Annotated in this window: 59 protein-coding genes, 2 tRNA genes and 3 pseudogenes (1 of these 64 running past the window's edge); 17 read left to right on the forward strand and 47 right to left on the reverse strand. The window is 46.3% G+C overall.

Going from position 1 to position 57671, the window contains the following annotated elements:
- Window positions 1-211, reverse strand: the 5' end (the start) of a protein-coding gene (locus PV02_RS11405; RefSeq protein ID WP_256623544.1) for an immunoglobulin-like domain-containing protein. The gene continues 299 nt to the left of window position 1, outside the view; the window shows 211 of its 510 coding nt (coding positions 1-211); its start codon is at window positions 209-211; its stop codon lies off the left edge, out of view.
- 156 nt (window positions 212-367) lie between these two features.
- Here PV02_RS11405 and PV02_RS11410 point away from each other — a divergent pair, with 156 nt between their 5' ends.
- The gene (locus tag PV02_RS11410; protein ID WP_256623545.1) at window positions 368-1468 is read left to right on the forward strand and encodes a DUF8173 domain-containing protein; all 1101 of its coding nucleotides are present in this window, start codon (window positions 368-370) and stop codon (window positions 1466-1468) included.
- Window positions 1469-1606: 138 nt separating this feature from the next.
- Window positions 1607-2041 (forward strand): SRPBCC domain-containing protein, encoded by a 435-nt coding sequence (locus tag PV02_RS11415; RefSeq protein ID WP_256623546.1) that lies wholly within the window; start codon window positions 1607-1609, stop codon window positions 2039-2041.
- Between the two features lie 3 nt (window positions 2042-2044).
- Here PV02_RS11415 and PV02_RS11420 read toward each other — a convergent pair whose 3' ends face one another.
- The 18 genes and pseudogenes from PV02_RS11420 to PV02_RS11505 all read right to left on the reverse strand — a co-directional run bounded on the left by PV02_RS11420 (window position 2045) and on the right by PV02_RS11505 (window position 19225).
- The gene (locus tag PV02_RS11420) at window positions 2045-3142 is read right to left on the reverse strand and encodes a citrate/2-methylcitrate synthase (protein ID WP_256623547.1); all 1098 of its coding nucleotides are present in this window, start codon (window positions 3140-3142) and stop codon (window positions 2045-2047) included.
- Window positions 3143-3312: 170 nt separating this feature from the next.
- Window positions 3313-6084: an aconitate hydratase AcnA gene (gene acnA, locus PV02_RS11425; protein ID WP_256623548.1), complete on the reverse strand. Its 2772-nt coding sequence runs from the start codon at window positions 6082-6084 to the stop codon at window positions 3313-3315.
- Between the two features lie 626 nt (window positions 6085-6710).
- A pseudogene (locus tag PV02_RS11430) lies at window positions 6711-6881 on the reverse strand (IS5/IS1182 family transposase); the annotation flags it as partial.
- A gap of 66 nt (window positions 6882-6947) precedes the next feature.
- Complete coding sequence (hcp, locus tag PV02_RS11435; protein ID WP_256623549.1) at window positions 6948-8567, reverse strand: hydroxylamine reductase; 1620 nt, start codon at window positions 8565-8567, stop codon at window positions 6948-6950.
- Between the two features lie 211 nt (window positions 8568-8778).
- A complete protein-coding gene (locus PV02_RS11440; RefSeq protein ID WP_256623550.1) occupies window positions 8779-9246 on the reverse strand; it encodes a YbhB/YbcL family Raf kinase inhibitor-like protein in 468 nt (155 codons plus the stop codon).
- Window positions 9247-9250: 4 nt separating this feature from the next.
- A complete protein-coding gene (locus PV02_RS11445; protein ID WP_256623551.1) occupies window positions 9251-9904 on the reverse strand; it encodes a phosphoribosyltransferase in 654 nt (217 codons plus the stop codon).
- 7 nt (window positions 9905-9911) lie between these two features.
- Window positions 9912-10214, reverse strand: coding sequence for an SDR family NAD(P)-dependent oxidoreductase (locus PV02_RS11450; protein WP_256623552.1), 303 nt, complete (start codon window positions 10212-10214; stop codon window positions 9912-9914).
- Window positions 10215-10238: 24 nt separating this feature from the next.
- Window positions 10239-10592, reverse strand: a complete 354-nt coding sequence (locus tag PV02_RS11455; RefSeq protein ID WP_256623553.1) for a cupredoxin domain-containing protein — start codon at window positions 10590-10592, stop codon at window positions 10239-10241.
- Window positions 10593-10918: 326 nt separating this feature from the next.
- Window positions 10919-11326: an ester cyclase gene (locus tag PV02_RS11460; RefSeq protein ID WP_256623554.1), complete on the reverse strand. Its 408-nt coding sequence runs from the start codon at window positions 11324-11326 to the stop codon at window positions 10919-10921.
- Between the two features lie 299 nt (window positions 11327-11625).
- On the reverse strand, window positions 11626-12435 hold the full coding sequence (locus PV02_RS11465) for a cytochrome P460 family protein (protein WP_256623555.1): 810 nt from the start codon (window positions 12433-12435) through the stop codon (window positions 11626-11628).
- 169 nt (window positions 12436-12604) lie between these two features.
- The gene (gene sp36 / locus PV02_RS11470; RefSeq protein WP_256623556.1) at window positions 12605-12784 is read right to left on the reverse strand and encodes a Sp36 family protein; all 180 of its coding nucleotides are present in this window, start codon (window positions 12782-12784) and stop codon (window positions 12605-12607) included.
- Between the two features lie 314 nt (window positions 12785-13098).
- Window positions 13099-13503: a molybdopterin dinucleotide binding domain-containing protein gene (locus tag PV02_RS11475; protein WP_256623557.1), complete on the reverse strand. Its 405-nt coding sequence runs from the start codon at window positions 13501-13503 to the stop codon at window positions 13099-13101.
- Complete coding sequence (locus PV02_RS11480; RefSeq protein WP_256623558.1) at window positions 13503-14750, reverse strand: formylmethanofuran dehydrogenase subunit B; 1248 nt, start codon at window positions 14748-14750, stop codon at window positions 13503-13505. Before PV02_RS11480 ends, PV02_RS11475 begins: the two co-directional genes overlap by 1 nt.
- A gap of 48 nt (window positions 14751-14798) precedes the next feature.
- Window positions 14799-15260: a (Fe-S)-binding protein gene (locus PV02_RS11485; protein ID WP_256623559.1), complete on the reverse strand. Its 462-nt coding sequence runs from the start codon at window positions 15258-15260 to the stop codon at window positions 14799-14801.
- 52 nt (window positions 15261-15312) lie between these two features.
- Window positions 15313-15591, reverse strand: coding sequence for a ferredoxin-thioredoxin reductase catalytic domain-containing protein (locus tag PV02_RS11490; RefSeq protein WP_256623560.1), 279 nt, complete (start codon window positions 15589-15591; stop codon window positions 15313-15315).
- A gap of 120 nt (window positions 15592-15711) precedes the next feature.
- Window positions 15712-16050 carry a cupin domain-containing protein gene (locus PV02_RS11495; RefSeq protein ID WP_256623561.1) on the reverse strand — a complete coding sequence of 113 codons (339 nt, stop codon included), beginning with the start codon at window positions 16048-16050 and terminating at the stop codon, window positions 15712-15714.
- 38 nt (window positions 16051-16088) lie between these two features.
- Window positions 16089-17705: a hydroxylamine reductase gene (gene hcp / locus PV02_RS11500; protein ID WP_256623562.1), complete on the reverse strand. Its 1617-nt coding sequence runs from the start codon at window positions 17703-17705 to the stop codon at window positions 16089-16091.
- Window positions 17706-18886: 1181 nt separating this feature from the next.
- On the reverse strand, window positions 18887-19225 hold the full coding sequence (locus tag PV02_RS11505) for a hypothetical protein (RefSeq protein ID WP_256623563.1): 339 nt from the start codon (window positions 19223-19225) through the stop codon (window positions 18887-18889).
- Between the two features lie 64 nt (window positions 19226-19289).
- Here PV02_RS11505 and PV02_RS11510 point away from each other — a divergent pair, with 64 nt between their 5' ends.
- The gene (locus PV02_RS11510) at window positions 19290-23411 is read left to right on the forward strand and encodes a cupredoxin domain-containing protein (RefSeq protein ID WP_256623564.1); all 4122 of its coding nucleotides are present in this window, start codon (window positions 19290-19292) and stop codon (window positions 23409-23411) included.
- A gap of 357 nt (window positions 23412-23768) precedes the next feature.
- Window positions 23769-23959, forward strand: a pseudogene (locus PV02_RS11515) (IS5/IS1182 family transposase); the annotation flags it as partial.
- A 265-nt stretch (window positions 23960-24224) separates the two neighbouring features.
- Here PV02_RS11515 and PV02_RS11520 read toward each other — a convergent pair.
- Window positions 24225-24512, reverse strand: coding sequence for a hypothetical protein (locus PV02_RS11520; protein WP_256623565.1), 288 nt, complete (start codon window positions 24510-24512; stop codon window positions 24225-24227).
- 242 nt (window positions 24513-24754) lie between these two features.
- Window positions 24755-25648: a nucleotide-binding protein gene (locus PV02_RS11525; protein ID WP_256623566.1), complete on the reverse strand. Its 894-nt coding sequence runs from the start codon at window positions 25646-25648 to the stop codon at window positions 24755-24757.
- Window positions 25649-25879: 231 nt separating this feature from the next.
- On the opposite strand from PV02_RS11525, the gene hgcC reads away from it, so the two are divergent.
- From hgcC to PV02_RS11565, 8 genes are all read left to right on the forward strand, one after another.
- On the forward strand, window positions 25880-26179 hold the full coding sequence (hgcC, locus tag PV02_RS11530; RefSeq protein ID WP_256623567.1) for an HgcAB-associated protein HgcC: 300 nt from the start codon (window positions 25880-25882) through the stop codon (window positions 26177-26179).
- A 6-nt stretch (window positions 26180-26185) separates the two neighbouring features.
- A complete protein-coding gene (hgcA, locus tag PV02_RS11535; RefSeq protein ID WP_256623568.1) occupies window positions 26186-27259 on the forward strand; it encodes a mercury methylation corrinoid protein HgcA in 1074 nt (357 codons plus the stop codon).
- Window positions 27259-27615 (forward strand): mercury methylation ferredoxin HgcB, encoded by a 357-nt coding sequence (hgcB, locus tag PV02_RS11540; protein WP_256623569.1) that lies wholly within the window; start codon window positions 27259-27261, stop codon window positions 27613-27615. The genes hgcA and hgcB overlap by 1 nt, the downstream gene beginning before the upstream one ends.
- Window positions 27616-27873: 258 nt before the next feature.
- Window positions 27874-29427 carry a nitrogenase component 1 gene (locus PV02_RS11545; RefSeq protein ID WP_256623570.1) on the forward strand — a complete coding sequence of 518 codons (1554 nt, stop codon included), beginning with the start codon at window positions 27874-27876 and terminating at the stop codon, window positions 29425-29427.
- A gap of 3 nt (window positions 29428-29430) precedes the next feature.
- The gene (locus PV02_RS11550) at window positions 29431-30795 is read left to right on the forward strand and encodes a nitrogenase component 1 (protein WP_256623571.1); all 1365 of its coding nucleotides are present in this window, start codon (window positions 29431-29433) and stop codon (window positions 30793-30795) included.
- A 175-nt stretch (window positions 30796-30970) separates the two neighbouring features.
- The gene (locus PV02_RS11555; RefSeq protein ID WP_256623572.1) at window positions 30971-31693 is read left to right on the forward strand and encodes a hypothetical protein; all 723 of its coding nucleotides are present in this window, start codon (window positions 30971-30973) and stop codon (window positions 31691-31693) included.
- Between the two features lie 299 nt (window positions 31694-31992).
- On the forward strand, window positions 31993-32226 hold the full coding sequence (locus PV02_RS11560; RefSeq protein WP_256623654.1) for a carboxymuconolactone decarboxylase family protein: 234 nt from the start codon (window positions 31993-31995) through the stop codon (window positions 32224-32226).
- A gap of 56 nt (window positions 32227-32282) precedes the next feature.
- Window positions 32283-32355: transfer RNA gene (locus PV02_RS11565), tRNA-Cys, on the forward strand.
- A gap of 37 nt (window positions 32356-32392) precedes the next feature.
- On the opposite strand, the gene PV02_RS11570 is transcribed toward PV02_RS11565, so the two are convergent.
- Entirely contained in the window at window positions 32393-32884 is a 492-nt protein-coding gene (locus PV02_RS11570) for a DUF6803 family protein (RefSeq protein ID WP_256623573.1), read from the reverse strand.
- A gap of 242 nt (window positions 32885-33126) precedes the next feature.
- Here PV02_RS11570 and PV02_RS11575 point away from each other — a divergent pair, with 242 nt between their 5' ends.
- Window positions 33127-33957 carry a winged helix-turn-helix transcriptional regulator gene (locus PV02_RS11575; protein ID WP_256623574.1) on the forward strand — a complete coding sequence of 277 codons (831 nt, stop codon included), beginning with the start codon at window positions 33127-33129 and terminating at the stop codon, window positions 33955-33957.
- A 448-nt stretch (window positions 33958-34405) separates the two neighbouring features.
- Complete coding sequence (locus PV02_RS11580; RefSeq protein ID WP_256623575.1) at window positions 34406-34582, forward strand: hypothetical protein; 177 nt, start codon at window positions 34406-34408, stop codon at window positions 34580-34582.
- A gap of 255 nt (window positions 34583-34837) precedes the next feature.
- On the opposite strand, the gene PV02_RS11585 is transcribed toward PV02_RS11580, so the two are convergent.
- The 13 genes and pseudogenes from PV02_RS11585 to PV02_RS11645 form a co-directional block, all read right to left on the reverse strand.
- Window positions 34838-35083, reverse strand: coding sequence for a glutaredoxin family protein (locus tag PV02_RS11585; protein ID WP_256623576.1), 246 nt, complete (start codon window positions 35081-35083; stop codon window positions 34838-34840).
- Window positions 35084-35233: 150 nt separating this feature from the next.
- Window positions 35234-36331: an ABC transporter substrate-binding protein gene (locus PV02_RS11590; RefSeq protein WP_256623577.1), complete on the reverse strand. Its 1098-nt coding sequence runs from the start codon at window positions 36329-36331 to the stop codon at window positions 35234-35236.
- A 232-nt stretch (window positions 36332-36563) separates the two neighbouring features.
- Complete coding sequence (locus tag PV02_RS11595) at window positions 36564-37808, reverse strand: methanogenesis marker 16 metalloprotein (RefSeq protein ID WP_256623578.1); 1245 nt, start codon at window positions 37806-37808, stop codon at window positions 36564-36566.
- The gene (locus tag PV02_RS11600) at window positions 37805-38428 is read right to left on the reverse strand and encodes a (Fe-S)-binding protein (RefSeq protein ID WP_256623579.1); all 624 of its coding nucleotides are present in this window, start codon (window positions 38426-38428) and stop codon (window positions 37805-37807) included. Before PV02_RS11600 ends, PV02_RS11595 begins: the two co-directional genes overlap by 4 nt.
- Window positions 38428-39132, reverse strand: coding sequence for a GTP-binding protein (locus PV02_RS11605; protein WP_256623580.1), 705 nt, complete (start codon window positions 39130-39132; stop codon window positions 38428-38430). The genes PV02_RS11600 and PV02_RS11605 overlap by 1 nt, the downstream gene beginning before the upstream one ends.
- Complete coding sequence (locus tag PV02_RS11610; RefSeq protein WP_256623581.1) at window positions 39133-39942, reverse strand: ATP-binding cassette domain-containing protein; 810 nt, start codon at window positions 39940-39942, stop codon at window positions 39133-39135.
- 392 nt (window positions 39943-40334) lie between these two features.
- A complete protein-coding gene (locus PV02_RS11615; RefSeq protein WP_256623582.1) occupies window positions 40335-40637 on the reverse strand; it encodes a hypothetical protein in 303 nt (100 codons plus the stop codon).
- Window positions 40634-40900 (reverse strand): DUF2933 domain-containing protein, encoded by a 267-nt coding sequence (locus tag PV02_RS11620; protein ID WP_256623583.1) that lies wholly within the window; start codon window positions 40898-40900, stop codon window positions 40634-40636. Before PV02_RS11620 ends, PV02_RS11615 begins: the two co-directional genes overlap by 4 nt.
- A gap of 202 nt (window positions 40901-41102) precedes the next feature.
- A complete protein-coding gene (locus PV02_RS11625) occupies window positions 41103-41330 on the reverse strand; it encodes a sulfurtransferase TusA family protein (RefSeq protein WP_256623655.1) in 228 nt (75 codons plus the stop codon).
- 15 nt (window positions 41331-41345) lie between these two features.
- A pseudogene (gene pstB / locus PV02_RS11630) lies at window positions 41346-42098 on the reverse strand (phosphate ABC transporter ATP-binding protein PstB); the annotation flags it as partial.
- A 9-nt stretch (window positions 42099-42107) separates the two neighbouring features.
- The gene (gene pstA / locus PV02_RS11635; protein ID WP_256623584.1) at window positions 42108-42959 is read right to left on the reverse strand and encodes a phosphate ABC transporter permease PstA; all 852 of its coding nucleotides are present in this window, start codon (window positions 42957-42959) and stop codon (window positions 42108-42110) included.
- Entirely contained in the window at window positions 42960-43853 is an 894-nt protein-coding gene (gene pstC / locus PV02_RS11640) for a phosphate ABC transporter permease subunit PstC (protein ID WP_256623585.1), read from the reverse strand.
- Between the two features lie 47 nt (window positions 43854-43900).
- Complete coding sequence (locus PV02_RS11645) at window positions 43901-44923, reverse strand: PstS family phosphate ABC transporter substrate-binding protein (RefSeq protein WP_256623586.1); 1023 nt, start codon at window positions 44921-44923, stop codon at window positions 43901-43903.
- A gap of 219 nt (window positions 44924-45142) precedes the next feature.
- Between PV02_RS11645 and PV02_RS11650 the strand changes: the two genes are divergently transcribed.
- Complete coding sequence (locus PV02_RS11650; protein ID WP_256623587.1) at window positions 45143-45286, forward strand: transposase; 144 nt, start codon at window positions 45143-45145, stop codon at window positions 45284-45286.
- A gap of 154 nt (window positions 45287-45440) precedes the next feature.
- Here the strand turns inward: PV02_RS11650 and PV02_RS11655 are convergent, their stop codons facing one another.
- From PV02_RS11655 to PV02_RS11705, 11 genes are all read right to left on the reverse strand, one after another.
- Window positions 45441-46244, reverse strand: coding sequence for a radical SAM protein (locus PV02_RS11655; RefSeq protein ID WP_342765643.1), 804 nt, complete (start codon window positions 46242-46244; stop codon window positions 45441-45443).
- A gap of 216 nt (window positions 46245-46460) precedes the next feature.
- Entirely contained in the window at window positions 46461-46763 is a 303-nt protein-coding gene (locus tag PV02_RS11660) for a metal-sulfur cluster assembly factor (protein ID WP_256623588.1), read from the reverse strand.
- Between the two features lie 124 nt (window positions 46764-46887).
- Window positions 46888-47415 (reverse strand): serine O-acetyltransferase, encoded by a 528-nt coding sequence (gene cysE, locus PV02_RS11665; RefSeq protein WP_256623589.1) that lies wholly within the window; start codon window positions 47413-47415, stop codon window positions 46888-46890.
- Between the two features lie 15 nt (window positions 47416-47430).
- Window positions 47431-48360, reverse strand: coding sequence for a cysteine synthase A (gene cysK, locus PV02_RS11670; protein WP_256623590.1), 930 nt, complete (start codon window positions 48358-48360; stop codon window positions 47431-47433).
- 12 nt (window positions 48361-48372) lie between these two features.
- Entirely contained in the window at window positions 48373-49515 is a 1143-nt protein-coding gene (thiI, locus tag PV02_RS11675; RefSeq protein ID WP_256623591.1) for a tRNA uracil 4-sulfurtransferase ThiI, read from the reverse strand.
- A 56-nt stretch (window positions 49516-49571) separates the two neighbouring features.
- On the reverse strand, window positions 49572-51077 hold the full coding sequence (gene metX, locus PV02_RS11680) for a homoserine O-acetyltransferase MetX (RefSeq protein WP_256623592.1): 1506 nt from the start codon (window positions 51075-51077) through the stop codon (window positions 49572-49574).
- Window positions 51078-51259: 182 nt separating this feature from the next.
- Entirely contained in the window at window positions 51260-52156 is an 897-nt protein-coding gene (pdxS, locus tag PV02_RS11685) for a pyridoxal 5'-phosphate synthase lyase subunit PdxS (protein WP_256623593.1), read from the reverse strand.
- A gap of 93 nt (window positions 52157-52249) precedes the next feature.
- Window positions 52250-53542 (reverse strand): O-acetylhomoserine aminocarboxypropyltransferase/cysteine synthase family protein, encoded by a 1293-nt coding sequence (locus PV02_RS11690; RefSeq protein ID WP_256623594.1) that lies wholly within the window; start codon window positions 53540-53542, stop codon window positions 52250-52252.
- A gap of 15 nt (window positions 53543-53557) precedes the next feature.
- Window positions 53558-54934, reverse strand: a complete 1377-nt coding sequence (gene pscS / locus PV02_RS11695) for an O-phospho-L-seryl-tRNA:Cys-tRNA synthase (protein WP_256623595.1) — start codon at window positions 54932-54934, stop codon at window positions 53558-53560.
- Between the two features lie 381 nt (window positions 54935-55315).
- On the reverse strand, window positions 55316-55690 hold the full coding sequence (locus PV02_RS11700; RefSeq protein ID WP_256623596.1) for a B12-binding domain-containing protein: 375 nt from the start codon (window positions 55688-55690) through the stop codon (window positions 55316-55318).
- A gap of 114 nt (window positions 55691-55804) precedes the next feature.
- Window positions 55805-55876: transfer RNA gene (locus PV02_RS11705), tRNA-Cys, on the reverse strand.
- A 185-nt stretch (window positions 55877-56061) separates the two neighbouring features.
- On the opposite strand from PV02_RS11705, the gene PV02_RS11710 reads away from it, so the two are divergent.
- Together PV02_RS11710 and PV02_RS11715 are read left to right on the forward strand one after the other, a co-directional pair.
- A complete protein-coding gene (locus PV02_RS11710) occupies window positions 56062-56472 on the forward strand; it encodes a threonyl-tRNA synthetase editing domain-containing protein (RefSeq protein WP_256623597.1) in 411 nt (136 codons plus the stop codon).
- A 38-nt stretch (window positions 56473-56510) separates the two neighbouring features.
- The gene (locus tag PV02_RS11715) at window positions 56511-57077 is read left to right on the forward strand and encodes a class I SAM-dependent methyltransferase (RefSeq protein ID WP_256623598.1); all 567 of its coding nucleotides are present in this window, start codon (window positions 56511-56513) and stop codon (window positions 57075-57077) included.
- Between the two features lie 119 nt (window positions 57078-57196).
- Here PV02_RS11715 and PV02_RS11720 read toward each other — a convergent pair whose 3' ends face one another.
- Window positions 57197-57568 carry a B12-binding domain-containing protein gene (locus PV02_RS11720; RefSeq protein ID WP_256623599.1) on the reverse strand — a complete coding sequence of 124 codons (372 nt, stop codon included), beginning with the start codon at window positions 57566-57568 and terminating at the stop codon, window positions 57197-57199.
- Between the last annotated feature and the right edge of the window lie 103 nt (window positions 57569-57671).

A 57671-nucleotide genomic window follows, 5' to 3' on the forward strand; every position in this document is an offset into this window, starting at 1 on the left:
CGATATCATCGGATATGCCATAGGTTTCCCGGGACAGGTTAAGAAGTGCTCCGGGAGTTGTTTCCACATTATCATCCTCATTCACTGCCTCATTGTCCAGGCATCCTGCAAAGAACAGGAAGAGTGCAACCACTCCTATGGATACTAGAGGGATCCATCTCAATTTTGGGTTCTTGCCCGTAGTCAATTTGTTTTTGCCCATAGTTATCATATCCACTAAAGCCACAACAACTGATAAATCATTCTATAGCTACGGATTTGTTCGCAGTTACCAATCCAGTTCAGCATATACCACTCTTTTGCAGGATACCTTAGCAAGGATTTTAACCTTCGAAATCATACTCTTTTCAGGGTAGCAGGGATTCATATGAAAGGCAGATTTGCGATGTTCATGGCAGCATTGCTGCTTGTTCTCATATTCAGCGGAACGGCATCCGCCCTGACGACACGGAGCGGCGATACTGTTGTGATAGATGATGTGATCGATGATGATGTATATATAGCCGGAGGCAGTGTCCTGATAAGCGGGACAGTCGTCGGTGACGTCGTGATAGCGGGGGGAAGGGTCGAGGTCAGCGGCAATGTGACCGAGGATCTCACTGTAGCAGCAGGAGAGGTAGTTATCACCGGTAATGTAGGTGACGATATCAGGGTTGCGGCGGGCAACCTGACATTTAACGGGGATGCCGGGAGCGATCTCGCCCTTTTCACCGGTGATACTGTCATTGGCAGGGAAGCGCTTATCGGGGGAGTGCTCGCGTTCTCGGCCGGCCAGATGGAAATGCTCGGGAATGTCACATGGGACCTTACAGGCTCGGCAGGCACCATGGTAATGGGAGGAAATGTTGGCGGGGATGCAGAACTTCAGTCGGGAAATCTTGAGGTACTGCCTGGCGCAAGGATAGAAGGCGACCTCAGGTACACTGCTCCTGAGAGGATCGAGGTTCCCGCAGGAGTGGTTGGCGGTGAGATATATTATAACATGATGTCCGACGGGAACAGTGAAATTGGAGCCTTTGTGGTACTCTGGTGGATAGCCAGTTTCCTTGCCCTTATACTTATAGGTCTTGTGCTCCTGGCGATATGGCCGGACAGGATGCAGCGCCTGGCAAGAAAGACATCGGATAGTCCGGGAAGGGCCTTTCTGACAGGGCTTGTGGTCGTGATAGCTGCATTTGTCATTTCAGTGGTGCTCATGCTTACGATCATAGGGATACCCTTCGGGCTGATAATACTGGTAATGACCATCATCCTGCTGTACCTGGCGAGGATAATCACAGGGCTCTGGCTCGGAAGGTGGATGTTCACAAAGATGGGAAGGGTGCAGAGACCATGGGTGGAACTGCTCTTCGGGTTATTTGCACTCCTGCTGGTAAGCGCCATTCCCGTTATAGGCTGGCTCGTGAGCCTGGCAGCTACCTTGATACCGGTAGGGAACCTGGCAGAAGAAACGAGGAGGCGGTTCTGAGTTTTATCCGGATATTGAGTAGAATGGATGCATCAGGATAACTGGCATAAAAGTCAAAGTATAAATATTAAAGAGTATATCAGTGTTTTGACAAGCAACGCTTTTAGATTCCCTTTTTTAAGGGAGGTTTATTCCGAGATGCAAAAGATATGCACAGACATCATTATTGATGCACCGGCCGAGAAGGTCTGGAGCATCCTGACTGATTTTGAGAATTTTGATGATTGGAACCCCTTCATACAGGTCCGGAAGGGGAAACTTGAGACCGGCGCACAACTTGAGATCCTGCTTCGGCCACCCGGACAGAAAGCCATGACCATGAGGCCGACCGTGGTAAAGGTCGAGCCGGTCAAGGAATTTCGCTGGCTTGGGAGCCTCTGGGTCAGGGGCATCTTCGACGGCGAACATGCCTTCAGGATAGAGGAACTCGATGAGAACAGGTCACGCCTTATCCAGTGCGAGCGCTTCAAGGGAGTGCTTGTGCCGCTCATCCTTCACCTGATGGGAAAGAATATCGAGCAGGGGTTTGAGAGCATGAACCTCTCCCTTAAGAAGAAAAGTGAAAAGGCCTGAGCTTCAGATGTAGTTCGCCCTTGGCCTTATTACCCTGTTATGGGAATACTGCTCAAAGTAGTGAGACACCCAGCCTGATACCCTTCCTGCCGCAAACACAGATGTTGCAAGCTCAGGCGGGATCTCAAGATATTTGTACACCACAGCAGAGTAGAAGTCTACATTAGGATAGATGGGTCTTCCCTTATTCTGCATGAACTCGCGGTACATGACCTGCTCCAGCCTCTCGGCCAGGTCGTACCACTGGGTATCCCCATGATCGTCAGCAAGCTTCTTTGCAATGTCCTTGAACAGCTTTGCCCTGGGATCGCAGGTCTTGTAGACCCTGTGACCAAAACCCATTACCTTCTCCTTCCTGGAGAACTTATCAAGCACATACTGCTCCGCATTCTCATGTGAAGCAACCTCGTCAAGCATATCCATGACACCTTTGCGGGCGCCGCCGTGAAGAGGTCCTTTGAGGGTGCACAGGCCGGTTATCACAGCCGAGTAGATATCAGCCATGGTGGAAGCCGTTATCCTCAGGGAGAAAGTTGACGGGTTAAGCTCGTGCTCGGCACTCAGGATGAAGTCCTTCTCGATAGCCTCAGCTTCGATAGCACTCGGGACCGTACCCCTCAGCATGTATAGGAAGTTTGCTCCGTGGGACAGCTTCTCGTCAGGGGCGATGAGGAACTTTCCGGTCTTATACCTGTGGACTGCAGCAACAAGGGTAGGAAACTTAGCTACCAGGCGAATGGATTTGTTCATATTGGCTTCCATGCTGCTGTCATCTTTTTCCTCGTCCATGTGGGCAGAGCAGCAGACAGCCGTCCTGAGGGAATCAAGGGCCTCTGTGCCATAGTTGCAGACCTTTAGCACGTTCAGGATCTCTCTGTTGATATAGCGTTCTTCTCTGAGCTTTCTTGAATATGCCTCGAGCTCCTGGGGAGCCGGTATCTTCCCGTATATCAGAAGATAGGATACCGCATCGTAAGGCATCTGTTCCAGTTGTTCGACTTCGATCCCTCTGTACCTCAGTATTCCCTCCATTCCGTCGATGGAACATATGCTGGTATCCAGAGCTATAACATCTTCAAGTCCTTTTTTCGTGTCTTGCATATAAGTGCCCCCTACGCAGAAAATCTACGTTACGGTAAAAAGATGCCTGAACGGATCCAGACATACCTTGTTATAGAGTTCACTAAAGGTCCGTATCTTAATGATTGATACAGGACATGATCGGATAAATGAGTAATGCACATCAGAGATGTGGATGGTAGGTAAAGGGATTATTCCCCTTTAACCCTATCCCTCAGGAACTTGTGCAGGATGCCACCGTTCCTGTAGTATTCCACCTCTATGGCAGAGTTCAGCATTACGACCACAGTGAATTGCTTCTGCTTCCCGCCAGCATCCCTGGCCACGACAGTAAGCTCACCGTAGGGCTCCAGGTTGTCGATTCCCTGGATATCGAAGGTCTCCGTGCCTGTCAGTCCAAGGTTCTCGGCATTCTCGCCATCCCTGAAGCGCAGCGGCAGCACTCCCATCCCTACAAGGTTACTGCGGTGTATCCTCTCAAAGGATTCCGCGATGACCGCTTTCACGCCAAGGAGCTGAGTGCCCTTTGCAGCCCAGTCTCTGGAGCTGCCCGTGCCGTATTCCTTTCCTGCCAGGATAACGAGCGGAATGCCGGATTCCACATACTTCATGGCTGCGGAATAGATGTACATCTCTTCCCCGGTTGGGAGATAGACTGTCCAGGCACCCTCCTTTGCAGGAGTGAGCCTGTTCTTGAGGCGTACGTTGCCGAAAGTACCTCTCATCATGACCTCGTGGTTCCCACGCCTTGAGCCGTAGGAGTTGAAGTTCTTCTCATCGACTCCCTTTGAGAGCAGGTACTGGCCTGCCGGGTAGCTTGTGCGGATGGAACCTGCAGGAGAGATATGATCCGTGGTTATGCTGTCGCCCACCATTACAAGGACGCGTGCGTCCCTGATGTCAGCCAGGGGGGCTGCTTCCAGAGGGAAGTCCTTAAAGAATGGCGGTTCCTGGATGTAGGTGGAATCCTTGTCCCAGTCGTACAGCAGTCCGGAAGGTGCGTTGAGCTCTCTCCACAGGCTTGTCCCCTTGAAGACGCTGGAGTATTCCTCCTCGAACATCTCAGGAGTGACAAAGTCCTTTGTGTAACGGTCGACGGTCTCTTTTCCCGGCCAGATGTCCTTGAGATATACCGGCTGCCCATTAGGGTCACATGCTATGGGTTCGGTGCTGAGATCTATATCCACGGTCCCTGCAAGAGCATATGCCACGACCAGCATGGGCGATGCGAGATAATTGGCTTTGACCTGGGAATTGATCCTGCCCTCGAAGTTCCTGTTACCGCTGAGCACTGCTGCAACTGTGAGGTCTTTCTTCTCGATCTCCTTTGAGACCGCCTCGTTGAGCGGCCCGCTGTTGCCTATGCAGGTGAGGCATCCATAGCCTACAACGTGGAAGCCGAGCGCTTCCATGTATGGCATCAGGCCGGCCTCTGTTAGATAATCGGTAATGACGCGTGAGCCGGGTGCCAGGCTGGTCTTGACAAAAGGCTTGACTTTAAGGCCGCGTTCCACTGCATTCTTTGCCAGGAGTCCGGCTCCCATCATAAGTGAAGGATTGGAAGTGTTGGTACATGAGGTAATGGAAGCAATGACCACAGACCCATGGGTGACACTTACGTCATCGGCACACTTGACCTTCACAATGCCGGTATGATGCGGAGAGCCGGCAATGCTGTAGCCTCCGTCCCCGAGCCAGCGGCCATAGTCAACATCGCCGTTGGGTGATTTGCGGCTCTTTGCCTCGAAGGCCTCCTTCATGGCCTGGTGGAAGACCTTTGACATCTCCTGGATTGCAATGCGGTCCTGGGGTCGCTTGGGGCCTGCAAGGCATGGTGAGACCGTGCTCATGTCAAGTTCCAGCGTCGAGCTGAAAGCCGGCTCCGGAGAGTCCTGTTTCATGAAGAGGCCCTGCTCCTTGCAATACTTCCTGACCATGTCCACATGTTCCCTGCTCCTGCCGGTCTGGAGCATGTAGTCGAGAGTCCTCTCATCCACAGGACAGAAGCCCATTGTTGCACCGTATTCAGGAGCCATGTTCGCAAGTATCGCCCTGTCTGCCAGGTCAAGCGTCCTGTAACCCGGACCGAAGAATTCCACGAACTTGCCCACGACTCCATGTTTCCTGAGCATCTGCACCATTGTCAGTACAAGGTCTGTGGAGCTGACGCCCTCCCTGAGCTCTCCTGTAAGCCGGAAACCCACGACTTCAGGGATCGGCATGTAATAAGGCTGTCCGAGCATGACTGCTTCGGCCTCGATGCCACCTACTCCCCAGCCCAGCACGCCAAGGCCGTTGATCATGGTAGTGTGGGAATCAGTGCCCACAAGGGTGTCGGGATATGCTACATCCTCGGACCCCTTCCTGACCACATGTACAAGGGGAGCCAGATACTCTAAGTTGACCTGGTGGATGATACCGCTTGCAGGCGGCACTACCCGCATATTATCAAAGGCCTTCTGGGCCCAGTGAAGCACTTCGTAGCGCTCCTTGTTCCTGTGGAACTCGTACTTCTCGTTGCAGTGAAGCGCATAGGATGTGCCGTAGTAGTCCACCTGGATGGAGTGATCGATAACAAGGTCGGCAGGTATTACAGGATTGATCTTCTTCGGGTCGCCACCGAGCCTCTGCATGGCAGACCTGATTGCAGCGAGATCAACAACAGCCGGGACACCGGTAAAGTCCTGCATTATCACCCTTGAAGGGACAAAAGGGATATCGGATGCAGGAACTGACTCCGGGCTCCATTTCGCAAGGTTCTTCACATCTTCTGCGGTGATGATCTCACCGTCGATGTTACGCAAAACATCTTCAAGTAAAACCCTGATCGAGTATGGCAAGCCTGAAAGGTTGACAATACCAAGTTCTTCCAGTTTTTTCAGGCGGTAGACAGTTGCCTTTTTACCGCCAATGTCAAGAGTCTGTTTAGCCCCGAAAGGGTCATTATCAAGAATACCTTCCATGAATGTCACCTATGGTAATTAACACGATTAATATAAATGATTACTTAAACGGATTGTGCTCCCGCCCTCTGTACCGCCGCAGCAGCAATCCTCAAAGCCCGGATCATATTTCCCGGCTGCACCTTTTGCTGATCCTATGTTACCGCCCATAAAAAATCTACATGAATAAATAACTTTGCCTGCGTACACTACTTATGAATAACTATGAATAACCTGTCGAGAATATAAGGTCCCTGGAGCTCCTGTAAGTAACAACAAGATAGCCGTGATCAGCGCCCGCAACCCCGACCGGCTCTCTCGGCACACCGGCTTCTGGCAATAAAAAACGTGGGATTTCAAAACTCCGGAGAATAGCGCCGGACGAGGAAGATCACATAGAGGACCAGGGAAAGATAGAAAGAAAAGCTTCTAGTCCCGGGGATCCGGTTGAAGGCGGGGAGGGACATCCATCTGAGTGATCTGTATATGTAGCGAAGTCTTGCAGGAATACTTAAAATCAACCCGGAGAGCTCCGGCGAGGCCGGTACATTTCTGGGGAAGAGAAATAACGGCAACGAGGAAAGATTAGAGGATAATTTTATTTTGATGAGAATTTAACTGGGCCACTTATCCCGATTATTTTTGTGTACCTTATCCATCACTTCAACAAGCTCAACACTGCTTCTGTGGTCAGCATCAAGAGGATCATTCAACAAAACCAGTGTTAGAAGATGATAGTGAGTGTAAGTTACCCTGGAATACTTGCAACTGTGCATATCTAAATGCGAGCTTCCTGATACAGCTAGCGCTGTGTCAATAGATTTTAAGTATCTGTTAAGATGCCATTAAATCAGAGATTTAATGGGGGTTCTGGAGCCCAAATTTCATTTTAAGAGCCTCTCCATATCCTCTTCTATGGTTGTGTTCGGTGTAATAGCGAACTTCTCCACAAGCACTTTGAGGACATTTGGTGAGATGAATGCCGGAAGTGTCGGGCCAAGTGTAATATTCTTTATTTCGAGCCTCAAAAGGGTAAGCAATACAAGGACCGCCTTTTGTTCGTACCAGGCGATATTGTATGAGATCGGTGCCTCATTGACATCTGTAAATCCGAGTCTTGCCATAAGACCCTGTGCAATTACAATCAATGAGAATGAGTCATTACACTGCCCTGCATCAAGCACCCTTGGAATTCCATCAATTTCCCCCAGGTTAAGTTTATTGTAGCGATACTTTGCACATCCGGCAGTAAGAATAACGGTATCTTTGGGCAATGCTTCTGCAAAATCCGTGTAGTATTGCCGGTCTTTATGCCGTCCGTCGCAGCCTGCCATGACAATGAACTTCTTTATCTTTCCTGTTCTGACAGCATCAATGATCTTGTCTGCATTAGACAACACGGAGTTGTAAGCAAAGCCTCCCATAATGGTACCTTCTTCCAGTTGTATCGGAGGTTCACATGTCTTTGCCTGCTCGATGAGAGCAGAGAAATCTTTCTTACCATTCTCTGCTTCAATATGTGTAACATCGTCATAACCTACGGAGCCTGTGGTGTATAGCCTGCCAATATAGCTATCCCTTGGAGGAATTATGCAGTTGCTTGTCAGTAATATCGGACCGTTGAAACTCTCGAATTCCTCTTTCTGATGCCACCATGAACCTCCATAGTTGCCTACCAGATGTTCATATTTCTTAAATTCAGGATACGAGTGTGCAGGGAGCATCTCACCATGAGTATAGACATCCACGCCTGTTCCTTCGGTCTGATCCAGTAGTTGTTTCAGATCCTTCAGGTCATGTCCGCTTATGAGAATCCCGGGATTGCCTCTTGCTCCTATGTTAACCTGCGTAGGTTCAGGATTTCCGAATTCAGCTGTATTCACCCTGTCAAGGTCTGCCATCACATCAAAGCCTTTTTCCCCGCATTTCAGGACCAGTGAGATGAGATCCTTATCGTTCAGGCTGTCATCCGTGGTTGCCACAAGCCCTTCTTCAATGAACGAGCTGACTTTCTTGTTGATATTACCAAGCATCATAGCATGATGTGCATATGCTGCAATTCCTTTGATACCAAAGATCAACAGTTCCCTTAATGACCGGATATCTTCATTCTCTGTTGCAAGTATGCCTGTATTCCTGTCACTGAGGTTCGCAGGGGTCAAAGTTGCAATCTCGGGCAGATAGTTCTCATCAAGTGCATCGTTTTCCAGAAGCTTCTGCCTGATCTCATTCCGGATCTTGAATCCTCTGTTGATGCGCTCCTGAATTCCGGTAGCTCTGAAATCAGTATTAGTTATGGTTGAGAATAATGCATCAAGCATAAAATCATCAGTGCTCTTCTCGGAAACGTTTGCCTTTCTTGCTTTCTGGTTGTAGAATGCAATACTCTTAAGCACATAGATGAGATCATCCTGAAGGTCTGCAACCTCCCCTTTCTTACCGCACATCCCATTCATTGTGCAGCCTTTCCCTTTCATTGTTTCCTGACACTGGTAGCAGAACATCGTATCACCTTTACTTTTTTACATATTATTGTCAGTAGGTACATATTTGCTTTGTGTGCTCCCACATTTTAAACCATTCCCTGAATATAATATGCAGTAAATTATATAAACATGGTACCGAGCCCTATATATAGAGCCATTACGTGCGGTTTTACTGAAAACAAGGAACGTGGAAAGAAATCTACTAATTGTGCAGTCCCCACCTCATTATTTAACCCACACTGCTCTCCACAGGGCCGGATGGGACCTGCGGCCTTCTGTACTCGCCCATGAGTTCTCCTTTGGCAAGTATATGGGACTGCATTGCATCCTCTATCTCATTCCTGTCCTTCCCGGTGATGAAATCGAGCCGTGTGTCAAGGGCATAGGCCATGAAATAGTATCTGTGCGTGCCTTCGGAGGGACAGGGGCCGCAATATGATATCCTGTTGAAGCCGTTCATGCCCTCCACGCCGGGAACAGTGTCCTCGTCGATGTCTTCCACGAAATCAATGTTCCATACTATCCAGTGGGTCATCGTCCCAGAAGAGGAATCCACCCCATCGACTATCACTACGATGCTCACTGTGGCAGATGGCAGATCCTCGAAACTAAGAGGCGGGCTTATATTCTCCCCGTCACATGTGTATCTGGCCGGTATCATCTCCCCATGCTTAAAAGCGCTGCTGGTAACTAACATATCTTCACTCACCTTCCATTTGTTCTGTTTCACTGCAACCCTTATCGATTATTTCAAGTACCTCATCATCGGAAACATCATACCAGTTCATGTAGACCTGGGCGACGGCCATGAAACGAGCAGGGATTTCCAGCACCACGAGCTCATCGACCATCCGGGACACCTCTTCAGCAACCTCCCTGCCGGCAACCGGCACTGCAACCACGATCTTCTCGGCATTCCTTTTCCTGCACAGCATTATTGATGCCCGCATAGTGGAACCCATGGCAAGCCCGTCATCGACCAGTATGACCGTCCTGCCCCCGATCTCCGGCAGCGGTCTGCCACCTCTGAGCACCTGTACCCTCCTGCGTATCTCCCCGGACTGCTCGTCAACTATCCTTTCTATATCCTCCGACGGCACCCACATTGCAGCATCCTCAAAAATGAAGACACTGTCATCTTCGGCTATGGCCCCGAACCCGGCCTCCGGATTATCGGGAAAAGGCAGCTTCCTTGTAACCAGCAACGAAAACTGAGCACGAAGGTGCTCTGCCACTATGCAACCCACCTCCACGCCGCCCCTGGGTATGGCAAGCACCAGCACATTCTGGCCCCTGTACTTTTCCAGCCGGCTGGCAAGTTTCAAACCCGCATCCTTCCTGTCCCTGAATGTCATCTGCACCTCAGCCTGTCAACAGTCTCCTTACAGCCACCCCGGAATTGTTGACAAGGAGACCCATTTTTCCAAAATGTTCCATGGGATCTGATACCATAGCGCAGACACCGGTTTCTTTCCTGATGTCAGTATCGACGGCCAGGGACTCCGACCCAATGTTCTCGACCGATCTGCGGACCTGTGCTATCTCGTCCCTGCTCCCCGCGGTCACGACAATGTTCGCACCTTCTCTTGCAAGTGCAAGGCATGTGGCCTTTCCAATGCCCCGGCCCCCGCCCGTAACAATGGCTACGCTGTCCTTGAGCCTCAAAATAACTCCCCTGAAAGTCCCGGATCACTCCACTGTAACGGAACCTATCATTCCGGGATGTATCGTGCACGAGTAATTGAAGAGACCTGGTTCCTCAAAAGTATAGTTGAAAGTTCCGTCCGGTGATATCTCACCTGAATCAAAATCGCCGTTATCCGCAACTACATTATGAGCCGTCTTATCATTATTCGTCCAGGTAACAGTATCCCCGGCAGAAACCCTGATGTCCTGAGGCAGGAAACGATAGTTCTGCATCGTGACATCTGTCGTTTCAATCTCTTCCGGGGGCTGGGCTTCCCCTGGCGACTGGTAATCCGTACATCCTGAGATAAAGGCTGCTGCTGCCAGCAGTGCAAGCACAAAAAGTATTCGTTTCATAATCCTCCCCGACTAAAATAGGGTGAGCATAATTAATAGTGTTAGCGGAACTAAAATATTAGGGGGTTTGCATTATCCCTATTAGAATATTAAAGGAACAATATATACACCGCAAATAAAAAAACATAAGACAGAGGCATTGGTGACAAACAACAATCTCATAAGCAGGCCAATAAGCGAGCTTATCCCACAGATGTGGAGGATATCCTGAGCAATATTAATGGGCCGAACCTGTCAGCAACCAGCAGGAGGGCATACACGATTGTTTTAAAGTGCTTGCTAAACAAGGTTGTCCCTGCACAGCCCCATTATAAAAAGATATTGACCTACATTGTGCCGATCTGCTTCATCAGGCCCACCAGATCGTAGAATAGTTTCTCTTCCACTATCTTCCCATTCTTCCAGTGAGCCACAGTACAGAACTCCACCTTGAACTTCTTGTTCGTGGGCGGAATTAGACTGCCATCAGCTCCTTTCATTGGCCCCTTCATAGTTCCCGTGAACTCAGCTACGGAGCATGTATAGTCGCCAGATCCGAAAAGGATCTTATAAGGATTGTTGACTATATGGTTATCCGGGAATACTTTGAAAAACTCTACAGCTTCGGCATGATGCGCGTGGCCGCCCCTTGTGGGCTCCGGCTGACCAGGCCAAAATACAGCTACATCATCCGCGTGGCGTTCGTTGAATGTTTCCCAGTCCTGGGAATTCCATGCATCATCCAAAGTTTTCATTAATTCCAAATTTTCTTCTACGCTCATTTATAATTACCCCACTTTCAGTCTGAATCTTGTACCACCTATATGGTTCCAAGAAATACTTTTGTAGCTCCTGTTATATTAAAACTCTCTGTGAACAGCATCAAACGGCTACTTCATACTCAAAGATATGAATATTACACTACTGGAGAGAATATCAACTGACCCTTTAGTAAAACACCTTTATGAGAAGGCCTGTAACTGTAAAAAAGGCAGGAAGCAGGCAGCAATTTTAATTTTCCTTCCCCGACAACAATCCCTACCCTTATAATGTATCATCCTGTTACAATGACCTGCCCCGTGGTCTGATAAGGATGCACTGCACACATATAATAATAAGTGCCCGCTTCTGTGAATGTGTAGCTGTAGGAATCTCCCTGTCGCAGGGCTTCGGACCTGAACCCGCCGCCATCTATAGTATGGACTGCTGAATCCATGTTTGTCCACCTTACAGTGTCACCCACCGCAATGGTGACAGAAGCCGGATCAAAGTCAAAGTTCCTGATATTGACTTCAGTTACCGGGTAAGGAGTGCCTGTTATATAAGCAGTATAGATATAGTCATTAGCTGCCTCTATGGAATGACAGTCCCGGCACGACTCAATCCTTCCCTCGATTATTACCTCCCCTTCCGGAGTGTAGGCAGCCCAGAACCAGTCATTGTGCTTAGGGTCATAATCTTCTACCTTGTAACGCACACCTATTTCTCTGAGCTCGCCTTCCGAATCATAGCTTTCCCTTACCACCATGCTCCCGTAAGGCAGGGCACCTGCCCTGTTCTCTATGGCAGGCAGGGCATTGTCCGAGACATAGGTGGTGAGCAGGGGACCGTGAACACTGACACTTGCATACCTCTCCTCCCTCAAAGGCCACAGGTCCCAGTTTCGGTAGCTGTTCTCTTCAGCAATGTAACTGTATACTTGACTTCCATTTGGTTCAGGAAGTCCTGTCTGCACGGGTTCGGGCTCAGCAGGAGGCACTTCCGGAATTTCTGTGCCTGCATCGTCCTCATCCTGTGCACCGGTACATCCGGTTGCCAGAAACACACCTATAAGAATAAGAAAGATTATCATTTCAATCTTCATCAACAAACCCCGATTATATGATTGGCTGCTCAATTGAAATACTTTTATGTCCGAGAAAGGGTGCATTTATGCTGCACGCGGATAGAGCACTATTTGAGCACTGCCACAGCAAAACAGAGTAATGCCTGAAGATCAGGTAAAAGGTATAAAAGGAATTTAGGAGAATAGATCAGGTTTCAAGTATATCTAGCGGCCTTTTCAGGAAGGCTTTGATCATTCCCTGCTCATCCACATCACCTGAAAGCTTGACCAGTTCCCAGCCGTCAATGCCAAGTTCGTTCAGGTCTTCTTTCATAAGGTCCCACTCTCCAAAACGAACTGATTTTATTTCATATTCCCATGATGTCATCTTTAATTACCTCTACTTGTCTACGAAAAGATTATTTTCGTTATATAATACCCTATACCCACGACATATAAATAACTTTTCAAAAAACTAATTTGAGGGATAAACAACTTAACTTGATTATTCAGAGTATAATACATTTCCCGGCCCAACTCTGCTAGGATAGCAAGGTTATTTCCTGTTAGATAAAAGGCCGAGTTAAAGCAATACAAAAGGACGTATACGTAATGGTGATGCACGCCTACAATATAGAGAATCTGACTACAGGCGATATTTATGAGAATATATGAAAGACCTGCAAAAGGGGATGAGAAGTATCAGATGATCTCCCTTATCCCTGTTACTTTAGCTCCCTTTGCACTGGATGCAAGCACCTCGAAATCCTTGAACTCAGGCACTCCCGTGCCGCCTGCGTCTTCAGGCACCAGAACATTGGACCATGGACTGTTTACCATATAGGCTGTTCCTGTGTGTGGTTTCTCATAGCCGGAATTCCGGGCTTTCACTACCACCTTGCCAGAGCCGTTCTTCAGCACGAGTGTATCACCTTCCTTTATAGCAAGTTTCGAGATGTCCTTCGGGTCGAGCCTGATGACAGCGGAGAGCTTCTCATAGTCTTCCCCGAAAAGTGATGCCACTTTTGCGGAATCCTGGAAGATATCCCTGTAAGTAACTATCTTCAGTTTTACCTCAGGAGCTGCAAGGAACTGTCCGAATCCCATTATAATGCCTCCGATATACGTGTCATTACCTCTTCGTCCGAAAGCCGGTCAGTTTCAACGATCTGCTTCAGGCCGATCTCCACGCCGTCCATGCGAACGGCAGTACCACCTGATTCTACGCCGACCAGGGCGCAGGGAATTGTAACTTTCGCCTTCACTGAGGTCAGGGTCTGGCAGGGGTCGATGGCTATCAGTGGTATTTCTTCAAGATACCTTACCACCGAACGGGGCAGGCTTGTAAGCGGGTCAGCGCCTATAACAAGCGCCGCATCCACGGTCTTCTGTCTCAGTGCTTCCACAACCGAATACTCGGGCCCGTGCAGTATCTCGGCCCCGCTGAACTTTACCCGGTTGATGTACCCTGTTTCCTCGAACAGGTTCTGGTTGAAGCCTCTCATGTTGTAGTGGCCAGCCATGGGTATAAGATGGAAGTTCGAGACCGAGTTAAGTTTATCCATAAGCCTGTAGAGAGGTTCGCGGTCGTCAAGTGCATAGACCATTCCAAGACCTGCGAAGATGACTCCGAACTTTGCCTTCTTCAGTATGTTTGCAAGTTCCAGCAGCCTTTTCTTATCAAAGTCATAGGATGTCTTGGGGATCTTCCCGGAAAGAGCGCTCACCAAGGCATCCATGAATTCCACATCCCCTTTAACGGGTATCTGGTAGAGCCCGTTCTCACCGCAAATCTCGGCAGTGTCGGACTTCCTCACGTCGATGCATATTGCTGTGCGGTCCTCTTCCCACCCTCTCTGGCGCTCTTTGCCCCTGGGGAAGTAGGAGTAACGCGACATGTGCCTGGGATGCGAGTTAGCAGGATCCGCACCCCAGTAAACTATCACGTCGGCCTTATGCCTCACATCGTCAAGGGTGCAGGTCTTCAGTTTGCCTTCCAGGATTGCCTCCACCATGGGACCTTGGCAGAATGATGAAGTGTCATCAATATAGCCGTTTATCTTCCTGGCAATCCCGATTGCTTTCTTCTGGGCAGCCGAGCTTGAATTGGCGTGCCCGAAAATGAGCGGCCTTTCAGCACTTCTCAGGATATCTGCCGCTTCCCTGATAGCAGAATCCATATCCGCCCTCTTTCCATTCACCATGCACCCCAGGGGATTGCTGCATCCCTTCATGAATGCGAATCCTTTCCTGCACGCAGTATGGACCTTGGCTACCTTTCCATCCTCAAGTCCCACATCGATATCATCGCACAGGAGCGCGCAGCCCGTACAGACGTAATGATCATTGTCCAAATTGATCCCCCTTTGCGAAGTTCCCTTCACTGTATTATTATCATCCCATCATACAAATTCTATTGCCTTTGTCGGGCAGGTATCGATACATGCAACGCAGAGAATCTTATTCTCCCCGAAGCGGCGGCACTCCTGGACATTGGCGGCCTTCACGACGCCGTCCTCAACTTTCAGGATCACCCTGTCGCATGTGGGAGCCTTGCCACTGCCTGCACCCATGGGATCGGCCGCAACATTGACAGGACATGCGACCACACAGTTACCGCATCCTATACACTTGTCAGCATGTACGATAAGCCCGGTTTCGGTGACATCTCCCACAGGAGTCACCATGCCGGAAAGCTTCTCATAGCTGGCCTTGTACTTCCCTTCCCTGACTAGAGGAAGGCAGTCCTCCACTTTGAGCTTGCGGGAAAGCAGGTCGACTGCAAAAGCCATGCAAGTGCTTTTTCCGCACTCCTTACAATTGGTTTTTGGTAGTAACTGATATATTTCCATTACACTTGCCATGTTTCTCTCCTGAGCGGGTATTCCGGACCACTGATGGACGCTCAGTTATATCTCAGTGACTGAAGAACAGTGAACAGTGGCAGCTGCCATTCTCTTTTATCTCATCATGGTGGTAGACACAGGGGCATATGATCTTGCGGTCCTGCTCCACATCACCGCTGACTATACGGCAGGGGCAGTATTGTTTTCCGAGTTCTGCCCTGTTCTTTGCAAGACCTTCCACCACAAGCTGAACCATCTCATCGTCAGGATTTAATTTGTAACCTTTCCTTCTTGCATATGCGGTTGCCCATGCGTGTGTTTTCTCCATAATAGGTTTAAGATGTGTCATAAAAATCTCCGTTATCAGCTTTAATGATGAGAAATATTGTCGCTTATACCATTAATCTATTTTCCTCCCCTACGGAAAATAAATGAAAGGGGCAGGCATGCCCGGTCATTCCATTGCCTGTTAAAGCAGCTTTGTCTGATCGGTCTGTCTTGGAACCTTTACAACCAGAAAACGGAACGTTCCGGTACCTTCGTTCATAAGCCTGTGGGGTATCCTGGCAGGGCTCTCTATGATCATATCTTTTGATACCTTCTCCTGCTCTTCCCCGATCTCGACGATCCCCTCACCTTCAAGCACGTAGAAGAAAACGTCCACCGGAGTCACATGTTTCTTAAGTTTCTCCCCGGGCTTGAGCTCGATGTGCATTACCTGTGCATGCTCGGTATCATATAGTTTCTTTACGGAAACCCCGTGAGGGTTTTCCCTGTCAGGTTCATTCCCGAAACTTGTGATTCTCATTTTTGCCTCCTGTTATATCAAAGAAAGAAAATAAAAGTTCATAGAAGGACCTTGAGGTCCTCCTGAACTGTTGTGTGCGGCCTGATGTTGAACTTCTCGACCAGCACATTGAGTATGTTGGGCGAGATAAACGCCGGCAGGGTGGGACCGAGAGTTATGTTCCGCACTCCAAGGCTCAGCAACGCCAGCAGCACAAGCACGGCCTTCTGCTCGTACCATGCGATGTTATATGCTATTGGAAGGTCGTTGATGTCCTCAAGTCCGAATGCTTCCGCAAGTTTCTGCGCAATGACCACCAGCGAATAGGAATCGTTACACTGGCCTGCATCCAGGACCCTTGGGATACCTCCGATGTCTCCCAGATCAAGCTTGTTGTAGCGATACTTGGCACAGCCCGCAGTGAGGATAACGGTGTCCTGCGGCAGGGCCTTTGCGAAATCCGTGTAATAGCTCCTTTCCTTGTGCCTGCCGTCGCATCCGGCCATGACCACGAACTTGCTGATCTTTCCGCTCTTGACAGCATCCACTATCTTATCGGCAACTGAGAGAGCTGATGCGTGTGCAAACCCTCCTACGATGGAGCCTTCCTCGAGCTGCTCGGGCGGCTTTGATTTCTTCGCCTGCTCGATTATGGCATAGAAATCCTTTGTGCCGTCTTCCTTTTCCTCGATGTGGGTCACACCCTCACATCCTACAATGCCTGTGGAGTATATCCTGTCAGTGTATGTTGCTTTCGGAGGTACCAGGCAGTTAGTGGTCATCAGTATGGGACCGTTGAACTTCTCGAACTCCTCTTTTTGCTTCCACCACGCGCCTCCGTAATTGCCTACGAAGTTATCATAGTTCTTGAATGCGGGATAACAGTTTGCAGGAAGCATTTCCCCGTGGGTGTACACGTCCACGCCTGTACCCTTGGTCTGCTCAAGGAGCTGCTCGAGATCACGCAGGTCATGTCCGCTTATGAGTATGCCCGGCCTGTCGCGAACTCCTATGTTCACTTTTGTGGGCTCGGGGTTGCCGTAGGTGGAAGTGTTTGCCTTGTCCAGCAGGGCAAGCGTTGTGACCCCCATCGAGCCGCATTCCATTACAAGGCCCACAAGCTCATCGGCTCCGACCTTGTCGTCTGTTGTTGCCACAAGGGATCTTTCCATAAACTTGAATATTTCATCGTCCTTGAACCCGAGCACATAAGCATGGTGGGCGTAGGCAGCTATGCCCTTGAGGCCGAAGATCAGCAGCGACCTGAGTGAACGGATATCCTCATTACCGGGAGCGTTAAAACTTGTGTCTATACCCTTGATGCTTTCAGGAGTGACCTTTGCAACTTCCGGAAGCTCTCCAAGGGAAATGTTTTTGCTTACCAGCTTTTGTTTAATGCTGTCCCGTATATCAAAACCTTCCCCGAGGAGTTTCTCAGCATTTTCCTTACTGAAGTTAGTGTTTGTAAGCGTGGCGAAGAGCCCGTCAAGCATGAACCTGTCCGTTCTTTCCTCGTTGACCCCATGCTCCCTTGCTTTCATATTGTAGAAAGCGATGCTCTTCAGCAGATATATCAGGTCGTCCTGCAATTCGGCGACCTCGCTCTTCTTTCCGCAGACACCCACTTTTATACAGGCCTGCCCACTTGCTGTTTCTTCACACTGGTAACAGTACATTTGTTTCACCACTTATATCCTGATATCTTTTTGATACTAAGATATTGGAGGTATTTGCATATAAGTGAGGTAGTTTCCGGTTGGATACCTGAAAGAACTCTTGGGTGTGAAGGGGTAAAAAAGGAAATGGTAAACTGCTCACCAATTTTCTCTACACCGGAAGTGATACTTACTTAAGAAGCAAAACTATATCTTTCCTAAAGTCGTCATTTCTGCAAAAAGATTACAAGAATGGCATCCTATCGGCAAAATTAATTTACAATTAACGCTCATCGTACCTATAGTTTGCGGTTGAAGCCAATTTAATTTACTCTTTTAATTTGCTTTTATATAATGTCTTCCTATATTTCATGACATTCGAGTAGATTAAGGGACCTACGATGTAAGTATCACCCTAGCTCTGCTCCAAAAATTGATTTCCTCCTCAAGAGCCCCTTTTATAATACTAGGAAAATGAAATCCAATTGAAGATTGTTAAAGATTTTGAATGATGGTCTACAAGGCCAATTTCCTTGAGCAGATGCGGAGACTTGCCAGACTCCTTTGCAGAAACTGAACATGTCAGCACTTATCAGAACCAGACCAAAGTAATATGTGAAACCAGAACTCTATGCAGCCGTGAGATAGAATACGACTGCAGTACCCCATCGGGTGGAAGGAACAGGATTGTAATAAGAGCCGAGCGGTTGACTTCACTGCGGAGTGTTACTCAAAGGGGTAGAACAATCTAAGAGAAAAGCAGATCGAAAAGACTGTATATCTGCAAATGTGAGTTTCCTGATACAGCTAGCGCTGTATCAACAAACTTTAAGTATCTATTCGACAAAACACTAATCATACCCTTTGTGTTTTTTCTGCAAACCTGGACTTTAAGCCTTCGTGTCCATCTTGATCCCATCGTCTTTGCCATTATTGACAAAACCTTTATGTACTAATAAAATCTCCTTATCATTAATCCTGATATATGTCTGTGCAGGATTCAGTGGGAATCTAATCTTTAATATGTGGGCGGGTATGTGAATGAATTATAATAGCGGGAGCTTTATAGAAATTATTCATATTTAGGCGATTAGCCAAAACACCGTTTAAAGAGGTGTTTTTTTTAAGCATCATTGATGAAAAGACCTGATTGGGCTGATTAATCTCGATTTGATAAGAGGTCTACAGAGTTAGAGGCAGGTTCACAGTGTGAATCCAAAAACGAGATTTATATCAGAGGTGGGTGATAGTATGAAAAATAAGAATGAAATATTTAGACGCTTATATGAGCGGGGAAGACGAAAAAAAATCAATGATATAGCCGGATCTACTGGATTGTTGCTTATTATCGGAATACTGTTCTCAGTACTTATTTTAAGTGGCAGTGCAGCCGATACAAACAATTCTACATCTTCTGACAATGTTAGTACAGCTGCAGACAATAGCTCTATTATTAAAGCAGCAGAAGACAATAGCTCTATTATTAAAGCAGCAGAAGACAATAGCTCTATTATTACAGCAGCAGCAGACAATAGCTCCATTTTAAATGAAGATGCAGTTCAAGTTAATTTTAAGAAGGAAAAATACAACAAACTATTGAAAAAAATGAAAGATGAACCTGCTCTGAGGAAAAAGGCAGCAGCTCATTTCAAGGCGATGCGTAATGAAGTACTTGCCGCAGGCGGAACACTTGCTCAGTCCCAGCTTGATCCGGGAGGGATACCGCACTATTTCGGACCATATCCTAACTACGCAAACAGTCCTCTTCCAACGGGTTCTGTCACCAGCATAACTCTTGTGAGCGGCGGAAGTGATTACACTTCTCCTACTGTCACAGTCCATGATATTTATGTTGATGTTTACGGTGCCAATACAGGAGCTATTGCAACGGCAAACGTTTCTGATGGGGTTATTACTGAAATAATTCTTGACGACGGAGGCAGCGGATACACAATGGGCAGCACTCCTACCGTAACTATCATAGATGATACGGGATCGGGTGCCAGTGCTACAGCAATGATTGGTGGTCCTACGAAGGGCGGTATAAGGAAGTTCGTCGATTCGCTTCCGCTCCTTGGTCCCACCGAGGCAAATGATCTAGGACAATATATACCGATTGCCGTTCCTGAAACTGTTACATATTCCAATGAGCCAGCTGATTATTATGAAATAGCAGTGGTGGAATATACTGAGCAGATGCATCCGGACTTGCCTGCGACCACGCACAGAGGCTATGTGCAGTTATCGACAGCTAAAGTGTCCGGTTTGCATATTGCTCTTAAAAACCCTGACGGATCTCCAATTTTAATGCCAGATGGCAGTCAAGCTTATGCCGTAGATAACCCCCATTTCCTAGGACCTGCGATAATCGCCGAGAAGGACAGGCCTGTGAGAATCAAGTTCTATAATTTGCTTCCCACGGGCAGCGGAGGAGATCTGTTCCTACCGGTAGACACGACAGTGATGGGAGCCGGTCATTATGATATCAACTTTGATCCAGCAACAAAACAACCCCTGGGGACAAACCTCCATGGCATGTTCACTGAGAACCGTGCCACGATCCACCTTCACGGCGGCTTCGTACCATGGATAAGCGATGGTACGCCTCATCAATGGGTCACACCTGCCGGGGAAGCAACTTCTTATCCCGAGGGTGTAAGTGTTTACAATGTTCCGGATATGCCAGATCCAGGTGATGGATCCATGACATTCTATTATAACAACGAGCAAAGTGCCAGGTTGATGTTCTACCATGACCATTCATTTGGGATCACTCGTCTGAATGTCTATGCAGGTGAAGCTGCCCCCTATCTGTTGTCAGACCAGGTGGAGAAAGATATGATTGAGGGTACTGACGTTACCGGCATTAACCCCGGAAATGTTAAAGTCCTTCCAGACACAGGGATTCCTCTGGTCATCCAGGACAGGACCTTTGTAGATTCAACAACCATTGCAGCGCAGGATCCGACATGGAAATGGGGAACAACGCCACCTGTACCAAATACTGGAGACCTCTGGTATCCTCACGTCTACATGCCGAACCAGAACCCAGAAGACCCGAGCGGAATGAATGCTTTCGGCCGCTGGCATTACGGTCCCTGGTTCTGGCCACCGACAACGGATATCACCTATCCGCCAATACCAAACCCCTACTACGACCCAGTAAATGCACCTTGGGAGCCAACCATGATACCTGCGACACCTAACCCGTCTGAAGCTGCCGAAGCTTTCATGGATACACCTATCGTCAATGGCGCAGTATATCCTTATCTTGAGGTGGAGCCCACAGCGTACCGGTTCCGCATTCTGAACGCAGCCGATGACCGGTTCTTTAATCTGCAACTGTATGTAGCAGATCCTGATGTTGAAACTGCAGATGGCAGAACCAATACCGAAGTCAGGATGGTCCCAGCGGTTAAGACAGCTGGTTTCCCAGGAGGTTGGCCGATCGATGGAAGAGAAGGCGGTGTGCCTGACCCGTCAACAGCAGGTCCTTCATTTATCCAGATAGGGACCGAAGGAGGCTTCCTGCCGGAGCCGGTAGTGCTTCCTAACCAGCCTGTGGACTGGAACATGGACCAGACAAACTTCGATATGGGAGTTGTGAATAAGGGCACGCTCATTCTGGGAACAGCGGAAAGGGCTGATGTGATTGTTGACTTCTCGGAATATGCCGGTAAGACACTGATCCTATACAACGATGCTCCTGCACCTTTCCCGGCGATAGATCCGCGGTATGACTACTATACAGGTGACCCTGATCACACTGACATGGGTGGGGCACCCACGACACAGCCCGGATATGGTCCAAACACCCGTACCATCATGCAGATCCGGGTAAAAGACACCGCACCGTCTACCTACAATGTGGACGCATTGAAAGCAGTCTTTGCCAAGATGAACACGAAGAGGGGTGTATTTGAAGTTTCGCAGGACCAGATAATCGTGCCACAGGCAAATTACAACTCGGCCTACAACATGAATTTCCCTGCAGACCCTTTCATGAGGATTCATACTCAGTCCATGTCCTACTTTGACTTCATCTCGGGAAGCCCGCTCACCGGTCTTAAGCTTACTAACGGAGGCAGTGGTTATACATCTCCTCCCACAGTCACGATCTCGGCACCAACCGGCGCTGGCGGTACAACTGCTACAGCAGAAGCTAAACTGGCTACCAGATCTGTTGCAAGTGTTACAGTAAATAGTGGAGGAAATGGTTACACTTCCGCACCCACTGTCGGCTTCATAGGTGGCGGTGGGACAGGCGCGACAGCAACGGCAGCATTGGCTCCCACAGGAGTTGCCACCATCACAGTAACGAACGGAGGGAGAGGCTATACCACGGCACCTACCGTTAACATCATTGGTGGCGGCGGGACTGGTGCTAAAGCTACGGCTACAGTACAGGGCAATCAGGTTAGAAGCGTTACCGTCACCGATGCAGGTAGTGGCTACACTTTCGCTCCCACGGTCACTTTCACAGGTGGAGGGGGTACGGGTGCTACCGCTACAGCAGCATTAACTCCTTCTGTTGTTGCCAGTGTCACAGTTACCAGGTCAGGTAGCGGTTATACATCCGCGCCCACTGTCAACTTTATAGGTGGTGGTGGAACGGGCGCTGCTGCAACGGCCGTATTAAGCCCGGCAGCGGTAGCGAGCCTTAACCTGATAAATGGAGGCAGTGGCTATACATCTGCACCCACAGTTACTTTAACAGGTGACGGGACTAGGGCAGCCGCGGTTGCCATCGGGATTCCAATACCCTTTGAGCCCAAAGCCATTCAGGACGAAATGGGAGAAGCTTTCGACAATGAATATGGACGTATGAGCGCCATGCTGGGTCTTGAGCTACCAAATGCTGCTGCCGGAGCACAGGATTTCATCCTCATACCTTTCCTGTCTGCACCTGTTGATATAATAGGGGCCCCGGTCGGAACACTGGGAGATGGGATCCAGGTATGGAGAATAACCCATAATGGTGTGGATACACACACTGTACATGTTCACTTGTTTAATGCGCAGATCATTAACCGTGTTGCATGGGACAATGCTGTAAGACCACCTGATCTTAACGAGATGGGCTGGAAGGAAACTTTCAGAGTGAATCCACTGCAGGACACCTTCATTGCATTCAAACCTGTAGCTCCCACACAGCCATTCAAGATCCCCAACAGTATTCGTCCGCTTGATCCGACGATGCCTCTGGGTGATCCATTGATTGCTCCAACAGGAGGATGGAAAGACACGGCCGGAAATCCAGTTACTGTCAGCAACCACTTGGTCAACTTTGGATGGGAGTATCTCTACCACTGCCACCTGCTGGCACATGAAGAGTTTGATATGATGCACTCGGTTATTTTGGGAGTTACACCCGATGCACCTGTGAATCTTGTAGCGGTAAGGAGCGGTAACGGCAATAATCAGAGAGTGACATTGACGTGGAATGATAACTCCTCTGATGAAGTGTCCTTTAAAGTTCAGAGAGCTACCGTAGCTACTGGTCCGTGGACCACTATCTCAACCGTACCTTCCTCAACAGGACCGGGGACAGGTAGTATAAAAACCAGCACAGATACAACCATGGCAAGAGGGACTACGTACTACTATAGGATACTGGCAACCAACGTGGTCGGAGACACTACTGTGTATCCGGCACCTGCCATAGGATTCCCGACAATATCTTATGACTCAACGCCATCCAACACTGCAACAGCTACTACAGCCTAATGTAAAAGGCTTCTCAGGGAGGATATATTTCTTCCCTGAATTTTATTTTTATACACAGCGACTTAAGCAATTGTGCATAAATTTGCCCGCTGTTAGTTAGGTTTTGCCTATTCCTCAAAATTGTCACATCTGGGTATGTCATATTCATAGCGTCCAATAAATCTCCCTTTTCATATCCATAATTTTGCTTCAGTATTCTACAGTGTATACTAAATTCAGAAGATTTTATTTTATATAATAATACGAAATCTCGGCTCTGTAGAAAACCTGTTTCCTGCTGAAAATTACTTATTGCTTTAAAAATTATAAAAACCCAAAATGGTAGTTGCGTCAAAACACAAAGGAAATGGTTAGTGTTTGTGTAACACGTACTTAAATTTTGTTGATACATCGCTAGAGGTATCAGGAAATTCGCATTTGCAGATATACAATTGCAAGTATTCCAAGAGGACTTATACGCAGCATCAACTATTAACCTTGGTTTTGTTGAAGAGTATCTCAACACAGACTACAGAAATATCGTTGAACTTGTTGAATTGATGGACAAGAGTGGAGTTTGATGAAAAACTGTATCATAACAGAAACATGATAGAAACGATGTCCTCAGTCCTTAAACGAAAATATGGGAAAGAGATCAATCCAGGAAATATTGGAATCAAGTAAAAGAGATTAAAATTAATAGTAGACAACCTTGGCAGGTCTGCCAAGGTTGTTTATTCAATTCAAACGAGGATTTCTACAGAGCCTACATGGGCTCTATTTTATCCTATGCTGGAAAAGATGTCAAGTGAAGTTATGAGATAGGATCATTATCTAATTAATCACTATCAGGTCAAATGTCCCATCGAGACAGGAGATTACAAAATCGTGAAAATACTGTACATTCTCCGACATCTCGTCACATATAGAACGGGAAACATAAATGCTGATATGAGGAGTTCGGTTTTGATCTTTCTTCAGTTCAAGATAGAGGCTCTGGAAGATCTCAATCAGTGTCTTCAGATTAACACGCCTGATTATCCTTATGTGACCCACACCATCGGAATCTATCATAACTCGATAGTTCTTATTGGTCTTGATAATCCGGTCACCTTCTTTCATTGTTCCTCCACAGGGATATATTTCCCCTCGCACATTATAATTGGATAATCACAATTGTGAATCAATTGCTTTTCAAAATAGATATATTTGCCGACATCACTTGATAATCACTGTTCCATTAAAAATAGAGGGTCATGAAACCCAGCGTGCTCAGTAATGCTGAGATTCAAACCCCTTTCCATGGATGTTGAAAGGCCAGCACGTTGTTATTTTAATCTTTTCAGTCCCCGCATACTTCTGGTTCAGGCCGGATAGACAACAATATGGTTTTCAGTTGTTTTTATCTTCTCTTCGTTTTCACGGTTCCTAAGAAGTGTATCAGACCAGCTCTCTGCCCAGACCTTAAGATCATCAGACTCCAGAGGTGCAGGAACATACTTTTGGTCATTGTTCAGGATACTCCTTGCCAGCTCCCTGTATAGTTCCGCCTGCTCGGAGTCCGGCGCGTGTTCTATCACCGTCTGGCCCCTGAGTTCACTTCTTGTAACATCCAGCGAACGTGGAACATACCCTGCAACCGTTGTCTGAGTATGCTTTGCAAAATCATTGATTATATCTTTCTGGATAGGCTGATTCATCGAATTTGCAATTATTCCGCTGAAAAGCGCACCGCCGCTGTTTGCATATTTCCGGATACCTTTAAACAGGTTGTTTGCAGCATATATTGCCATAAAATCCGATGATGCAACGGTATATACCTGCTCGGCAACCCCTTCACGAATAGGTATAGAGAAGCCTCCGCAGACAACGTCGCCTAATACATCATAGATCACTATATCGGGCTTGAATTCCTCAAATACATTCTTTTGCTTCAGGAGTTCGATAGCAGTGATGATTCCCCTGCCGGCGCATCCGACCCCCGGCTCCGGTCCACCTGCCTCAATACACTTTATACCATTGAAACCATCATGTACAATATCTTCGATTTCAATTCTCTTTCTGCTTCTCAGAGCATCAAGGACTGAAGGTATAGATTTTCCTCCTCTCAGGTTGTTTGTGGAATCACTCTTTGGATCACACCCGATTTGCATTACTTTAAGGCCCAGGTCTGAAAAGGCCGCTGAGAGATTTGATGAAGTTGTCGATTTCCCTATGCCTCCTTTTCCATAGATGGCTATATTCCTTGCTTTTGGCATTAAATCACCGGCTATAAATTACGCTAAGTAGATTTATATGCTCATAAATCAGCAAGAATTGACATGGAATATCTGTTTTCCCCTTTTTTGCGGCAAAAATGGGTCTCTCAGATACCAATGCCTCTTTTGGATTTATTCTGATTTTCAAATATGTTCTTATTTTCATGTTTCTTCTGATTTTTCAGAAAAGTATAAGTCTCCAGAAAACGTACTTGATCATGAGAGATCAGAATGACTAAAAAGAAGAACGTCAATGAAGTCTGTAATCATGAGGGATTGGCGTGCGATTGCAATCAGGGTTCTGAATGCAGGGTAGAGGCAATCCTCAGTGTTGATGAAAGGGGACAGATGGTGCTACCAAAAGACGTGCGGGATAAAGCGGGCATCAATAGCGGGAATAAGCTTGCTTTGATCAGCTGGGGAAAGGAAGGTAGTATCTGTTGTCTTGCTCTCATCAAAGCCGAGAACCTTAGCGGAATGATAAAAGAGGTACTTGATCCATTGATGCACATGAATGATAAAAAGGAGTGAAATCACATGGATAATGACAAGACAAACGGTTCGTCATGCCCATGTGCACCGAGGAGATCTGATACAATCTCATTCATTAAGCTGGCTCACAGTAAGCCGGTATCTGAGCTTCTTACCATTACAGGCAAGCTCACACTTAATGACCGGCTCGGTCACTTTCTTGCCCTCTGGGGAGTGAACCGGATGGGACATATTGTAAAACCCGGCCTTTACAAGATGGGTGAGCCAACTATAGATTCTCCTGTGTTTGTTTCGGCAAATTACACACTGAGTTTTGATGCGGTCCGCCGCGCTCTTGCTGGCACAGATTGCTACATTCTTGTTCTGGATACAAAGGGAGTGAATGTATGGTGTGCTGCAGGCAAGGGCACATTCGGGACAGAGGAACTAGTGCATCGCATCGCATGGTCAGGGCTTTCCGGCATTGTCAGCCACCGCGCTCTCATATTGCCGCAGCTAAGTGCTCCTGGGATCTCGGCGCATGAAGTACAGCGCCGTTCCGGTTTCAGGGTGGAATATGGCCCGGTCCGTGCCAGTGATCTTCCCGAATACATTAAAACACGCGAGGCAACGCCCGAAATGCGCAGGGTCCAGTTCTCATTCAGAGACAGGCTGGTCCTCACTCCGGTAGAATTACTCCATGTGGCACTACCGACGCTTGTTGCTGCCATTATTCTTTACCTCCTTGCAGGCCCTCTGGCAGCCCTTGCTGCGATCACCGCAGTGCTTGCTGGAACTGTGTTCTTTCCGGCCTTGCTTCCTTTCATCCCCACACATGATTTCAGCACAAAAGGGCTTATTCTGGGAGTTATCGTTGCAATTCCCTTTTCAATTCCCTTTGCGACAAATCCTGAAATGCCGTTCTGGGCGAATATGCTTACAGCTCTTGTCCCACTTATGATAATGCCGGTTGTGACGGCATACCTGGCCCTTAACTTCACAGGTTGTACAACATTCACTTCAAGGACCGGCGTCAAGAAAGAGATTTATAGATATGTGCCTGTCATGGCGCTCATGGCAGGGTTTGGGATTCTGCTCTTAGTCATTCTTGGAATAGTCCGGTTTATGAAGGTGATCTGATGTTTGATTCTTATCTTGAGAACACTCTCCTGTATAATCCTGAAAAATGTATCAACTGCCTGAGGTGTACGCATGTCTGTCCCCACGGAGTCTTTGCTGAAGGAAAAGATCATGCTGAACTAATGCAGCCAGCTGCATGCATGGAGTGCGGTGCATGTGCCCTGAACTGTCCTGTCCGGGCAATAGAAGTGCAGAGCGGTGTCGGCTGTGCATGGGCAATGATCCGTGCAGCACTCAGAGGCAAGGGTATGGATAATGGAGAATGCGGTTGCGGAGGAGAAGAGAGATCCTGCTGTGGTGAGAGCACAAAGGAATCATCCTCATATAGAGAAGAAATGTCCATCCCAGAGGATTAAAGGGATTGCAAAATCATTGTGTACATTGACTCTCCTGTCATCAGGATTCTGAGGCTGCTATACTTTCCTGCTCATCTTTTTTCTCTTCCTTTGTTTGCGATTGCCGCAAAAATTAGGATTACTTGAATAAAGATCCTATATTTGCTGATTTCCTGGTTTATATATCCATAGATCTCAATTGGACATATTAATGCCATGGGCAGAACTTACGGGAGACTGATCCATCGAGATAAAGAGTTCTCTTGTGGAGTAATACTAATGTCAGGAACAGAACTTACTGAAAATCAACTGATCGACAACAAGATCGATCTATCCAAAGCCACATGTCCCAACAGGGAACAAAGGGCAAACGGCATTAACGTCTGGTATGGAAAAGCAAGTGACCTTGCAAAACAGGCGCGCTCCGGCTGCCTTAAGCAGGGAGAGCGGAACTTTCAGCAATCAAGCGGTTGTGTTCTTAACTTTTATCTCTCGGTAAGGGTTGGAACGATCCGTGATGCTGCCGTAATATACCATGCGCCTGTGGGATGCTCATCATCAGCACTCGGGTACCGAGAACTATACCGTCATATTCCTGTTGAGATGGGCCGTCCGGCTAACTACGATCTTCACTGGATGACAACAAATCTTGGTGAGAAAGATGTAGTCTACGGCGCAGGCGACAAGCTTGGTGCAGCAATAAAGGAAGCACAGAGGCGTTATAATCCTAAAGCTATCTTCATACTGACATCCTGTGCATCAGGGATCATAGGCGAGGATATCGAAGGAGTGGTTGCACAGGTGCAGCCCGAAGTATCTGCAAAAATAGTCCCGATACACTGTGAGGGATCAAGATCAAAGCTTGTGCAGACAGGTTATGATGCATTCTGGCACGGAGTACTGAAGTATCTCATCAGGAAACCGGAAAAGAAGCAGAAGGACCTCGTAAATGTGGCAAGTATGCTCTCCTACACCTGGCAGGACAGGCTTGAGATAAAGCGCCTTCTTGGAAAGCTGGGTCTGAGAGTAAATTTCGTCCCTGAGTTTGCATCGGTGGAAGACTTAGAGATGCTCTCTGAAGCCGCCGTCACAGCACCGCTGTGTCCGACTTATACTGATTATCTGTCACGAGGTCTTGAGCAGGAATTTGGCGTTCCATATTTCCTATACCCCTCGCCCATGGGAGTTGCACATACCGATGAATGGCTCAGGCAGATAGGTAAGTACACGGGCAAGGAAAAGGAAGCAGAGGAGCTGATCAAAGAAGAGCACGCAAAATGGCTCCCGAAACTGAAAGCGATCAGAGAACAGTTTGCGAACATAAAAGGTAACGGTGAAAAGATAGAAGTCCTCGGTGCACTCGGCCAGGGAAGGCTTCTTGCACAGGTGCCTTACTTCGATGAACTGGGACTGAAGTCATCTGCTGCGATGTGTCAGGACTTTGACAACCTCATACTGGAAGACATGGAGAGATTGATCGCTGAAATGGGAGATTTCGACATACTGGTCAATACATTCCAGGCTGCAGAGCAGACGCATATCACTAACCGGCTTAACCCCGATATTGCAATGACCTGTCCCTTCCAGGGGGGTGCGTTCAAGCGTGACAAAGGTGTCACAAGAGTGCATGCCTTAAGGTCCGATCCTCACCCCTGGAGCGCGCAAAGTGGCTACACAGGAGCGATAGCATTTGGAAGTTTCCTCCTGCAGTCGCTGAAAAGCCATTCCTATCAGAGGACCATGCTGGAAAAGACAAAGAGCACATACAAGGACTGGTGGTACCAGCAGCCGAATTCACTGTACTACTTACAGTCAGAGGAAGAACAGGTATAAATCATGGAATCAAGAGTATATTCAGAAACAGATTCTTCGCAGACAGGCGAGTTCATATCGGATGCAATCGAGGCACCGCGTTACTCCTGTGCCCTTGGAGGAGCATATTCAACATCAATAGGTATATTCGGGACAGTACCGATACTTCATTCCGGAGCAGGATGTGGGATTGGTCAGCTCTTTGGGCAGTTCTACGGAGGAGGACAGAATGCAGGAGGGCCTCATGGAGGGACAAGTACTCCATGTTCCTCTTTAGTTGAAGAGCATGTTATCTTTGGTGGTGAGAAAAAACTTAGTAATCTCATCAAGTCGACATCTGAGTTGGTCAACGGCGAGCTGCTTGCGGTCATTTCAGGCTGCATACCGTCACTGATAGGTGATGATGTGGAGTCTGTCGTCAGGCAATTCAGGGAGAAAGAGGAGAATATCCCTATAGTGCATGTGAATACTGCCGGATTTGCAGGAAATTCATATCAGGGATATGAGTACTTTTTCGATGCGGTGATAGATCAGCTCCTTGAAGAGACTCCTGTGGAAAAAGGCAGAGTGAACATATTCGGCATAGTACCTTTCCAGCATATATTCTGGAAGGGCGAGGCAAGAGAGATAAAAACCCTTCTTGAAAAGATTGGATTGAAACCAAATGTGATCATAGGAGAATTCGGTGCACTTGAGAATCTCAAAAATATCCCTTCAGCAGAATACAACATTGTCCTTTCGTCATGGGTTGGACATAAGACTGCAAACAAGCTGAAGGAGAAGTTCGGAACCCCATATATCTCCTTCCCAGGAGTACCTGTCGGACAAAAGCAGACAGCTGAGTTCCTCAGGATAGTCGGAAAAAAGCTGGGTGCTTCTTCGGACGTGATCGAAAATCTCATTGAAACCGAGGAAAGGCGGGCCTACAGGTTTACCGAGTATGTGGGAGACATTCTTCTCATAGCCAGGCCACATCCGTATTTTGCGGTTGTTGCCGACAGCAACTCTGCTGTGGGCATTACAAAATATCTGACAAATGAGATGGGATACCTTCCAGATATTGTGCAGATAACGGATAATCCACCTGAGGAAGCACGTGAGCTAATAAACAATGAACTGACAGGGAATCTCGAAACGCCTGCATGGCCGGATATTGTATATGAAGTGGATTCTCATAGAATTCGACAGAATCTGAAAGACAGAAGTTTCCTGTTCCTGCTTGCCAGCTCCCTTGAGACCTTTATAGCAGGGCCGGAATTTGGTGCCATACATCTATCAGTTGCATTCCCAACCCATGACCGTGTGATCCTCGAACGTAGCTATGCAGGATTTAGCGGAGGACTCAATCTGATGGAAGATGTCATGAGCAAGTATGCTGGGCCTTTGTGAGTGAGTACAGTCCCCATTCACTCCTTTTTTAAGATTTTTATTTATTTTTTGCCTCAGTACTAATGTACAAATACCAGAGTGGCCATACCGGACGGATACGAGAAACACATATTTATCCATGAAATGCAAAAGGACTTAGGTGCATCCTGGAACGCGCAGCCAAAGGTGGTTCAAAGTGAACGACGAGATATTTGAAGGAATCCACAGAGGTCTGACCGTCGAACATATTATGACCCCCCTAGATGAGTTTTGTTTTTATCCCCAAGATTCTGCTCTTCATAAAGATATAACTGTCTTTCCTATCAAAGATGATGACGGGAAGATAACCAGGTATTTTGACAGCAAGTCTTCCAAGGAGTGCTATATCCTGCCGAATAAGACCGTTTCAAAAGACCTGGACCTGATGTCCCTGATCAAAATGCTGGACAAGCGATCTTTCTTTTTCGTTGTTCATGCTGACATTGTGGGAATAGTCACTGTGGCAGACCTGAGAAAGGGAGCTGTGCGAATGTTCTTCTATTTGCTGCTTTACAGGCTGGAGAATCATATGAAGATGTTCTTCAAGGAGAGGATATCTGAAGAAGAGTTCATCAGGATTGCGAAACCCAAATGCAGGACGCAGAAAAAAGATTATGCACTGTCTGTTTTTGAAGAATGCTCTTTTTATGACTATCTTGCGGGCCTGAAGAATTATGATGTCTTCAAACAGAAGCATGGCATGTCTATCCGGGATGTTGAGGAGTTTGGAGGCCTTGACAGATTCAGGAACTGGATAATGCATCCTTCAAGGGAGGATGTCAAGGTGAAAATCGACTCAGAGATAGATTACAATCATTACCTTTTCAAGCAGCTTGAGAGGATCCAGAGGCTTGAGGAATTACTAAAACTGTGCGATTGAAAGTATACAAAGCCAGCTTATACTGAATATTAGTAAGAATGTTAATACTGCTAACATGTATCTATTATGACTGATCTGGGATCTGAGTATTAGAGCCAATGTTATGAATTCCTATAATTAGAAGTTATCCATAACTTTTGTTTACTTGTATGCATTATTCTCAGTCTTTATTCCGGCATGATAGATTTATGTCAAGTTAACTAAAAGTGAGCTAAACATCATGAGTTTTGCAAAGAATGCTCCTGAACATCAAAAATGGATGGAAGCTGTATTAAAGCTAAGTAAGGCCAGCAAATTAGATAAAAACAGGTGAACTTGCATATATTGCTGTCCTTGCGACTTTAAGACTGGAAAGCGGTATATTTTTTCATGTAAAACATGCGAGAATGTTAGGAGCTTCACTGGATGAAGTAATAAATGCCATCCTGATAGGGTTACCTGCTGCCGGAAATGCTGTAATTAAATCAATATTTTTCCAACAATATTATTTTGTTACTCCAGTCAAGGTATCGGCAATATTTTCCTCAAACTGAACTGGTAAATAGAGTGAAACGATATTAGCAGATTGAATCACTCTTAGTGTTCTTATGCCGAGGTGACAGAGTGGTTAATGTAACCGACTGCAGATCGGTTTTCCGGGAGTTCGAATCTTCCCCTCGGCATCTATGCTTGTCCTGCTTTTAGATATTCTCCGGGTTCTCAGAACAGTGACGGATTAAGCATGCCGAATATCATTGCAATGTGAGCAACCACAAGGAACCCGATAAGTAGCAGGAAGTGCAGTTTCATCTTCGCTTCCTTCTCTGCATTCTTTGCAATTACACCCAGTTCAAGAAGTGCGATACCAAAGAGGAAGATTACTCCGCTCAGGTAGAATCCGACAGCAAGGATATCACTGTAGCCTCTCCACACGATATTTGGTACTACCATTGTGATGAGATATAAGAATATCCCGAGAAAATAGAATCCCAATACTATGCCTACTACTTTATTGAATTGCCTGAGTGGGCCATCGTAAAGACGTCTGAACGTCACAAAGAATTCTGTAGCTGTGAGTGTTTCCGCAAGGATCACCGGGATCGCCATAAAAATCAACAGATTCCAGGGTTGGTTGGTCGCGAGCAATTCCATGTAATGAGTCATATTCATGTTCATGACAGTTGTGGCTGTCTGAGTAATCATTTCTTGCATTGTGATATCTCCACCGGGAGAGCATTGTTACTTCGTCCGGTTACCAAAAAATCGCTTTTTCCGCTTAAACCTGTTCTCACCAAACTATCTATGGATGGAGAATATGCAGTGATCAGACAGAATAATAGATTTTGGGAGGAAAATGATTTTACGGGCATCAAATAGGCATCCTGTTGGGTTCTTCCTTAATATCCATTGCCGATACACGAAAAGATATATACTTATTTTCCAAGTACTGACCTATGGTCCGGATCAGGAATGTTGTATATACTGCAGTCGTTGTCTTTGCAGTAATAACATTACCTCTCTTGGCATTTGCAGCACCATTGGTTTCGTGTATGTCTCCTGTGGATACCGGTACAAGTTGCGAGACGGCAGTGAGCTGCATGGGAACGTGCCTGCTGATGACGCAGGTAAACTCTGCATTCAGGCGGGAACCTATTTCACGTTCATCTGCATTCCAGTCTTATCACTCTTCATGCAGTAGTGCATCGCAACAGCTTGCACACGCAACGGGTATACAAGGAATGATCGGGCTTAATAACAGATTTTCAGGGATCAGGAGGATCTATCCGAAAAATGTGCTCGACCATCCGCAGCGCAAGGCAGTTTATAGTATTATCTTGGATAAACCCGGAATCGATATGGTGAGAATTGGAAAGGTTCTCAGTCTGAATCGTGAGACACTTCGATACCATCTCAATCAATTGTCCTCGTCGAATAAAATCATTGCAATGAAGGATTATGGTATCATTCGGTATTATGAGAATCACGGAAGATACGGCACTGTTGAAAGACGTGTTCTGGCATATCTCTGGAACCCGACGGCTGAAAGAATTCTTTCAATTGTACAATCTAACCCCGGTATTACGCAGGGAGATATTGCCACACGTCTTGCAATAGCTTCGCCAACGGTGCACTGGTACATGCAGCGACTTACCAATGATGGGATAATCATTGCCCTTCATGCTAGTCGGCTCACCCGTTACCACCTTACTGCGGAGGCATTTCAGGTATTGACTAACTCCGCCGGGATAAGGCAAAGGATGCAAACCGAGGTTTGCACTCCGTAATTCTTATTTTATTGTTCTTTATTTTGCCAAGTATTTTCATTTATTTCGTACATGACCTCGATTGCTCGGAGTTATCCTGCATATCCACAATTGAGCACAAGCCTGTAAAATATGGAGCAGTGACAATAAGCAGATCAGCGCCAATCCTTTTCGCAATCTCTCTCATTCTCCACCAAGGATTAATGCCTTGCCTTTATCTTCTTCTTTTCTTATTTCTTCATGTACCTTCCCATCGTCAATTATGAAATCATTCTCTGCTGATCATAATTCTGAAATCTCAGTAAGGAACTCTTGATACATTCGCGGAACTCCTTGGAGTATCATCTGTAATGGACTGCTTTGCCGGAACGATTCCCAGTTCATCTAGGAGGAATTTTGGAGACACACTAAGGCTGTTGCGTTCAGTAGAGTGTAAAACCTCCCGGGAATCACATATCTGAATTCAAGCATGAGTTCCGCAGTCCCCTCGGTATGTGAATTGATTAACATAATCTATTATATTTCCGAGGCATCAGAAGTTGTTATGAAAATAGACTTTGGATTTGTTCAGTCGAAAACTTCACAAATTGTAGTTTCAATTGCTTGTGTTGAGCCAAAAATTGTATCTTCTTCAATATTTGTATGAAATATCTTTTCATAACAGGCGGTGAGTTTTTTCATCTGCCCTGCACCGTAAACAAAGTTGAAATCGAAAGTCTACGAAGCAGCTAACGGATTCATGACTGATAACAACTGCATCAGTTATCGAGAACTGGCAAAAAGTATTACCATAGCTACAACCCACATACCGGCTAAAACTTCTTATGCTATCCTGAGGCTTCCCTGAGCAGGTTCATCGACCGGCTCATAGGCAGTTTCTTCAAATGTTGCCTCCCTGTCATCACTCAAGTAGCTTCTGGTACTTTTCAGGATTGTAGCCTACAACGACATCGCTACCAATCATCACAAAGGGGAAAGACATTCCTTCTCCATATGAGGAACATATTTCCATGATCCGATGTTGTTCATCCCTACTCGCTTTATCATAATCTGTGAATTCAAAAGGAATGTTTCGCTCCGCAAAGAAACTCTTTGCTTTTTTACACCAAGGACATGTGCTCAGGGTATACATCATGATCTTCTTCATTCCATTTACCTTCCATTACTATTACCAATATATTTCCCCGTATTTATAGTGACTGATGATTTACATGATGACAAAGAAAAGCACGGCGAGCATAAAGAATGATATTTGGAAATGCCTTCCGGCATCCCCATTAAAAATTTCTGTTTGAGATCACTCATTCATTATTTTATGATCCACCAGCAGTTTCTGGTAGAACTCTTCATCGGGATTTTCCCGTATCAGCTCTTCAAGAGCCTCCCTGTAGATTGAGGTGTCTATATGGTCTTCTATCCTGACATCTGTGGTTATGTAGCCACTATCCTTCATCATCTGGTAGTATTCTACCACGCCATTCTTATTTGGATCAGGTGAGGCATAGAAATAATCATTCCATGTAGACCGGTGGATTACTTCTGCGTCAACTTTGACGTATTTCTGAATATCAGTGACTGATTCATTCTGGTTCTCACTGAAGAACTTGTATGCCTTGATAAGGCCTTTCTCGAACTTGACATAGGTTTCTCTGTCTGAGTTCAGTGTACTTGTCTTCAGTGCAATGCGGCAGCACGGATGATTATCATAGTACTGAGCCGTGTATGAAGCTACAGCCAGTCCCTGCTGCTGTGCAAGTATCTCATGAGGAATCCATATAATACCGCCATCAGCCTTGTTGGTCTTGACCGCTTCTGCAACGGCATTCGGCGAACCCAGTTCAAGGAAGGTCACTTCAGTCTTCCAGTCAATGCCCGCATCCTTCAGGGCAGCCTTGTAGATCAAGTCACCGTTGGACATTGCTATAGTAGCTATCTTTTTTCCCTTCCAGTTCTGAAGATCCGCAAGTTCCTCTGCTTTCTCGGGCTGTGTTACCAGGAACTGGCCTTCACTCATCAGTCCGCCTATTATAGTAATATCTGCCCCCTGTGCGATATAAGTAGCAGGATCAGATGTTCCAGCCCCTACAGTTTCCAGTTTGTTCCCAAACAGAGAGTTATATGCTTCCGTACCCTTTGTGAACTGGAAAAGTTCAACATTAAGACCTTCCTCTTCCCAAAACCCCTCTTCTTTTGCAATAAAGATGAGCGCATCACCATTGGAAGGCAGGTATCCGTGTCTGATAGTTTTTAACTGCTGGGGTGAAGTGCTTACTGACTTGATCCCAGTCGCATCCGGTGAACTGTCCGCATCCGAGCTCAAATAGCTGGCAACGCCTGCAAGAACAATAAGGGCAATAAGTATTACAATAAATGCATTTGTATATTTTTCTACCATAAGTTCCTCCATTGATGGCCTTGGTAATTGTCCAAGGCATCAGAGGCTCATATCATTGTCAACAGGGAATTTATAAGTGGAGATTACAGTAAAAAATGCCTTTTGTTGTGCATGAATAGTTAAATAGTGGCAAAGATGACCTAACTAGGATAAATAAAAGAGATTTCTAACAATACCCCATGTATTCAGGCACCGTAGAAGCTAAAAATGAAAGCCAGTTGTGAACATATGTTCAAAGTGGTTCCAATCTCTGTGTGGGTATGAACTTATGTCCCAAGATATGATTTTTGAGATTACTACAAAGCTTTTCCGCCCGCAACCTGTCGGATTGACGCAATGATACAGGAATAGTTCCTTCTGGCAGTTCTATGGATCCCAGCCTTGCATTGAATACCCCTCCCGGACATACGCGGACACAGGTCCCGCAGTTAATGCACAGATCCCTGTTTATGTGGAAACGGTCGTATATGGCTTCTGTGGGACATATCCGCATTGTAGGGCAGTCGGGATGCATGAGGCACCTGTCAGTTTCTGTGCGCACAGCTTTATCCGTGCCTCTCCATATGTGCCCGTAGTGCGCCTTAGAGTGTGCTAGGCGGCCATTGACATCGGATACGGGCAATGAGACATCGCTATCCAGAACCTTTAATCCTGAAAGTACCTCTTCATCAAGCACTGGTATCGGTATGGCAAGTGATGTCAGGCATTCCGGCCCTTCTGAGGTCTTCATCCCACCCATCATCCGGTGGTCCATCTCTTTCATGTCTGCATAGGCAGATACGTTGGGCTTATCAGGACTGGCTCTTGTTCCCTTACCCATGATATATCCGGGTGCACCGTTCAGGAGCACTCGCGTTCCCACGCCTATTACCCGATTGAATGGATCATTCTGCAGTGGATTAATCTCACCGCATCCGGATACGGTCACTTCTGTGAAAGGACCGGTCAGTCCGGTGACGGAAAAGATGGACTGGATGGTTGTCGGCATCGGATTGACCAATGCATGATAGTTCTTAAACGCAAGCCTGGTGGTGATTATTCTTGCATAGTCGATATCATTGAGTGTGACATGGTTCTCATAAGTCCTGCCCTGTGCTTCCACAAGGATATCGATCTCATCTCCTTTCACAAGGTCCCTGAAAAGATGGCCTCCACCATACCTGTCGTCTGCGTGTGCCGTTCCATTGATCACAAGGTCCACTACACCTAAGCGCTCATTGGGACAGGGGCCTGGCTGTGCAGGTACCCCGTTAAGCCAGATTGCATCGGCTCTCTCAAAGCTGCACTTTTTTGCAACCGGTACCATCATAACTGCCATTGTTCCCGACATTACGCCGAATGTACCTGTCGTGACCACATCCACATCCTCTGCCGTTACATCCTCGCCTGTGCGTATCTTCGACTTAAGCTCAGCTGCTGTCATAACAACTGCTTCGTCTCGTGCAATTTTTTGGTTGATCTCTTCAATGGTCTTCATAGTATCCTTATATCCTCAAGCCTGACGTGAAGTCCGGAAGGCTTTTTCAATATCATGTTAACAAGGGCGGTATGTGCAAGGTCTATCATGCAGTTCCCTGGCAGGAAGTACTGGCGCGTTCCAAGTACAGGTTGTTTTTTAAGAGGATTGGCAATTCCTTCGAAAGCATGGACATGATATGCCTGCACATCATGAGCATCTTCTTTCCGGGCTTCCATGGGGCCGACAGTATGGCACTCCAGGACTCCTGTCACAGGGTTTGCGCTCAGCACCCTCAAGGCGTGGTAGAGAGGGCAGCCTGGTCCCGCAGGCCGGCCAGTCACAAGGTCACCTTTTTTGATCCCCCAGGCTTCCACAAGATCTGCCCTGAAAGGTACAACGAACTTGCGTGCAGAAGGCTCTCCCGGGAAAGGCAAGAGTACGAAGTCATATTCCTTTCCGGTCACATCCACTCCTGAGTACGTGGGTTTTGCCAAGGGGACCGACATTTTTTCCTTCAGGTAATAGGGGCACAGTTCAGTTTTTGCTGCCCCGCTTTCCAGCCGTACTATAAAATCGGAGCATGTTGCCGAACCGCAAGCTCCGCAATCTTTGCCCGGGGGAATCCATTGAGGTATCATCAGTCACCTCTGTACATAGATTCCGGCATATCCAGCGGACGGATCATTCCAAAGTGTTTCTGCCAGCCAATCTCCTTTTTACCAATACAGATGGTACATACTCCAAGAGGAGGAGCACCTCTGAGTGTGACAGGTTCTGCTTCGATATCGGCCTGGCTGGCAATACGCCTCATAAGATATCTTAAACCAGTTCCCTGAATAGCATTTGTTTCGACTATGTCAATATCATTGACAACTTTCCTTATGCTTTCCCTGAAGACCTCTTTCTCTGCCTGTGACACCAGATCGGTCTTGGTGACTACAACTACATCTGCAAGTGCTATCAATGGCGCCATTTTCAGCGGTGAGTTCGTTCCGGAGATAGCACTGATGACAGTTATTCCCAGAGAATACGTGGTATAGGGTGTGCACCTCAGACAGAGTCCCGCACTTTCAACAATCAGCATATTCCTTGAGAGCTCGTCTGCCCAGCTTAATGCATCCGCCAGAACCAGAATTCCCATATGATCCGGGCACAAATCCCCGGAATATACCTTTTTAGTGGGGATACCAAACTCTTCCGCAAGCTCCTCATCCTCGGTAGCGTGTACCACGTCGACCTTCAGGAACGCAGGAAGTGCATCTTCAGGCAGGCTTTTTATTATCTGCCTTATTACGGCTGTCTTCCCTCCGCTGGGAGGACCGGCAACAATGATCAGTTTCATTTACAATTCACATCCCTGGTCAATGGGAAGTGTCGTTAACTCATGCGGGACAGAATAAAAAACATTCCCTAGCCTCAGTTTTTCCCGGATATGATGCAGTTTGTCATCAATGCCTGCCAGGTATTCTATCAGGTGCCTTTCGTTATTTCCGGGCTCGATAACTGAGGATACTCCGCCGGACTTCATCACTATACGCCGTCCTGTCGTGACGGCGAGGTAGGGATCATGCGTTACAATTATGACCGCCTTGTTTCCCCCCTGAAGGGACTGTATAACCTTGTCCTTGAAAATACCTGCATTCTCTATTTCATCAAGCAGGAGTATGGGAGTGTCGCTTATCACGAGAGCATCTGCGATCATAAGAGCTCTCGTCTGCCCTCCGGACAGGCTGCTCATCTTGCTTTTCAGGGTGATCTTCTCCCCGGTAAAAGTATTTGCAAGATCGATGGTTTCACTGAGCAGCTCCTCCCTGCCGGAACGCCTTGCCTGGATATGCATTGTAAGGAAGGCTTCCACTGAAAGATCTGCCAGACAGCGCGTATTCTGGGTTATCAGCGCAATAGGCTTGAAAGCCGGATCCCGTATAAAGGATTCCGGAGGGACATCACCATTGACAAGGACAGTTCTCCCTGTTACAGTGTCCCCCTGCGCCAGAGTTTCAATGTCATTTATGAAGGCTGACTTCCCGGAACCAGTTGGGCCTACTATTGAGATAGTATCCCCGGGTCTTATTTCCATACTCTTGAACCCTTCCTTTTCTCCGGATCTGTTCTTTCCTGCTAGGATAGTAAGAGTGACCTGTCGTGTCATATTCTTATTTTTTGACAACGCTATTTATAATCCTTTCCTAATTTACAACGCAATTATCCTAATTAGGAATATAACAACTTCTAACTTCCCTACTGAGGATTAAATACAAATGTTAGTGATAAATTATTCAAAAACCATGAAAAATAGTTAAAGACAAATAGTCGATTATATAAAGAACTGAACCTCTCATATATGCAAGGTGTAAGATCGCAGCCTGTACACGAAGGTCAGAGTTCCAGCCTGAAGATCCTTTCAGGAACCCCGCCAACTTCATTTACAACTATCTCGAAATGGCTGTCAGCGGAACCAACTATCTGGTCACCGTTCTCATCATACTTAGAGAACAGCAGAGTACCGCTTCTGTGATGTACTCCTGAGCCAGGATCTTCTATTCATTTTGAAGGAAAGTACTTCTCATTGTTGCTGTCCCTGATATATGATATGTCTTCCATGTTGTACTCATCAAGGTTTACAGAGTGTGTGTTCATGCTCACTTTAAACGCAATGTAGTCTATGTATTCACTATTTGTTTTTTCATCCGGATAGCTGAGAGACACTGCAACAGGTCCCTCACTGTTCAACAAGGTCCTTGGACCCGGCTCAGTAGGAAGGGCACTGTTACCGTTTCCAAGTATTAAAGCAGCACCAGCTATCAATATCAACATCAGGGCAGCAACCAGGAGTCCGTATCTCATGTATCTGTTTCTCCCTTCCCTTCATTTTTACTATCTATATGGATTTCACTAGGGTATGTTCCACGCATGTTTTTTATCATGAATAAATGCAGAAGGGGGCAAAGCAGTATCATCCCGTAAGCCAGATAGCTGTTCGAGACACCCAGAATGACCAGAGCTGCAAAACCCGCCAGAGGTATACTGTAGCATAGGGCCATCATAAGCATATGTTTTCCGCCCCTCGAAGAGGGGGAGTGAGCGGAATTAAATATTCCTTTGTTCACTTATAACACCTATCGATTATTGTTCATGTAAGACTTCAGGTATGTCTTCGGCATTCCAGACATAATTCAAGCTTATTACAGGATTGTTTTCACAGAGAAGTTCTTTATTACTGATATGAAGGCATCCTGTATAACATTCGGATGTTAGATATATGATCGGAGTTTTCACTTTGTACTCACCTGTCCGTGATATGTCAGGATTTCAACTATGTTTCTTTATAATAATCTCCCAATCTGTTTCATTTTTCTGTATTACATTCATAACTTCATGCCCGTCAGCCTCCATGCCCTTGGGCACTTCTGTGACAGCGGTAGGATCATCCACAACTATCTTAAGGATCTCTCCTCCCTTCAGCGTATGAAGCACTTGATTGGCATAGAGGAAATTTTCGGGGCTGCGCTTTCCTTTAGTATCAATCACCTTATCCATTTTTGTATCCGCAAGGAAAGTTCCGTTAATGTATGCCCGGGTTCTATCATCCTTCGGGCTTTCTAATACTTCATCAGCCGGACCATGCTCTATTACCTCTCCCAGATAAAGATGAATCACATAGTCAGCAAGTCTCATTGCCTGGTGAATATTGTGCGTGACTATTACAATAGTGTAGTCATTTTTCAATTTAAGGAGCTGCTGCTCTATATGCTGCGATGAGACCGGGTCAAGGGCAGATGTCGGTTCATCACAGAGAATTATTTCCGGTTCAACTGCAAGTCCTCTTGCTAGGCATAGTCTCTGCTGCTGACCTATTGATAGTTGCGATGCCGGGGAATTCAGCCGATTCTTGACTTCATCCCAAAGACCGGCAAGTGTAAGATATTTTTCCACTATCTCATCGAGATCATGCTTCTTCTTTATTCCATGTATTCTCGGCCCGTATGTTATATTCTCATAAATCGACATTGGAAGCGGAGTAGGCTTCTGGGCAAGTAGCCCCATTTTCTTCCTTACGTTTACAACATCTGTTTTCCTGTCAAAGATATCTTCGTTGTCTATAAGAATCTTACCGGAATAAGTAACCTTATCTGTAAGGTCAATTAACCTGTTCATGCATTTTAGCAACGTGGATTTACCGCAGCCAGAAGGACCTATTATAGCGGTGATCTGTTTTTCCGGTATCTCCACAGAGATGTTCTTTAATGCATGGCTTCCATTATAGAAGACATTTATATTATCTATCTTAATATGGACTTTTGACATGGCATATACCTATTTTATGATGTATTTAGTATATTTTCTTGAAAGAACCCTTGCAGTTATATTAATAGCTAAGATAATCATCAAGAGAATTACAGCCGAAGCATATGCTTTTTGCTGAATCTGCGGCAGAGGCGTTCCTAGCTGGAAAAATATAGCCAAGGGAAGAGATGCTGTAGCATCGAAGAGAGAGGTGGGAATGCGGTCAGTATATCCTGCTGTGAAAAGTACGGACGCTGCATCTCCTATCCCTCTCCCAAAAGCTATCAGCACTCCCGTCATAAGACCGGGAAGAGCTTGTTTTGCAACTACCTTAACTACGGTTTCAAGTCTTGTTGCTCCAAGAGAGAATGACACCTCTTTAAGCTCAGAGGGAACAGTTTTTATGACCTCTTCCATTGCTCGGGTCATGATAGGTAGTTCCAGAAGTGTGAGAACTATTATTCCGCCAAGCAAAGATGCCCTCATATTCAAAAGCATCAGAATCGTGAATCCGAATGCTCCGTACACAATGGAAGGAGTCCCCCAGAGAATATCAAGCGAGAGACGTGTCAAGTCCGCTAGTTTTGTTCCTCCTGAATATTCTTTCTGCAAATAAAAGGCAATCCCGATACTAAGGAAAAACGCCAGTACAGTACCACCTAATGCAAGATAGAGCGAACCTATGATGGCATTCAGAATACCTCCTCCCGTCCCTAAGTAATAACCGCCTTCTGCTGTCTTTGTAAGCATATCGATGTTTATGGCAGGTAAGCCTTTCCAAAGTATTACCCCGATCACTGTAAGAAGGCTGATCATTACGATTCCAAGAGACAGTATCATCAATACACGAAAGATAAATTCTTCAACTCTTCGAAGTTCCATTTAAATGACACCTTTTTCTATTTTGATGAGTACCATTCTTGCAAGAATGTTGAATATCATTACAACGATGAGGAGCAGCAGGGCCGCAAGCATTATCGCTGAATCATAGAGTGGGATAGACATCATCTCACCGAAAGTATTGGCAATAAGAGCAGGGAGGGGATAAGCGGGGTCAAAAATGGATGAAGGAACTCTGTATACATTTCCCACAACCATAAGCACAGCCATTGTCTCACCGAATGCTCTTGAAAAACCAAGAATTATTGCCGCAAATATACCGGGCTTTGCCTTCCTCAGGACTACATGTTTAATTGTCTGCCACTTTGTAGCCCCTACGGAGAGGGAAACCTCTCTTAAATCCTGAGAAACACTCCTCATAACCTCGCTTGTTATTGAGATGATTATTGGAAATACCATAATTGAAAGCACAATCCCTCCTGCAAGGATACTGTACCCTCCTATAGTTTCCACTCCAAGAGCAGGAGCAAAGATATTCCTGATGAAAGGTACCACTGCAATCACACCCCATAGACCATATACAACTGAAGGTATTCCTGCAAGTAGATCGATTAGAGGATTGGCAGCAGCCCTCAGACTACTATCTGCATATTCTGAAAGGTATATTGAGCTTAGCAAGCTTATCGGCACTGCAATTACAATAGCGAGCCCTGTAACCCATAGTGTTCCCATAATAAATGGGAAAAAGCCAAACTTTCCTGCGTTTGGACTCCATTCTTTTGAAAACAAGAGATCAAAGATAGGTTCTGTCGACAATATGGGACTTGCTCTGTAATAAAGGCCAACAAGCATAAAGAAGAACAGCAGACAGGCGAATGCTGTCGCTGCAAGCATCAGCCTGCTTGAAATACTGTCCTTGAGTCTTCTGATATTCATAGTAATTTCTGCTCTTTATTATAATCGAATGACTTTTTCGTCATTATTCATGCCGAAGAATCGACTTTTTCTATTCCCTCGTTTATCTTATCCTGCGGAAGAACAATATACCCTGATTCAGGAATAAACTTCTGCCCGTCAGTGAGTATCCACTTAATGAAATCCTCTTCAATACCGGTGGGCTTGCCTTTTGTTACAAGGTTCAGATCTCTTGCAGGCGGTGAAGGGAACTTATCATTTCCGATAGCCTCTACGATTTCATCCAGTGTTCCATAGAAGTTCTCTTCCGGGTCTATCTTGCCGTTCTCATTCAGATCAAGCGGTATTATTTCGATGCCCTCAACTGGTTTTCGGGAGTTTAGATTATATGCAAAGTTTACGTTATTATATCCAATTCCTAATTTATCTTGCCTTACTGCTTCTGCAAGTCCGGGATCACCATTAACACCCACACCCTTAAGCTCTTCCTGTGTGTAATTGCCTAAGTATTTTGCCCATGTTTCAGGTGCGCCGGCGGCATCTGAGCGTGTGTATACGTTAATCTTATCATTGTTACTCGTCTCTCCTGTAGCCTGACCCCATGTTCTTATGGTTCCAGTGATGTATATTTGCTCAAACTCATCTCTTGTTAGTCCGCTTTTCTTAAGTTGTGCAAGTGCAGGATTATTACTATTGACTGTTGGCACAACAGCATCTTTTGTTACTGCTATCCAGTATGCACCTTTTTCCTCTTCTGCAGGTGTAATTGCTCTTGAGACCATGCCTATATCCACAAGCCCTCCCAGAGTGTCAGCCATTCCTTTTCCTGCTCCTCCGGCGCTGATGTCAAACTTCACTTTTGGGTGTAGTGTCCTGTATTCTTCACTCCATATAAGCATCATCGGATACATGGCAAAAGCACCCGAGATACGTATTGTTCCCTCAAGTTCTTCCACTGCTGGTGTCTGCGCATCGCCAGAAGGTATGTTTTGGGTCCCTGCTCCAGGTTTACCCACAAATCCCGATAGTGTCGCTACTATGAAAACCGCAAGTACCACGGTTATAGCAGTTATGAGAATTTTTCTATTCATTATTCCACCTTGGACTGTTTATTTTTTTGTTCAGTTGCTTACAATCAGTAAGATACAAACAGCAGGAGCATATAAATCTGTAAAGGAATAGGCTATAATTGTAGGGGACAATACAAAAACAGAAAAATAGCGGCAAATAGTGCCTGTTTACAAAATTAAAACAGAACCCATCTTAAAACTATAAATAACATTTCCCACGATGGTATTATGGGGATGTAAATGGAATTCAGAGAACTCTCTGATGAACAATGGAGGTTTATTAGACCACATTTACCATCACAAACGATAACCGGGAGAAAGAGAGTTGATGACCTTACGGTCATCAATGGTATTCTCTTTGTCCTGATAAATGGCTGCAGGTGAAGAAATACGCTTTATACATGATTTGTACACTGATATATGCCAGCGTATTCTATGTTATCAAAGGGTAGACAATGAAAACTACACCCAGTCCTGTTTTTTATTAAGGACTGGACTGAAAACAGAATTGGTGGACGCAAAGACTCTTGATCCTACTTTAAATATCCCTGTGAGGAGTGAGATCGCAGCCTGTGCACGGCAGGCACATGGTCCGGGCTTTGTCCGCACGCAATGATCTGCGGTCAAGCATTTTCCGCAGCATGCTTCCCAGCCGGATAAGTCTTTGTGTGTCAGGCCTGCGGACATCTATCACGTCTCTCCGGAGAGGGTTAGGCGATATCGGGCGAAGTAAAGGAATAACATCAAGCTCTGTAAGCAGGGATACCCCTTCCTTCACAGTTGCATCGCTTTCCCCAAGTCCGAGTATGAAGTTTGAACAGACTTTGTTTTTGCCGAATATGTCCACGGCCTCCCCCAGTGCATCAACTACCTCCTCCAGCGAGAGCTCAGGACAGACACGGCTGAATATCTCGGTGTCCATGGTTTCTACATTGTACTTTACTTCAGAAGCACCAGCAGCGTAAAGTTTTTCTGAAGAATCTTTTGCAGGATAGACTGAAACCCCTATAGGTAAGTCATAATCTCTGGTAAGGTCTTTTATGACACTCACCATCCGCTCGACTTCCACTTCCGGAGATACGGAAACACCGCTTGTCAGGGAGATTGCACTGAGTGAACCTGTTGCATAGGCATCAGCAACCATCCTGCAAACCTTTTGATTATCCTTTATTTCGCCCTGTATCTTTGGCACCGGGCAGAATTTGCAGTCATATATGCACTTCTCTGACACAGTAATGTATGCCTGCTGCGGACAATGGCACAGGGGGCGCTCAAGGGCACCTTTTACAATCACCTCTTCTCCTTTCTTGAGAATGGCTGCGTTGTCAGAATCAAGACTCATGCTGAGTGGAGAAAGGTCATTGACGGAGAGACGAACCCTTCTGTCACCTGAGCGAAAAAAAAAGACGACCCGCCTGCCCCTGGTCCTGCGGTGGCTGTGGTTTTCAGAGAACTTTGAAGAATAGACGAATCCTCTATCCTTACGCTCCCTATGCTTAGAAGATATGCTTTAAGATTAGTAGTCAGTTCGGATTGCATGCTAATGCACCTTTAGTTCTTATGTGAGAACCTCAAAATAAGTGCGCTTATTGAATTTGCTCCAGTCCCATTTTTCATCAAGAATGTTAACGTTCACTGTCCCTATTCCTTCAATACACCTTAATTTCAGTAATATCTGATCCTTCAGATAATCCACCATCGGGCAATTTCTGGTTGTCAGCACCAGGTTCACATAGATACTATCCCCATTCGCCATGATTTCCTTGACCAGGCCAAGATCCACAATATTGATACCTACTTCCGGATCGATCACTTCTTTCAATAATATGAGGACCTGTTCCTCCGTTACTGCGGCCTTCATGTGCCTGTTTATTAAGGATTCTGCTTTAAGCTCTTCGGATAACCGGAATCTTTCCTCCAGCCGGTTTAATCTGTCAAATACCTGGCCCATGGCGAGCAGTACTGGATCTGGCAGTTCATTATGGTCAAGTTTCCCGCCAGAGGAAGACGTTGGCTCCGATCTTCGCAGGAACTCCCACTGCTGTAGCTCCCGGAGGCACTGAACGGATAACGACCGAGCCTGCACCTACTTTAGCCCCTTTTCCCACTGTTATTGGTCCAAGAAGGATAGCACCTGAGCCGAGGACTACATTGTTTTCAACAGTAGGATGACGTTTTGTCTTGTGCAGGGCTGTCCCTCCCAGCACAACTCCCATATATATCAGTACATCATCACCTACTTCGGCAGTTTCGCCTATGACAACTCCTGAACCATGATCTATGAATACCCTTTTTCCAAGTTTTGCACCCGGATGGATCTCTATTCCTGTAAATGCCCTCGATATATGAGACATTAAGCGGGCAGGGAAGAAAAAGTGACGTTCCCAGAGGAAGTGTGCTATCCGATGAGCCCATACTGCATGCAGTCCCGGATAGCAGCATAGTACTTCCAGTGTTGACCTTGCTGCAGGATCTTTTTCAAATACTGAGTTTATGTCTTCCCTGATTCCCATTTGAGCCCTTCTGAATCAGATGTTGAACAGGTCAGTGCTCAGGTAGCGCTCTCCTGTATCCGGCAAAATGACAACTATGGTCTTGCCTTTAGATTCCTCACGCGCAGCGACCTCAAGAGCCGCATATGCAGCAGCACCGGAGGATATGCCTGCAAGTATACCCTCTTCAAGAGCCAGCCTGCGAGCCGTTGCTGCCGCATTATCTGCAGTGACCTTAACGATCTCATCCACCAGATCAATCCTGAGCACGTCCGGAAAGAATCCCGCACCAATTCCCTGTATACGATGAGGTCCGGGTTTCCCGCCACTGAGCACGGGTGACTCTACAGGTTCCACCGCAATTGCCTTAAAAGATGGCTTTCTTTTCTTGATGACGCCGGCAACGCCTGTGATTGTTCCGCCTGTGCCCACGCCCGAGACCAGCACATCCACATTACCATCCGTATCCTTCCATATTTCCTCAGCTGTTGTCCTCTGGTGGACTTCAGGGTTTGCAGGGTTCTGGAACTGCTGAGGTATGTAAAGCCTGTGAGGATCTTCGCGGACCAGTTGCTCGGCCTTACTAACAGCTCCTTTCATTCCTTCGGGCCCTGGTGTCAGGATGAGTTCTGCCCCAAAGGCTTTCAGCAGTTTTCTTCTTTCTATGCTCATCGTTTCAGGCATTACCAGCGTAAGTTTGTAACCCCTGGCAGCGCATACGGCTGCAAGTGCAATTCCAGTGTTACCGCTTGTAGGTTCGACAATCACAGTGCCCTCTTTGATCTTGCCTTGCCTTTCGGCTTCTTCTATCATTGCCAGCCCGATCCTGTCCTTTACACTTCCCATCGGATTGAAGGACTCCAGCTTGACCAGCACTTCCGCATCCAGTTCTTTTGTTACTTGATTCAGTCGAACGAGCGGTGTGTTACCAATTGTCCACGTTATATCTTTGTATACTCTTCCCATGTTATCTCCAATTTATTTTTTATTGCTTCTGACCCTTTGTTCATAATCTTTCAGAGGTATTGCCAGCACACCTTTATCGACCGACCCAATAACTCTGTCCTCCATTGCACGAACGTCTTCAAGCTTTGCTTTCGTTGCAGGTTTTTTTGGAACTGCACCACATCCTCCGGTAGGGAGAATGGACAGCTCATATGTCCCGATCTTCTTTGCCAGGGAAACCGTTTCCTCTTTATCGTAGGCTATCAAAGGACGGTACACCGGTATTGAAGCAGCCTCTGTAAGCACTATCTGATTGTCCAGGGTCTGAGATGCAACCTGTCCCAAAGATTCACCGGTAACAAAGCCTTTAGCACCGTTGACCCTCGCAACTTCAGCAGCAATGCGGTACATTCTCCGCTTACACAAAAGACAGGTGTGACGTTCCTGCCCTTCTTTGAGGAGAACATCTTTTGCAGCAGAAAGATATCCGTCTCTTACCACAACCAGTTCCAGATCAGGCTGGTAAGCACGTAAGACCTCGATCACTGCCTCGGTACGCTCAAGCGTAGCTGCATCAAGGAAACCTTCCAGGGAAACGTATAATGGGATGATCCTGCAGCCCCTTTTCATCATCATCCATGAGGCTACAGGTGAATCTATACCACCTGATACCAGGGCGACCAGAGTACCCTCGACTCCCAGAGGAAGGCCGCCTGCACCACGGTAGACGTGGTCGAAAAGATAGCATCTATTATCCCTTATCTCTACAAATATCTCTTTTTCCGGACTGCCAAGATTAACCTGCAGATGAGGGAAGATATCCAGGGCCATGGCCCCAAGCTTTTCAGCTATCTGCTGTGAGGATAATGTGTGATTCCCTACACGTTTCACACGGAAGGCGAATGTCTTCGCATTATCAAGTCCTGCCTTTCTGCAATAATCAAGGCTTACTTCCGGAAGCTCGTCATAGCTGCATTGTGTACATTCTGAAAAAGACACAAGACCAAATATGCGGCTCAGTTTTTCAGGAACCACTTCTCCTGTGAGCCATATTCTGCCTCTTTCCCTCCATATCCTGCTGTCGGGAAATTGCTCCTTGATGTTATTGATCAAGGTCTTTTCCCATCTATCCCGCACAGGTGGAGACTTGAGGAAGATCTCTCCGTAACGTAGCATCCATAATGAAGACATTTCTATTCTTTTCCTGTCAGATTATTTGTGTTATATTTTCATCATTCATTGTGCCTGTTCAGCCGATGCAGGTTTATTCCGGTGCATTTACCCACAAGGGTGCTGATGGCATCACTGGAAACGATCCCTATGACCTGCTTCCTCTCATCGACAACAGGAAGCGCAGAAATTGTGTTCTTCTCCATCAGCTTTGCCACCTCTGTTATTTGCTCATCGGGGGAAGCAGTGAGGACTGATCGTGAAATTATTTCTCCAAGGTTCTGGTATCCACTGGCTACGGCTTTAGCTATGTCCCATGAAGTGACTATACCCTCAAGCCTTCCGTCTTCTCCAATTACCGGCAGATGATTAACTTCATTTTCTATCATTATCAGAGCAGCCATATTCATGGATGAGCTTTCTTTTATAGTGGGAACGTCCTGCTTCATGACATCGCGGACCTGGTTTTGGCCGAGGAATTGCCCGACTATGTAGTTCAGCTGTCCGGACTCCAGCAGGAAAGCGTCATGACCGTAATTCGACTGAATCTCACAATACCTGACATCGATATTGTTAGCAGCCAGGGCACTTACGATCTCTTCGGACTGGTATGGGGGATAGAGCCAGTCAGAAGTAACAGATACTACCAGGAAAGAGGATTTCACACTGGATAGACCGGCAGCTAATGATCCATTGACACTCAGGTCGAAATAATCGATGGCTTTTGTAATGTAAAGATATGAATTGGCATCGAACCTGCGAGTAAAGGACTCTCCCTGATGGTGCAGGTAGCTCTCTATCTGGAAGTCGGTGGAGAAATCATATCCTATACGCTCCTTGTTCTGGAGATTCCTTCCAAACCTGGAATGCATCGAAGCATCAGAAAGATAGGTGATATGTCCTATCATCCTTGCCAGTGAAAGTCCTCTCTCCGGAGAATCGCCGCTAAGATATTCTCCCCTATTCCACTTGGGATCGATCATAATTGACTGTCTTCCTACTTCATTGAATGCTATCTGCTGGGGAGTTGAACGAGCAGTGGTTGCAATGACAATTGCTTTTTTCACCATCTCCGGATAAGCTGCTGCCCACTGGAGAACCTGCATCCCACCCATCGAACCTCCTGCTACTGCAAGCAATTGCTTTATGCCAAACTGCTCGACGAGTATCTTTTGAACTTTGACAATATCGCCTAAAGTGATGACAGGGAAGGAGGTACCATATTTTGTTCCTGTTAGCGGATTGGTGGATGAAGGACCGGTTGTTCCGCTGCAGCCACCAAGGATGTTAGAGCATATAACAAAATAGCTTTCAGTATCAAGCGATTTTCCTGGACCGATTATTCCTTCCCACCATCCTGGGCGTGTATCGCCTTCTTGATAGCCTGCTGCATGGGCGTCGCCAGAAAGTGCATGGCAGACCAGGATAGCATTACTTTTGTCCTGGTTAAGGCGGCCATAAGTCTCATAGGCTACAGTTATAGGACTGATTGATACATTGCTCTCAAGGACTACAGGGTCATTGATCGTGAAATATTCTGTTTTTGTCGTGCCGACCGAAACTTGCATCCAATGTCCTCCTTTAGCACTCATGATCTAAACCTACTGACTTTGGTTCACAATTGTGAATTCGCAGGTAGAATGAAGCCCGATTTATATAGGGATTTCGCTCAATACCTGAGATTATAGGTGCGGAGCCTCTGTAAAAGCATCCGCAGTTCGCTCACTATTTACTTCTGTTCAATCCCGGATTACCATCCGCGGTTCTGTAGGGCATGCTCGGGCAGGATCGTATCAATGCTTATACCTTTCATACCAGCTCCGATACCTTTTGAGATATCGGCGAGTATTTCCGGGCTATCATAGTTGTTGACAGCCTCAACGATAGCAGATGCCATCAATTCTGGTTTCTCGGCCTTGAATATGCCGGAACCTACGAAGACGCCATCAGCCCCAAGACGCATCATCAGGGCAGCATCTGCCGGTGTGGCCACTCCGCCTGCGGCAAAGTTCACAACCGGAAGCCTCTGCAGTCGAGATGTTTCCACTACCAGCTCAATGGGAGCTTCTATCTCGCGTGCTGCAAGGATCAGTTCCTCATGTGTCTTTCCGGAAAGGGACCTTATATAGCCCTTTATCTCCTTCATGTGTTTTACAGCTTCGCTGACATCACCGGTTCCTGCTTCTCCTTTGGTGCGTATCATCGCAGCACCTTCATTGATCCTGCGGAGTGCTTCACCAAGATTCCGTGCGCCACATACAAAAGGAACTGTAAACTCGGTCTTATCAATGTGATATTTATTATCGGCAGGTGTGAGCACTTCAGACTCGTCCACCATGTCAACGCCAAGTGCCTGCAGGATCTCAGCCTCTACAAAGTGCCCTATGCGAGCTTTTGCCATCACAGGTATAGTCACAGTGTCAATTATCTGCGAGATGATCTTAGGGTCCGCCATCCTTGCAACACCTCCTTCCCGTCTTATATCTGCGGGAACTGCCTGGAGCGCCATTACAGCGACTGCTCCGGCATCCTCTGCAATCTTAGCCTGCTGGGGAGTGGTGACATCCATCACGACCCCGCCTTTTTGCATTGATGCGAATCCGCGCTTGATTAGTTTAGTTCCGTGCCTTAATTGTTCGATATCCATGTTCTCATCCGATTTCAGCAAAATCCTAAAAGACAAAATGATGAGCAGTGGTGCTCACCAAAAGTTATCACTCCTTATATTTGACCTCAAAAATCACACATTACTCAGTGCCTGTTCAAGATCTTCAAGTATATCCTCAATATCCTCGGTGCCTATGGACAAACGGACATAGTCTTCAGTTACACCTGTAGCTTCCTGCTCGGCCCTGGTAAGCTGCTGGTGCGTGGTGGTTGACGGGTGGATAACAAGGCTCTTCGAGTCCCCGATGTTTGCAAGGTGTGAGAACAATTTAAGCTGGTTGATGAACTTTATACTTGCTGCCGTGCCGCCTTTCACACCAAATCCTACAAGTGCCCCATAGCCTTTGAGATACCTGGATGCAAGTTCATGACTCTGGTGACCCGGCAGACCTGGATAATTGACCCACGAAACCTTTGGGTGGCTTGATAGGTACTTAGCGACCTTGAGTGCATTCTCTGAATGCCTCTCTATCCTCAGGTGCAGTGTTTCAAGCCCCTGAAGCAGCAGGAATGAATTGAAAGGAGACAGAGCGGCGCCGGTATCCCTGAGGAGCTGGACCCTGATCTTGAATACCAATGCTACATTGCCAAGACCGGGGAAATTTGAAAATGCGTCCCAGTATTTAAGTCCATGATAACTGGGATCAGGCTCTGTGAATTCCGGGAACTTCCCATTGTTCCACGCAAACGTTCCTGCATCGACGATCGAGCCTGCAATCGAGTTACCATGTCCGCCTATAAACTTGGTTGCTGAGTGCACGACAATATCCGCTCCATGATCAATAGGCCTGACAAGTCCCACTGCAGTTGTGTTATCCACCACGAGAGGAAGTCCTGCTTCATGTGCAATATCCGCAATGGCCCTGAAATCCGGGATATCCAGCTTGGGGTTGCCTATTGATTCAATATAGACAGCGCGTGTCTTTTCATTAATGGCTTTCCTGAACGCCTCGGGATTTGTGGAATCCACAAAGACAGCCTTTCTTCCCAGTTTCGGGAGAGTATAGTTGAACAGTTCATAGGTTCCTCCGTATAAGTTGTCTCCGGATACGATCTCATCACCCGGGCGGGTAATTGCCAGTATCGCATAAGTTATAGCTGCTGAGCCGGATGCAACACCAAGTGCCCCCGTACCGCCCTCGATGGCATTGATGCGCTGCTCGAACACATCGGTTGTCGGGTTCATGATACGGGTATATATGTTGCCAAGCTCCTTCAGGGCGAAAAGATTGGCAGCATGATCCGTGTCACGGAAAACATATGATGTGGTCTGATATATCGGTACTGCAAGTGATCCGGTGGTTGGGTCCGGTTTCTGTCCCGCATGAAGGGCAATTGTTCCTAATCTGTATTTTTTGTCTGTCATGTAATTAACCTCTTATTATAGTAATTGACTTCTGTTTACCTGAAGCTCATGTTTATCTGCGATATCCTGGAATGTGTCTACCAGATAGTGGATCTTTTCCCATGAGAGTCCGTATGTGTTAAGTTTCCATACACGCGTGGCTCCTGCGAATTCCCCTATGATGCCTTTTCCTGATAGTTCGTCAGATAGGAAGAAGCCTTTACGTTTATGTCTCTGCGCAACCGTATCAAAGCTTTTTGTAGTATCGACCTTTGAAAGTGTGTGCTTCCGGGGGAATTCGGATAATACCTTAGAGCCTTCGATATTGAGTACTCCGTCAAGGAAATAATTGGATTTCTTCACTTCCTCATCCCAATGGTTCACTCTCTCCCGTACAGTGGGGAATGATGCCATCATCCCTATGAGGGTCGATCCCATCAAAGTACATCCCAGCATCTCGACTTCTTTGATACCGAATTTGCGTTTTGTGATGTCACCTACCATCTGTGTGGTGCGGAATATTTTCGGCGCCCACTCATCTGTTGTTGCAAGCACGCCGGAAGGCGCAGGAGACGCCATACTTTTGTGACCGGAACCGACAACAAAGTCAGCCCCGATATTTTTCCCGTCAACCGGCATAACGCCAACAGTGTAAGCTCCATTGTACAGGAACGGGATGTCATACTGGTGCGCAACCTTTGCTATTCCCTTAACATCATGTTCATTGGCATACTGGTAATCAAAGTGGTCGATCATCACAAGGACGGGCAGTTTGCCTGTTTCCTGCTTGACCGCTTCTATCTTCTCTGCTACTGCATCAGGAGTCACAAGATTTTTCTCGTTCAGGGGTATCTCTTTCACCACTCCACCTGCTTCCTCTACAGCGAGGAACTCAGTATAATGGGCAAGAGCGGAAACTACCACAGAATCCCCTTTACTGACAAGCGTGGATGCCACTGCCTGAAAACCACGCCTTGCGCCCGGCACTACACGAGCCTGGTCCATATTCACGAACCTGGCAAGTTCTTCATGGAACGGTGCAATAGGAGGATTACTGATCTTGTCCAGCCTGAAAGGTTTACGGCAGGCATCACAGGTGGAATAGCCATCACCATAAGCCAGAAGTGCTTTCCGTGCTTCAGGAGTAAGCCTCCCTGCTGCCTGGATAGGCTGGATATTGATGTAATTCTCTTCACGGGATCTTATATCAATAGTACCGGCTATTTTCCTGACTTCTGCATTACCTGTGCCACTCTGTATATCATCCAGGATCTTCCTGACCTTGTCAACTCCCTCCCGGATGGCCTGTTCATCTTCCGGACTTGTAGTATTCGGAAGTGCCTGTCGGAACACTTCCCGAATGTCTTCAAGTGCAAAGAGTGCTTCAAATGTCTTCTGTGTTCTTATATCCATGATACCTCTTCAAGTCAAGACCCGGAATCGAACCGGGATAGAATCGCTCTGCAGGCGATTGCGTAGCCTTTCCGCCACCTTGACAATATACAATTCACAATAGTGAACTTTCAAAACCTTTTACTCAGTGTTGATATTTAAATCTCTATTTATAGGCAAAAAAAGCCAGAAAAGTTCCCGGATATCCGTTGAATGAACAAATCGTTTTTTTATCATTTGCTCACAGACAATTGTCAGGAGTTCAAGTTCGTTTTTTGAACTGATTTTTGTGCATGGCACTAAAGAGAGTTGCCGGAGCGGGGAAGGAATGATTTGAAAGGAACCACATTAAAACAAAGGACAAAAAAGGAAAGGAGGTAAGACGATTCTGGATGAATTCAATCAACAACAGTATGGATGAGGCAATTCATTAGTCACATACAGTTCCCCTTGGTGCGTGGAAAAGTCCTCCGACTCCACGATAAGGTTGCCATACCAAGACACTTCTTTTTCGGAACTCAGGATAGCTGGCCTCAGTACATCAATACCCGTCTCCATAACCTGATATGCCTCCAAAATCCTCGAGATATGGGTTTCGCCTGCTTCAAAATGATCGCCTAATTGTTTCATGCCTGCGATAAACCCCTGCTCTATCAGATCAACCGGATTGATGCCAGTTTCAAGAGCTTCTCTGGCTATTCTTTCTACTGCCTGCACGTCAAGATCAATGACTGCATGCTTTGCCTTGTCAAAGATCCCCGTTTCTGTTGAATTCATATTTTTACCTGCGTCTTTCTTCTGATTCTATGTATCTTTTCTATACTCTGAGAGGATATTCAGACCAGAGAACAAAACCAGAAGTTTTGTGCCTCTGTCAACAAATGACCTCAAAGCCAGGACCCGGAGTCGAACCGGGATGGAATCGCTCTGCAGGCGATTGCGTGGCCGTTCCGCCACCTTGGCATATGCTTGAATCACGATTGTGATTTAGCAAATCCTTATATGTTACTGTCAATATTTAAAAGCGTTTTATGTGGCAAATAGTGCCCAAATCAATCCCTATAGATAAGATGCTACGCAAGAAGATAAAGAATTAAAAATGCAGCACATAAGAAATAATGGATGATTTTGGTAGAGGGTAGAGAATCATGAAGCTACTTATGTTCGATGCTGGGTACTTTTGGTTTAACACTTACAGCAAAACCATTGAAAATCTGGAAGATATAGAAAGAAAGGAAAAGATAGAGAATACTGCCGTTGTTTTTATTCATGTAGAATCGGAGGATGAAATTAGAAAAAGCAACGTAATCAAAAGTGCGATTGGAAACTTAAAGTGGTATCTTAATAAGGTAAATAAAGACAAGATTGTCTTGCATTCGTTTGCACATTTGTCTTCAAGTAAATCATCCCCGGAATTTGCAATGGAAATCCTTTCTCTGATTGATGAGAAATTGAAAAGTAAAGGTATAAATGTCTATACTACGCCCTTTGGATATTTTTCGGAATTTTCAATCCATGTCCGGGGAGAATCTCTTGCAAAGGTTTTCAAGGAAATATGAATGTTTGAGAAGAACTGCCATCAAACTAAGGTGGAATAATGCGAATCAGAGAAAGCGGTATGCCTGATGAAATTGCGTGGGATAGCTTTTTTGAACCATGTAAGCTCCTTGAAACACTGGGTTTGGATAATACAGTTATAAATGTAGCAGACTTTGGTTGCGGGTATGGGACTTTTGCAATTCCCGCTGCAAAGACAATAAAAGGAAAAGTCTACGCTATTGACATAAATCCCGAAATGATTAAAATCACATCACAAAAAGCAAAATCTTGCGCTTTGGACAATGTTGAAACAATGCTTCGTGATTTTACATTAGAAGGCAGTGGGCTTGCAGACGAAAGCGTAGATTATGTAATTTTGTTTAATATCTTGCACGGAGAAGAACCTGAAAAAATACTCCAAGAGGCTTACAGAATCCTGAAGCCGGGAGGAAAAGCAGGAATAATTCACTGGAACCATGATTCTGCAACTCCAAGAGGACCACCCATGGAAATGCGACCTAGGCCGGAGCAATGTATTAAATGGGCGATATCTTCAGGATTCGAAATTTGCGGTATACATGACTTAAAGCCTTATCATTATGGAGTCACAATTCATAAAAAATAGGATAAAAAAGAGTTTGAAGGCAGTAAGCACTTCTCCAGCTTTTCCTGCTAATTCGGGCCAGAGAGTTCATAGCGACCAAATCCGAAAAAATCTGAGGAGGGCAAATCAAAGGAATTCAGTCAACAGTAAGAGGAAAGAGAAGCTTCATGTACATGAGGAATCGAAGTATATCTTGGCGTGCGGTCAGATTCCCTGATGATATCCTCAAACAACCATGCATCCTTTTCAGAATCCATTATCTTAGGTTTGAGCACATCAATTCCTTTTTCTGCGATGCTGTAGGCTTTGAATATCTGCCTTAGCTGGAATTCACCTACATCAAAGATTCTGCCTATTTCTCTCACACCTTTGGCAAAACTCTGTTCTATCAGTTCATCAGGATCTATCCCTGCATCAAGAGCTTCCTGTGCTACTGTCTTTACGGTCTGTTCATCGAGATCGAGGATGGCATCTTTTGCCCTGTCAAATATCTCGTTATGTACTGAATTCATATAATTTACCTGCTGTTTTTATAGTATTTCTTTCGGGCTCTATACTTTCTGAAGGCCTGCGCATATGTGTCAGAACACATGGACATTATGCCCTTTGACCATT

The sequence above is a fragment of the Methanolobus chelungpuianus genome (assembly GCF_024500045.1).
Classification (GTDB): domain Archaea; phylum Halobacteriota; class Methanosarcinia; order Methanosarcinales; family Methanosarcinaceae; genus Methanolobus; species Methanolobus chelungpuianus.

Bases quoted from the DNA above. Each gene is read 5' to 3' on its own strand.
- PV02_RS11490 (WP_256623560.1), bottom strand. From the start codon at position 15,591: ATGACACATCTTAAACCTATTATGGAGAAAACACACGCATGGGCAACC.
- PV02_RS11495 (WP_256623561.1), bottom strand. From the start codon at position 16,050: ATGAGAATCACAAGTTTCGGGAATGAACCTGACAGGGAAAACCCTCAC.
- PV02_RS11510 (WP_256623564.1), top strand. From the start codon at position 19,290: ATGAAAGATGAACCTGCTCTGAGGAAAAAGGCAGCAGCTCATTTCAAG.
- thiI (WP_256623591.1), bottom strand. From the start codon at position 49,515: ATGCTACGTTACGGAGAGATCTTCCTCAAGTCTCCACCTGTGCGGGAT.
- PV02_RS11465 (WP_256623555.1), bottom strand. From the start codon at position 12,435: ATGAAGATTGAAATGATAATCTTTCTTATTCTTATAGGTGTGTTTCTG.
- hgcC (WP_256623567.1), top strand. From the start codon at position 25,880: ATGACTAAAAAGAAGAACGTCAATGAAGTCTGTAATCATGAGGGATTG.
- PV02_RS11460 (WP_256623554.1), bottom strand. From the start codon at position 11,326: ATGAAAACTTTGGATGATGCATGGAATTCCCAGGACTGGGAAACATTC.
- pscS (WP_256623595.1), bottom strand. From the start codon at position 54,934: ATGGATATAAGAACACAGAAGACATTTGAAGCACTCTTTGCACTTGAA.
- PV02_RS11410 (WP_256623545.1), top strand. From the start codon at position 368: ATGAAAGGCAGATTTGCGATGTTCATGGCAGCATTGCTGCTTGTTCTC.
- PV02_RS11700 (WP_256623596.1), bottom strand. From the start codon at position 55,690: ATGAATTCAACAGAAACGGGGATCTTTGACAAGGCAAAGCATGCAGTC.
- PV02_RS11650 (WP_256623587.1), top strand. From the start codon at position 45,143: ATGGAATTCAGAGAACTCTCTGATGAACAATGGAGGTTTATTAGACCA.
- PV02_RS11655 (WP_342765643.1), bottom strand. From the start codon at position 46,244: ATGAGTCTTGATTCTGACAACGCAGCCATTCTCAAGAAAGGAGAAGAG.
- PV02_RS11505 (WP_256623563.1), bottom strand. From the start codon at position 19,225: ATGGAGCTATTGTCTGCTGCTGCTGTAATAATAGAGCTATTGTCTTCT.
- PV02_RS11600 (WP_256623579.1), bottom strand. From the start codon at position 38,428: ATGATACCTCAATGGATTCCCCCGGGCAAAGATTGCGGAGCTTGCGGT.
- PV02_RS11720 (WP_256623599.1), bottom strand. From the start codon at position 57,568: ATGAATTCAGTACATAACGAGATATTTGACAGGGCAAAAGATGCCATC.
- PV02_RS11625 (WP_256623655.1), bottom strand. From the start codon at position 41,330: ATGGATAAGGTGATTGATACTAAAGGAAAGCGCAGCCCCGAAAATTTC.
- hgcA (WP_256623568.1), top strand. From the start codon at position 26,186: ATGGATAATGACAAGACAAACGGTTCGTCATGCCCATGTGCACCGAGG.
- pstC (WP_256623585.1), bottom strand. From the start codon at position 43,853: ATGAATATCAGAAGACTCAAGGACAGTATTTCAAGCAGGCTGATGCTT.
- PV02_RS11575 (WP_256623574.1), top strand. From the start codon at position 33,127: ATGGTCCGGATCAGGAATGTTGTATATACTGCAGTCGTTGTCTTTGCA.
- cysE (WP_256623589.1), bottom strand. From the start codon at position 47,415: ATGGGAATCAGGGAAGACATAAACTCAGTATTTGAAAAAGATCCTGCA.
- hcp (WP_256623549.1), bottom strand. From the start codon at position 8,567: ATGTTCTGCTACCAGTGTCAGGAAACAATGAAAGGGAAAGGCTGCACA.
- pdxS (WP_256623593.1), bottom strand. From the start codon at position 52,156: ATGGATATCGAACAATTAAGGCACGGAACTAAACTAATCAAGCGCGGA.
- PV02_RS11715 (WP_256623598.1), top strand. From the start codon at position 56,511: ATGCGAATCAGAGAAAGCGGTATGCCTGATGAAATTGCGTGGGATAGC.
- PV02_RS11595 (WP_256623578.1), bottom strand. From the start codon at position 37,808: ATGAAGACCATTGAAGAGATCAACCAAAAAATTGCACGAGACGAAGCA.
- PV02_RS11440 (WP_256623550.1), bottom strand. From the start codon at position 9,246: ATGTTAGTTACCAGCAGCGCTTTTAAGCATGGGGAGATGATACCGGCC.
- PV02_RS11570 (WP_256623573.1), bottom strand. From the start codon at position 32,884: ATGCAAGAAATGATTACTCAGACAGCCACAACTGTCATGAACATGAAT.
- metX (WP_256623592.1), bottom strand. From the start codon at position 51,077: ATGCAAGTTTCGGTCGGCACGACAAAAACAGAATATTTCACGATCAAT.
- PV02_RS11710 (WP_256623597.1), top strand. From the start codon at position 56,062: ATGAAGCTACTTATGTTCGATGCTGGGTACTTTTGGTTTAACACTTAC.
- PV02_RS11645 (WP_256623586.1), bottom strand. From the start codon at position 44,923: ATGAATAGAAAAATTCTCATAACTGCTATAACCGTGGTACTTGCGGTT.
- PV02_RS11660 (WP_256623588.1), bottom strand. From the start codon at position 46,763: ATGAAGGCCGCAGTAACGGAGGAACAGGTCCTCATATTATTGAAAGAA.
- pstA (WP_256623584.1), bottom strand. From the start codon at position 42,959: ATGGAACTTCGAAGAGTTGAAGAATTTATCTTTCGTGTATTGATGATA.
- PV02_RS11415 (WP_256623546.1), top strand. From the start codon at position 1,607: ATGCAAAAGATATGCACAGACATCATTATTGATGCACCGGCCGAGAAG.
- PV02_RS11580 (WP_256623575.1), top strand. From the start codon at position 34,406: ATGAGTTCCGCAGTCCCCTCGGTATGTGAATTGATTAACATAATCTAT.
- PV02_RS11525 (WP_256623566.1), bottom strand. From the start codon at position 25,648: ATGCCAAAAGCAAGGAATATAGCCATCTATGGAAAAGGAGGCATAGGG.
- PV02_RS11550 (WP_256623571.1), top strand. From the start codon at position 29,431: ATGGAATCAAGAGTATATTCAGAAACAGATTCTTCGCAGACAGGCGAG.
- PV02_RS11545 (WP_256623570.1), top strand. From the start codon at position 27,874: ATGTCAGGAACAGAACTTACTGAAAATCAACTGATCGACAACAAGATC.
- PV02_RS11590 (WP_256623577.1), bottom strand. From the start codon at position 36,331: ATGGTAGAAAAATATACAAATGCATTTATTGTAATACTTATTGCCCTT.
- PV02_RS11690 (WP_256623594.1), bottom strand. From the start codon at position 53,542: ATGACAGACAAAAAATACAGATTAGGAACAATTGCCCTTCATGCGGGA.
- cysK (WP_256623590.1), bottom strand. From the start codon at position 48,360: ATGGGAAGAGTATACAAAGATATAACGTGGACAATTGGTAACACACCG.
- PV02_RS11475 (WP_256623557.1), bottom strand. From the start codon at position 13,503: ATGGGATTCGGACAGTTCCTTGCAGCTCCTGAGGTAAAACTGAAGATA.
- PV02_RS11605 (WP_256623580.1), bottom strand. From the start codon at position 39,132: ATGAAACTGATCATTGTTGCCGGTCCTCCCAGCGGAGGGAAGACAGCC.
- PV02_RS11455 (WP_256623553.1), bottom strand. From the start codon at position 10,592: ATGAAACGAATACTTTTTGTGCTTGCACTGCTGGCAGCAGCAGCCTTT.
- PV02_RS11485 (WP_256623559.1), bottom strand. From the start codon at position 15,260: ATGGCAAGTGTAATGGAAATATATCAGTTACTACCAAAAACCAATTGT.
- sp36 (WP_256623556.1), bottom strand. From the start codon at position 12,784: ATGACATCATGGGAATATGAAATAAAATCAGTTCGTTTTGGAGAGTGG.
- acnA (WP_256623548.1), bottom strand. From the start codon at position 6,084: ATGGAAGGTATTCTTGATAATGACCCTTTCGGGGCTAAACAGACTCTT.
- PV02_RS11520 (WP_256623565.1), bottom strand. From the start codon at position 24,512: ATGAAAGAAGGTGACCGGATTATCAAGACCAATAAGAACTATCGAGTT.
- PV02_RS11610 (WP_256623581.1), bottom strand. From the start codon at position 39,942: ATGACACGACAGGTCACTCTTACTATCCTAGCAGGAAAGAACAGATCC.
- hgcB (WP_256623569.1), top strand. From the start codon at position 27,259: ATGTTTGATTCTTATCTTGAGAACACTCTCCTGTATAATCCTGAAAAA.
- hcp (WP_256623562.1), bottom strand. From the start codon at position 17,705: ATGTACTGTTACCAGTGTGAAGAAACAGCAAGTGGGCAGGCCTGTATA.
- PV02_RS11420 (WP_256623547.1), bottom strand. From the start codon at position 3,142: ATGCAAGACACGAAAAAAGGACTTGAAGATGTTATAGCTCTGGATACC.
- PV02_RS11615 (WP_256623582.1), bottom strand. From the start codon at position 40,637: ATGAGATACGGACTCCTGGTTGCTGCCCTGATGTTGATATTGATAGCT.
- PV02_RS11585 (WP_256623576.1), bottom strand. From the start codon at position 35,083: ATGAAGAAGATCATGATGTATACCCTGAGCACATGTCCTTGGTGTAAA.
- PV02_RS11445 (WP_256623551.1), bottom strand. From the start codon at position 9,904: ATGACATTCAGGGACAGGAAGGATGCGGGTTTGAAACTTGCCAGCCGG.